This is a genomic window from Streptomyces sp. NPDC059169, assembly GCF_042755225.1.
Classification (GTDB): Bacteria; Actinomycetota; Actinomycetes; order Streptomycetales; family Streptomycetaceae; genus Streptomyces.
Genome location: NZ_JBHZCF010000016.1, coordinates 55,367 through 111,054, shown reverse-complemented (window position 1 = coordinate 111,054; position 55,688 = coordinate 55,367). Strand labels below are relative to the sequence as shown.

Here is a 55,688-nt window from a genome sequence, read left to right as displayed (position 1 = left end):
ATACGGCCGAACATCAAGAAGCGCTGCGGCGGTTCGTCACCGCGCAGCGCCAGACGCGCAACACACCTTCTGGTTACTGGGTCGCCGCTTCCAACGCGGAAGCGGCGAATCACGCCCTGGTCGGCAGCACCCCCGCCGAGGACGTACGCGCCGCAGCCGTTCTCTCCGACGGTGCGTCGCGGCTGGTCACCGAGTACGGCATGGCCACCTGGTCCGAGGTCTTCACGACGCTTCGCACCGGGGGCCCGCAAGAGCTGATCGCCACCGTCCGGAAGGTCGAAGCGACGGACCCGACCGGGCGGCGGTGGCCGCGCTACAAGTCCGGCGACGATGCCAGCGTGGCCTTCTGCCAGTGGTGATATCGGCTGGTCAGAGCCGTTTTTCTCTATCGACCAACTCTGTTGGTATCCGGCACCGAACAGTGCCAGCTACGGCAGGAGATGGCGGGTCTGTTCGATCACATGAGCCCCCTGTTCGATCACAGCATGTGTCTCCGTTCCCAACTGCCGGATGCCTCGGGAGATATCGAAAAGCCTTGCGATCGTGTTGGCGATCGCTGCAAGTCGCTCCGTGAAGCCATGCTGCTCGGCTTCCTGCATGGCTTCGGGATTGCGCGAGAGAGCCCCGCGGAAGGCATCAAGCCCCTCCTCAACGGGAGCAGCACCAGTGATGCGGATGAGGTCAAGGGCCTGAAGCAGACGATGGAGGTGGTGCAGCAGGAGAATCTTGGCCGCGTTTTCGAGGCTGGATGCACGGATGTCGCCCATGAGCGTGGTCACGGACTCAATCAGTGCGTCGACTTCCTCGCGAGGGATGACGGGCTCAGGGCTGTAACGGTGGAGCCGGCGAGAGCAAGTGCCAAGAGACTGTACGGCCGCGCTGTTAGGGACGTCGCCTCCGGCAGCAAGGACCTTGAACACCTGCTCAAGGATGTGGTTTCGGCTGGCGACGTTGGCCAGGAACGTCTCGACCTTGTCCAGGTGCTCGAGAAGGTGCTCCTTCTCCTCTTCGTCCTCGTCGAGAGCATCCACAGCCCTTCGGATGTCTGCTGGAAGCTCCAGCAGGCGCGTCATAGCCCTGAGTGCTTCCGGCGAGGACGCCGAGGCTTGCGGAGCCAGAACCCTGACGGTGGCATCCCAGGCCACTGTGTTCGGGGGCGTTCGATGCAACTCGATGAGCAAGGTCCGCAGGCGGCCGGCTGGGTTGTCCTCGTACTCGGGCATGGTGCGAGAGTAGCCGTTCCCAACGGCAGCGCCGCAAGCTCTGAAAAAGTGGGACTGACGTGCAGGTGCTCCGAGCTACAGCCTTTCTTCTCCCGTCTCAGTTTCCGTCTCATTCACCCCCGTCCGGGGTCGTCCACAGCGATTCAGGCTCCGGGCGGGCGAACGGAAATGAACGAGGTTGAACGGGCGCGGATCATGCCCTGACCAGCACGAACAGACCTCGAAAGCGCGTGTGGCGCAAGTCACCGAGGGTTCAAATCCCTCCGCTACCGCTGGCAGACGAAAGGGCGGTCCCGTAGAGGGCCGCCCTTTCGCGTTCCTCCGCGCCGCACCCCGGCCGCACCCCCTCCCGCCACCTCCGAAGCCGCGCGTCGGGCCCTCGCCGAAGGGCTCCGATCTGGGGGCTTTTGCTGTGCAGGCGCTCGGTTAGACTTCCGCGACTGCACAGGGGACCGCTGGGAGGCAGGGCTGATGGTGCAAACGAAGAAGATCGCCCTCTACGCGGTCGCGGTCTTCGTGCTGTACACGATCATCACGTCCCCTGCCAGGGCCGCGGACCTCGTCCAGGTAGGGTTCGAGGGCATATCGAGCGCCGCGCAGGCTGTCGGCCAGTTCATGACCGAACTCGTCAACTAGGAGTCCTCCGTGATCCGCCATCTGGTCCTCTTCAAACTCAACGAGGGTGTCCGGCGCGACGACCCCCGGGTCGCGGCGGGCGTGAAGGCCTTCGAGGCCCTGGGCGGCCTCGTCCCGGACCTGGAGTCATGGGAGTGCGCCTGGAACTTCACGGACCGGCCGATCGCGTACGACTACGCCATCAACTCGTCCGTCGCGGACCGGGACGCCCTCACGCGTTATCTCGAACACCCGGCCCACCAGGCGGCCGCCGGACAGTGGCGCGAGTTCGCCACGTGGGTGATCGCCGACTACGAGTTCTGAGACCCCGAGCCACCTGGCCCCTCACCGGCAACGGTGAGGGGTCTTCTGTTTTCCCCTACCCCAACTGGCCCTCAACACGGAGTTATCCGGTGCTTGCACACAGTGGACATGTCTTGTGATGCTATGACCGCTTTTGACGGATGAGTTACCCGTCGTTGACCACTACCCAGTGCCGTTCGACCGCGAAGGGGTGGCGAGACCGTTGCCCGCCAGTACTGCGCCTCAGGCGCCGCCCCAGGACGAGAGCGAGGGACGGACCAAACCCCAGAGCCGGGGTGCGGACACCAGGGCGCTGACCCAGGTGCTGTTCGCCCAGCTCAAGGAGCTGGATCCGGGCAGCACCGAGCACACCCGGGTGCGCGCCGCACTGATCGAGGCGAACCTGCCGCTGGTCCGGTACGCGGCGGCCCGCTTCCGCAGCCGCAACGAGCCGATGGAGGACGTGGTCCAGGTCGGCACGATCGGCCTGATCAATGCCATCGACCGCTTCGACCCGGAGCGCGGGGTGCAGTTCCCGACGTTCGCCATGCCGACCGTGGTCGGCGAGATCAAACGGTACTTCAGGGACAACGTGCGGACCGTGCACGTACCGCGCCGACTGCACGAACTGTGGGTCCAGGTCAACGGCGCGACCGAGGACCTGACCACGACGCACGGACGGTCCCCGACGACCGCGGAGATCGCGGAACGGCTGAAGATCTCCGAGGAGGAGGTCCTCGCCTGTATCGAGGCGGGGCGCTCGTACCACGCGACCTCACTGGAGGCCGCACAAGAGGGCGACGGCCTGCCCGGCCTGCTCGACCGACTCGGCTACGAGGACCCGGCGCTCGCCGGGGTCGAACACCGCGACCTCGTCCGCCACCTCCTCGTACAACTGCCCGAACGGGAGCAACGGATCCTTCTGCTGCGCTACTACAGCAATCTGACGCAGTCACAGATCAGCGCGGAGCTCGGGGTGTCCCAGATGCACGTGTCCCGACTCCTCGCCCGGAGCTTCGCACGCTTGAGGTCCGCAAACAGGATCGAGTCGTAACCGAAACGGGTAGACCCCTTTCAGCCCACTTCGAGCAACACAAATGGGGCAGACCCCCTTTTTCCTGCGGTGTTTTGACGCCTCGTTGTCGACATGTCACTACAGCGCGTTGCCGACATGTGACATTCTGCCGGAACCGCGTTTGCCGCGGCCCCGCCTCCGGTATTCAGGTGGAGGCTGCGTTCCTCCGATGGTCGCGGCCCAGGCGACCGTCCGCGACCTCCAGGGGGTGGCATGTCCGCAGAAAAGGGCAGCTCGAAGGTGCTCACGCTCAGCCAGAGCGCTCCCACGCCCGACGCGTTCCCGGAGCCCGGGGCCATCGAGGCTCCCGGGGCCATCGACACCCGCACGCTCTCGCGCTCGCTCTTCCTGCGGCTCGCCGCGCTCGACCAGGACAGTCCCGAGCGAACGTACGTACGCGACACCCTCATCGAGCTCAACCTTCCGCTGGTGCGCTACGCCGCCGCCCGCTTCCGCAGCCGCAACGAGCCGATGGAGGACATCGTCCAGGTCGGCACGATCGGCCTGATCAAGGCCATCGACCGCTTCGACTGCGAACGGGGCGTGGAGTTCCCGACGTTCGCCATGCCGACCGTGGTCGGCGAGATCAAGCGCTTCTTCCGGGACACCAGCTGGTCCGTGCGGGTGCCGCGCCGACTGCAGGAGCTGCGACTCGCCCTCACCAAGGCCAGTGACGAACTGTCACAGAAGCTCGACCGCTCGCCGACCGTTGCCGAACTCGCCGCGGCCCTGGGCGTGTCGGAGGAGGACGTGGTCGACGGCCTCGCCGTCGGAAACGCGTACACCGCCTCCTCGCTGGACTCCCCCTCCCCGGAGGACGACGGCGGCGAGGGATCGCTGGCCGACCGGCTGGGGTACGAGGACAGCGCCCTGGAGGGCGTCGAGTACCGCGAGTCCCTCAAGCCCCTGCTGGCCAAACTCCCGCCGCGGGAACGCCAGATCATCATGCTGCGGTTCTTCGCCAACATGACGCAGTCTCAGATCGGCGAGGAGGTCGGCATCTCCCAGATGCACGTCTCGCGGCTGCTGACGCGGACCCTGGCACAGCTCCGCGACGGTCTGATCGCGGACTGACCCGCCGCCCCTCCCCATCGGACGGGCACACAGGGCCGGCGCCCCGGCGGGTTCCTCATTGACGGGGCGTCAGTCACACTGGCGCGATGTTACGGAAGCGGCTCGGGTACGGACTGGTGGCGGGTGCGCTCTGCCTCGGTGGAGCGCTGGCCGCGTGCACGGGCGACGGTGACGGCGACGGCCGCGCCGTCGTGGGCGCGGCGGGGGACGGCACCTCGCACGGGCCGCCCGGTCCCGTGCCTCCGTCGGGGGACGTGGCGTTGGTGCCGCTCGACCGTGCGACCCCTCCGGCGAGCCCTGGGCGACCGGCCGGGAGCAAGGGCTCGGGGCAAGCGCCGCGCCCCGGCACGGGCAGCGGCCGCGCTACGAGTGCCGACGGGACGGCCGCAGGGGACGGGGGCACTCGTCCGGGACTCCCAGGCGGCGGCACGGGCAGACCCGCACCGGGGAGTTCGGGGGCCGCCCCCGGCCCACCGGATCCACCGTCGCCCCAGCCGGGCGGTGGTACGACGGCACCGCCGACGCCAGGCACCACCCCACCGCCCCCGCAGCCTCCCGGACCGGCCGTGCTGACGATCGGCGAGCCCCGTCGGACGCCCGGCGACGCCCGCTGGTGCGAGCAGGTCAGCGTGTCCTTCCACAACAGCGGCGAGTCACCCGTGCGGTCGGGCTCCGCCACCTTCGCCACGCACGTCATCGGCGGGCTCGGGATCGACTGGGCGACGATCGAGTCCACTCAGCCGCTGCCAGCGCCCATCGCCGCCGGAGCGACGAGGTCGCAGACGTACGCGGTCTGCGTGGCGTCCTGGCGGGTGCCGCTGGGCATGCACATCGAGACCCGCGACGTCACCGCCGACTGGTCATGACCGGCAGCAGTGCGAGCCGTGTCGACGACCGGCGGCCCGGGAGCACCGGACCGACGGGGCGCCGGGACGGCGGATCCGGCTACGACCGGCGGGCCGGCGCGGCCGAGCACGGCCGTGCCCCCGTCGTCGGGACGTCCCGTCGGCAGACGGCGTACGGAGCGACTGGGGCGTTCCGGATCAGGTGAGCGCGAGCCAGGCGACGGCGCCGAGGACCGCGATGACCGCGATGACGCCGACGATCATCCCGACCCGCGGGCCCGCGGGTGCGGACGGCGCCGCGGCACGGCCGGCGTGCTGTGGATCGCCCTCGTCGACGAAGGCGCGGAACATCTGGGTGCTGCCCGCGGGGTCGTAGCCGCCCTCGGGGCCCTGGGGGGCATGGGGGTTGTGTGCCATGGTGCAGGACCCTAGCGAACCCGGATGACCTGCCCAACCCCTGGCCCACCGCCACCGCGACACGCTCGCCCCTTGCCCTCCGCATGCCCGCGTCGTGACCTCGCACATGCAAACTCTTTAGTCTTCCTTTACTTCGGATGCCGCATTTTCATTTGCCTGCGGCAACCAACCGGGCCTATGGTTGCCCTAAGCAACAAAATGGGGGTGTCCATGGCCGAGCGGAGCCAGTACGAAGAACTGGCCCGGCAGATCAGCGCCGTGGGCGCGGTGAAACGCAGCCTCGCCCGCCTGCTGCCGGTCGAGTGCCCCTCGGGCGCGGCCGCCGTACTGGCGCTCGTCGAGCGGCATGGCGAGATGCGGTTGAGCCGCCTCGCCGAGCTGCTCGCCGTCGACTTGTCGGTGACCAGCCGGCACGTGGCCCACGTCGTGGACCGCGGCTGGATCGAGCGGTGTCCCGACCCGGATGACCGGCGGTCCCGCATCCTGCGGCTCACCCCGGCGGGCACGGACATGCTCGACGCCCTCAGCAGGCGCACCACCGACATGTTCGCCCACCACCTCAGGGACTGGTCCGACGACGACGTCGGACGACTCAACGCGCTGCTGGCCCGTCTCCGCGAGTCCCTCGGAGATTGCCGGACCCACGCCACCCGTACACCGATCGACGAGACGATTCAGTAAGGAAGTTCATGGCTACGACCACACCGACCGGTGTGCGGGGCGGCCACGCCAAGCATGGGGGGACCAAGACCTCCGACGGCGACGCGCCGATGACGCACCGGCAGATCATGGAGGCGCTTTCCGGGCTGCTGCTCGGCATGTTCGTCGCCATCCTGTCCTCGACGATCGTCTCCAACGCCCTACCGCAGATCATCAGCGACCTCGGCGGTGGCCAGTCCGCCTACACCTGGGTCGTGACCGCGGCACTGCTGTCCATGACGGCGACCACCCCGCTGTGGGGCAAGCTCTCCGACCTCTTCAGCAAGAAGCTGCTGGTCCAGATAGCGCTGGTCATCTATGTGGCTGGCTCGGTGGTGGCCGGTCTGTCGGAGAACACCGGCATGCTCATCGCCTGCCGCGTCGTCCAGGGCATCGGCGTCGGAGGGCTCACCGCCCTCGCCCAGATCATCATGGCCGCGATGATCGCGCCGCGAGAACGCGGCCGGTACAGCGGCTACCTCGGGGCGACGTTCGCCGTCGCAACGGTCGGCGGTCCGCTGCTGGGCGGTGTCATCACCGACACCGACTGGCTGGGCTGGCGCTGGTGCTTCTACGTCGGCGTGCCGTTCGCGGTCATCGCCCTGCTCGTGCTCCAGAAGACGCTGAAGCTGCCGGTGGTCAAGCGCCAGGTCAAGGTGGACTGGGCGGGAGCGTTCTTCATCAGCGCCGCCGTGTCGCTGCTGCTGATCTGGGTGACCTTCGCGGGCGACAAGTACGACTGGCTGTCGTGGCAGACGTACGCCATGGTCGGCGGCTCCGTCGTCCTCGGTGCGGTCTTCCTGGTCGTCGAGGCGAAGGCCAGCGAACCGATCATCCCGCTGCGGCTGTTCCGCAACCGAACGATCACCCTGGCATCGCTCGCCTCCCTCTTCGTCGGTGTCGCGATGTTCGCGGGCACGGTGTTCTTCAGCCAGTACTTCCAGCTGGCCCGGGACAAGTCGCCGACGATGTCGGGCGTCATGACGATCCCGATGATCGGCGGCCTGTTCGTCTCGTCCACGGTGAGCGGCCAGATCATCACGAAGACCGGGAAGTGGAAGGCGTGGCTCGTCAGCGGCGGTGTGCTGGTGACGGCGGGCCTCGGACTGCTGGGCGGCATCCGCTACGACACCGACTACTGGCGCATCGCCGTCTTCATGGGCGTCTTGGGTCTCGGCCTCGGCATGATGATGCAGAACCTGGTACTCGCCACGCAGAACCAGGTCGCCCCGCAGGACCTCGGCTCGGCCTCGTCGGTCGTGACGTTCTTCCGCTCCCTGGGCGGTGCGATCGGCGTCTCCGTGCTGGGCGCGGTGCTCTCCAACCGGGTCACCGACTACGTCCAGGACGGGCTCGCCGAACTCGGGCCGCGGGCCGCGGCACTGGGCCACGGCGGCACGGGCGGCGGAGGCATCCCCGACCTGGACGCGCTGCCGGCACCGATCCGCACGGTCATGGAGAGTGCGTTCGGACACGGTGTGGCCGACGTCTTCCTGTGGGCGGCGCCGTTCGCGCTGCTGGCCTTCCTGGTGACGCTGTTCATCAAGGAAGTGCCGCTGAAGACCAACGCGGCGCCCGCACCGGAGGCGGCCTCGGACGACTCCGCGGCCCTCGCCCGAGAGGGCGTCGAGGACGTCGCCGCAGCTGTGGCGGGCGGTGCGGCGGGAACCGGAACGATCGGGACGGCCGTGGCCGGTGAGCGCACCGGGACCTCCGTCCACGGTGTCGTGCGCGGCTCCGAGGGCGCACCCGTGGGGCAGGCCGCCGTCACGCTGATCTCGCCGACCGGCCGTCAGCTGGGACGCTCGGTGGCCCACCCCGACGGTGCCTACGCACTGGACGCACCGGGTCCTGGCAGCTACGTCCTCATCGCCTCCGCCGACGGCTACCAGCCGGAGGCGACCACGGTGGTCGTCGGCGACGAGCCGATCGCGTTCGACATCCTGCTCGCCGGTACCAGCGGGTTGGCGGGTGCGGTGGTCGCGACCGAGGGCCGGGCTCCGGTCGACGGCGCGACGGTGATCGTCACGGACGCCCGCGGCGACGTGCTGGCCACCGGTACGTCCGGTGCGGACGGCGCCTTCGCCTTCACCGATCTGGTCCCGGGCGCGGTCACCGTCGCCGTGAACGCCACCGGCTTCCGTCCGCTGGCCCTGCCGATCGAGATCGGCGGCCAAGGCATCACCCGCGTCGAGGCGGCCCTGCGGTCCGGGGCGGCGCTGCGCGGCACGGTGCGGGCCGGTGCCGAACGGAGTCCGCTGTCCGACGCACGGGTGACGCTGGTCGACGCAGCGGGGAACGTGGTCGCCACCGCAACCACCGGTGACGACGGGGCGTACGCCTTCGCCGACCTGGACGCGGGAGAGTACACGGTCATCGCGACCGGGTACCCGCCGGTGGCGGGTGCCCTCACCGTGACCGGACAGGGGGTCGACGGCCACGACATCGCACTCGTCCACACCGACGAGTGATCCGATCCCCGGGTGGCGTTCCGAGCGGAGGCGCCCCCGGGTCCGGGGCGGCAGGCAGGGGACGTCTGCCGCCCCGGCACTTTTCGCGAGGAAGAGCACGCGGGTGGGACTTCACGCCCAGGTACGGACGCGGGAAGGCTGGGTACGGACGCGGGAAGGCTGCGCGGTCCCGCACGCCGCGGTGACCGGGCGGACATGACGGGTGGTGAGGTACTGCGGGAGGGGCTGGTGCCGATGGCGCCGTGCGGACCGGCACTCCCCTGTCGCCCGGACGGTTCACGGAAAACGCCGCCCGGATCGAGATCCCCCGGACCCTTCCCGCTCCGACGGACGGTGAAGCCGTCCAGGACCGGTACCGGTTGCCCGGACGCGCCGAGGCGGCGAGGGGACACCGCGCGCAAGGACGGCCGGTCCGGCGGAGCGGCCCGACGCCCCGGGGCCCGCACCTCGCGCTGACGCCCCGGGCCCGCCGTGCTGCCCGCCCGTGGTCGGGCCCGGCACCCGGCCGGCGCGGCCCCGCGGTTCCTGGGCGGGCGCACGGGTCTCACGTCCCGTGCTTGGCCACCATCGTCTCGATCCCTGCGATCACGATGTCGAGGGCGAACCGGAAGTCCCGCTCGAGCATCTCGTCCACGGTGCCCCCACCACGGGCCTTCATGACCTCCTCGGCGTGCTGGAGCAGCTCGTCGAGGGCAACCGCCCCCCGGGTGGCTCCCATGGCGCCCTCGTAGTACTCGTCCGGCGTCATCCCCGCGTCCGCGCAGCGCTTGCGGAACTGGCCCTCGACGGTTGCCACGCCGTAGACGAACTGGAAGACCGCGTGCAGGGCCGCCGCCTGCCAGTTCAGCGGCAGCCCCGTGTTCCGGACGACCTTCTGCACCACGGTCGCGAAGGCCACCGCGTTCGGTCCGACGTTCAGGTACGTGCCGATCAGCGAGGACGCCCACGGGTGGGCGACGATCAGTCCCCGGTACTCGTCGGCGAGTTCGCGCAGTTGGTCGCGCCAGTCCGTACCGTCCGCGTCCGGATCCGGCAGGCGAAGTTCGCCGAAGACCGCGTCCAGGGCGAGCTCCAGCAGTTCGTCCTTGGTGTCGACGTACCAGTAGACCGACATCGCGGTCACGCCGATCTCCCCGGCGAGCCGCCTCATGGAGAGCTTGGACAGTCCGTCCGCGTCGAGCATCCGCACCGTCACGGCGGTGATCTTCTCGCGGTCGAGTCCGGAAGGCTGGTCGGCCTTGCGGGCCCGCCGAGCCTTGTTCTCGAGCCACACGCTGGTCACCGGTGGACGCTTCGTGCGGTCGGCTGCCGGCACCATGGATCTCCTCCTCGCTCGCGCCGGTACGCACGGGCCGGAAGCGCTCCGGCCCGCCAGGCGGCCTGCCCCGATGCTATGCGGCGGCCTGCACAGAGTCTGCCCGCTCCGCCCGGCGGAGGAGCACCGCGGCCAGCAGGCCACCCGCCAGCACCGCCGCCGAGCCGACCAGTTGACTGGTCTGCAGGCTGGAGGCGAACGCGTCGGCGATGCGGGCCTCCTCCGCGGTTCCTCCTGCCGCGGCGAGCGCCGCCGGGAGGGAGGCGGACGACACGGCGACGAGCGAGGCGAAGCGGGAGTTGAGCACGGCCCCGAGGACCGCGACACCGAGCCCGTTGCCGAACTCGGCCAGCGTGCCGTTGATGCCGGCGCCCACACCCGCCTTCTCCACGGGGATCGCGCTCATGAGGGCGTTGGCCATGGCCGGCTGCGACACCGCGACACCGGAACCCATCAGGATCAGACCGAGCAGCATCCCGCCGTAGGCCCCGTCGGTGCCGCCGCCGAGCAGGGCGATCGCCGCCAGGCCGCCGGACACGAGAGCCATGCCGACGAGGACGGTGAGCGGGGTGCCGAGCTTGGCCACCGCCTTCGGGCCGAGGCCGCTGACGTTCAGCACGACGACGGTGAGCGCGAACGGGGCCATGCGCAGACCGGCTTCCAGGGGCTCGTACCCCAGCACGAACTGGAGGTGCTGGGTCAGCAGGAAGATCGAGCCGCTCATGCCGAAGACGACGAGCAGCGCGCCTGCGACCGCACCGACGAACCGCTGGTTCTGGAAGAAGTGCATGTCCAGCATCGGGTGCGGGGCACGCAGCTCCCACAGCACGAAGGCGGCGAGGACCGCGGCACCGACGACGGCCGGGGCCAGGGCCTGCGCGGAGAGCCAACCGTGCTCGGGCCCGGTGATGATGGCGTAGACGAGGGCCGTCATCCCGATCGTGGAGAGCAACGCCCCGAGCAGATCGGGCCGGTCGCCCCGCGGCGCCTTCGACTCGGGGACGAGCTTCACCACGGCGACCAGTGCGACGAGCGCCACGGGGAGGTTGACCAGGAAGATCATGCCCCACCAGAAGTGGTCGAGTATGGCACCGCCGATGAGCGGTCCCGAGGCGAAGCCGAGCGAGGCGACGGTGCTCCACAGGGCGATCGCCTTCACCCGCTCCTTCTGCTCGAAGATCTGCATGACGACGGCGAGCGTGGTGGTCATCAGCAGCGCGCCGCCGACGCCCATCCCCGCGCGGGCGGCGATCAACTGACCTGCGTCCCGGGCGAGTCCGGCGGCCAGCGAGCCGAGCCCGAACAGGGCGAGGCCGGCGATGAGCAGTTTCTTGCGGCCGTACCGGTCGGCCGCGCTGCCCGCGGTGAGCAGCAGGCCCGACTGGACCAGCGAGTACGCGGTGATCATCCACTGGATCTCGGCCGTGGAGGCGTGGAGTGACCGGGTGAGCGAGGGGATCGCGACGTTGAGGACGGTGTTGTCGAGCAGCACGGTGAGTTGGGCCGTGCAGATGACGGCGAGGATCAGCCATCGCTGCGGGTGGCCGCCACCGCTGGTCGGGGCGGCGTCGGGTCGGGCATCGGCGGTCTGCGCCGTCATGAAACTCCTTATACGGTGTACGGGAGCGAGCACCGTACACCGTATAAGGATTTGCCTACGTCGTAGGGGATTATTTCGGGTCGGTGAGGTCGTACAAGGTGGCTCCACCCACTGTGACCTGCTGGAAGTTTTCCTCGACCCAGCTGGAGATCTGACTGCTGGTACCGCCGCTCCGGCCGGGCATACCGGTGCCGCCGGCAATGAAGTAGTGGATCTCCCCCGCAGCGACGTACTGCTTGAACCTGGCCAGGGTCGGCGAGGGGTCACTGCCGTTGAAGCCGCCGACCGGCATGACCGGTTGCTCGGTGGCGAGCTGGTAGCTCGCGGCGTTCTGGGAACCGATGGCGGCGGCGACCCAGGTGTAGTCGGAGGCGTTCTCCATCAGCTTGGCCTTCGCCGCCGCGCTGACGTTCGCGCCGCTCAACAGGCCGCCCATGCCGCGCCCGCCGCCCTCACGGCCCTGCCCCTGACCCTGACCCGGCTGTTGACCCTGGCCTCGGCCCGTACCCGGCAGCTGACCCTTGCCCTGCGGGCCCATGCCCGGCATCCCGCCACCCTGCGGAACCCCTCCGGCACCCATGCCCCGACCGGGCTGGCCGCCCTGCCCGGACGGACCACCGCCCTGGCCCGGCTGACCACCCGTCTGACCCGGCGGCACCATCCGGCCACCTCCCGGACCCGCCTGGCCACCCTGGCCGCCCTGGCCGCCTGGACCACCGGGACCGCCCGGACCACCCTGGCCGTCTCCCGGGCGACCGCGCAGTGAAGCAGGCCCCGCCGTCACGAGCGAACCCTGATGACCGGTGCTGAGCGTGGAAAGGGTGTACGCCACGGGCCCGGCAAGCGACGCGGCCAGCCCGAGCCCCACCGCTCCTAGCGCGAGCCGGCGCCCGAGCCGTCCCGCGAAGAGCAGTCCGGCCGCGGCCACCAGCCCGGCCACCAGTACCGCGGGAGAGAGCCACGGCACGAAGTCCTCCGTGCGGCCCAGCAGCACGTACGCCCAGACCGCCGTGACCGCGACCGCACCGCCCAGCACCGCACGCACGGCGAAGTGCGCCCTCTCCTCCCACAACACCGTGGCCCCCATGCCGACGAGCGCCGCGATGTACGGGGCCAGCGCCACCGTGTAGTACTCGTGGAAGATCCCAGCCATGAAGCTGAAGACGGCGAGGGTCATCAGCAGCGAGCCACCCCACACCAGGAACGCGGCCCTGGCCGTGTCGGACCGCTCCCAGGACCTCCGCCCCGGGACACCGTCCCCCGTCCGCCAGGTGACGACGAGCCCCGCCACCAGCAGGATGAGCGCCGCGGGCAGCAGCCAGGAGATCTGGCCCCCGATGGTGTCGCCGAACATCCGGCCGATACCGGTCTCGCCCCAGCCGCCCGGACGCCCACCACCGCCGCCACCGCCCACGCTGCCGGTCTCGTTGCCGTTGATCCGACCGAGACCGTTGTAGCCGAAGGTCAGCTCCAGGAAGCTGTTGCTCTGCGAACCGCCGATGTAGGGACGCGAAGAAGCGGGCCACAGCTCGACGATCGCCACCCACCAGCCGGCGGAGACGATCAACGCGATTCCCGCGAGGGCGAGTTGCCCGAGGCGACGCCGCAGCGTCGTCGGCGCGCACACGGCGTACACCAGCGCGAGCACCGGCAGGATCAGGAACGCCTGCAGGGTCTTGGTCAGGAACGCGAAGCCGATCGCGACGCCCGCCCACACCAGCCACTGCGTGCGGGCGCCCTCCAGCGCACGCAGCACGCAGTAGACGGCGACGGTCATCAGCAACGCCAGCAGCGCGTCCGGGTTGTTGAACCGGAACATCAGCGCGGCCACCGGCGTGACGGCGAGCACCGCCCCGGCGATCAGCCCGGCTGCGGGGCTGAACCGCCGCCGCACCGCCGCGTACAGCACTCCCACCGTCGCCACGCCCATCAGCACCTCGGGCAGGAGGATCTGCCAGGAACCGAGCCCGAACAGTCGCACGGACAGCGCCATGGGCCAGAGCGCAGCCGGAGGTTTGTCGACCGTGATGGAGTTCGCGGCGTCGGACGAACCGAAGAAGAAGGCCTTCCAGCTCTCGCTCCCGGCCTGGGCCGCCGCGGAGTAGAAGGAGTTGGCGTACCCGGACGCACCGAGGTCGTACAGGTACGCCAGACCGGTGACCACCAGCAGCGCGAACAGGGCGGGCCGCGCCCACGCCGGGTCCTCCGGCCGCCCGCGCCACAGGCGGGCCCGACCGCCGCCCGGGGGTGGCGACGCGTCGAAAGAGGGCCGGGACGGCGTGCGGCCGAGCCCCGCGGAAGGCGTCTCCGCGGGCCCGACGGCGCGCAGGCCCTCGTCGTGATGGTGGGGCGTCGTGGTCATCGTCGGTTTCCCGTCGTCGAGTTCAGGCAGTGCGGATCGTTCATCGGGGGTTCTTCGAGCGAGGGTTCGTGCACGGGCGGGCCCGCCCGTGGCACGGCCTCGTCCACGCACGGGTTCGTCGTGGGTCGGCTCGCTACGGGGGCTCGCTCGCAGGTGCGGGCCGTCGTTCACGGGCCCGTCGGGGGCACCCCGCCGTCGGACGGCACGGCGCTCGACCGCAGGGTCGGCTCGCTGCCGCCCGGAGCACCCCGCCCCTGTGCCGTGCCCGGGTCCTCCCGCTGGTCGGGGAAGACCCAGAGGCGGAACAGCAGGAAGCGCAGCACCGTCGCGGCGAGGTTCGCGACGATCAGGACGGCGAGTTCCGTGGAGTGGGCCGGGCTGCCGGAGGCGGCGGCGAGCGCCGCCAGCGAACCGCTCGTCAAGGCCAGTCCGATGGCGAACACGACGAGCCCCTGGGCCTGGTGGCGCACGGCACGCGTCCGGCCGCGCACCCCGAACGTCAGCCTGCGATTGGCGGCCGTGTTGGCGACGGCCGAGACGAGCAGCGCGGCCGCGTTGGCGGTCTGCGGTCCGAGCCCGATACGGAAGGCCGAGTACAGCAGCAGGTAGAAGAGCGTCGAGAGCGCGCCGACCACGCAGAATCCGACCAGCTGGCGGGCCAGTCCACCCGGTACGCCGTGGATCCCCCGGTCCCTCGGGTCGTCGCCGAAGGGCCGCGCCAGCCGGTCCAGCGGCAGCGCGCCGACCGCCAGGGCCCGCCCCACCCGCCAGACGCCCTTGAGGTCGTCGACCGCCGTCCGCACGATGTGCACGGTGGAGTCCGGGTCGTCGACCCAGTCCACCGGGACCTCGTGGATGCGCAGCCCGGCACGCTCGGCGAGCACCAACAGCTCGGTGTCGAAGAACCAGCCCGTGTCCTCGACCATCGGCAGCAGCCGCACCGCCACGTCTCGCCGGATCGCCTTGAACCCGCACTGTGCGTCGGAGAACTTGGCCGCGAGCGAGGAACGCAGGATGAGGTTGTAGGCCCGTGAGATGAACTCCCGCTTCGTGCCGCGCACCACACGGGACGACCGCGCCAGCCGCGATCCGATCGCGAGGTCCGAATGGCCGGAGATCAGCGGCGCGACCAGGGGGAGCAGTGCGTTGAGGTCGGTGGACAGGTCGACGTCCATGTACGCCAGGACCGGTGCGTCGGAGGCCGCCCACACCGCTCGCAGCGCCCGCCCGCGTCCCTTCTCCTCCAGCCGGTACGCCCGTACCCCGGGGATCGAGGCTTCGAGCGCGGCCGCCACGCGGGGCGTGTGGTCGGTGCTCGCGTTGTCCGCGACGGTGATGCGGAAGGGGTAAGGAAACGTACGCGCGAGGTGGTCGTGGAGCCGCCGCACGCACGGCTCCAGGTCCTTCTCCTCGTTGTAGACGGGAATCACCACGTCGAGTACGGGAGTGCCCGCCATGCCGACGGGCAGGTGCTCCCGTGCCGGCAGGGTGCCCGGTGCAATGTCGGTTCGCATGACACAGACTCTGGCCTCGGCGGCTGTCACGGCTGTGTGGTGCGCCTGTGCGCTGCCTGTGAACTACGCCCGCCGAACGGAACGTTCTCCGCGGCCACTGCGCGGGCCGCGGGCGTACGGCCCTGGACGGGTGGGGCACGTGCTCCGGGGGCGCGTTCAAGAAGCCACGTCGTCCGGGGCGGAGGTGTTCACCAGGAACACTGCGTCGGAGGATGCACGCGCCGGAAACACGGCGCCAGCGGAAACGGGGCCGGCGGAACGGGGCCAGGGGGAAACGGAGCCGGAAACACGGCGCCGAGGACCTCTCGCCGCCAGCGGTGGGCGATGGGCGGGGCGGAGCCCCTCGCGGCCTGCCCGGCGACGGGACGAGCGGGCGGACCCGCACGGCGACGGGTCCGCATCCGAGGCCGGGTCAGGGGCCGAGCCCGAGCCCGAGTCAGGGACCGAGTGCGAGGCCGGGGCCGAGTCAGTTCCGGGTCTGCCGGCCGGCACCGACGCGCAGGTCCCGGGGCTCCCGGTCCCGACCGGCCCACGGTGTTCCGGGCTCGATCGCCGGAACAGCGGGATGTGCCGACTCGGCTCGCCCCGCCCGCACCCGTGGCGCACGGGGACGCGCGCGGGATTCCGCCCAGCGCGAGGGATCCCTCCCAGCGCATGGTGAACCGCCCCGCGCCACGCCCGCCGGAGCGCGCACCACCGTGCCGGCCGTAGCGTTCAGCGGGCCGGCGGACCGCCCCGTGGCAACCCCGTCACGGGGCGGGCGGCGCGCGAGCGGCCGGCCTCCGGACGAGCCCGGAGGCGCCCGTGCCCGGGAGCGCCCCGCCGGTCCGTGCCCGTCGAGGGCCGGCCGCTCCGAGTCGCGGGACCGGCTCAGTCGTCCCGAGCCGGGTCGCCCCCCTCTGCTGCGCGGACCTCAGCCGACCTCCGCAGTCCCGGAACGGCCACCGCCCTTCCGACGACGGGGCGAAGGGCATCACTGGCGCTCGGATCGAACGCAGACGTACCCGGCCCGGCGGACACGCTCAACCCGGACGCGGACCGACCCCGATCGGACGCGACGCGCCGGTGTCCGGCGGGCCCGGCGCCGGCCCGGCCGTGCGCCCCTGATGGACCGCCGCCGTCGTCGGTCCGCCCGGCCTCCTCGACCGGGGGCGCGGAGCCTTCGGTCAGGCCGGGGCCGGAGGCGTAGGGTGCCAGCGGCAACCGGACGGAGAACACCGTGCGTCCGGGCACGCTCTCCACGGCCACGCTCCCACCGTGCGCCGCGACGACGGCTTGCACGATCGCCAGCCCCAGGCCGGTGCTCCCGGCGTGCCGGGACCGTGACGCGTCGCCGCGGGCGAAGCGCTCGAAGGCGTGCGGCAGCACGTCGGGAGGGATGCCGGGACCGTCGTCACACACCTCCAGGACGACGGCCGTACCGCGGTCGAGCGGTCGCACCCGTGCCGTCACCGTCGTCCCGGCGGGCGTGTGCGTACGGGCGTTGGCGAGCAGATTGACCAGGACCTGCTGGAGCCGTGCGGGGTCGGCCAGCACCGTCGCCGGCTCGTCGGGCAACTCCAGACGCCACACGTGGTCGGGGCCGGCGATCCGGGCGTCGCTCACGGCGTCCACGACGAGCGGTGAGAGATCGGTGCTCTCGTACGAGAGCGGCCGTCCAGCGTCGAGTCGCGCCAACAGCAGCAGGTCCTCCACCAGCCCCGTCATCCGGGTCGCCTCGGATTCGATCCGTCCCAACGCATGCCGGGTGTCCGGCCCGGTCCGCTCCTGGCTGCGGCGCGGCAGCTCGGCGTAACCGCGGATCGATGCGAGCGGAGTGCGCAGCTCGTGGCTGGCGTCCGCGACGAACTGCCGCACCCGCGTCTCGCTCTCCTGCCGCGCGTGCAGCGCCGCATGCACATGGTCGAGCATCCGGTTGAGCGCGGCCCCGACCTGTCCGACCTCCGTGCGGGGATCGGCCTCAGCATCGGGAACCCGCTCGTGCAAAGCCACTTCGCCGCTGTGCAGCGGGAGTTCGGAAACGCGCGTGGCGGTCGCCGCGACCCGCCGCAACGGCCGCAGCGCGATGCCCACGAGCGACCCGCCCGCCAGGCCCGCGGCGACCAGACCCGCGCCGGTCACGCAGACCTCGACGACGACGAGTTCGCCGACGGTGGACTGCACCTTGTCCAGCGGGAGGCCCACCAGGAACGTGCCCTTGCCGCCGTCCGCGTACACGACGCGGTAGTCCCCCAGCCCGGGCAGCTCCACGGTGTGCGGCTCCCCGTCGCGGGGGGCGGCCGCCACCGCCGCCCGGTCCGCCTCCGACAGCGCGCGCCCCGTGACCTCCGGCCCCAAGCCGTCCGTCACCCTCTGGGCGGAGACCACCCCGCGACCGAGGGTCCCCGAGCCGGTCACCTCTGCGCCCACCGTGCCGACGGGCGCGCCGGCCCCGATGACGAACCGCAGCGGGTCACCCGCCTTCCGCGGCGGAGCACCGACTGCGTCGGGCGGCGGGCCGGACGCGCGGAGGGACAACTCGTGCAACTGCTGGTCCAGTTGCTCGTGGAGCGAGTCCCGCAGGGCGAGCGTCGTCACGGCCCCGATGACCGCGGCGACCACCGCGATCAGCGCCACCGCGGAGACCACCAGCCGGGTCCGCAGCGACCACCTGCGGCCTACCGCCGGCCGCCTGCGCCGCGCCACGGAGCCTCCGCGGTGCGTCCGACTCCGCTGGCGCACCGCCGTGGAGCCCTCACCGACCGACCCCGGGGCCCCTTGGTCCGTCCCCCGGGGTCCGCGCCCCGCGTCCGAGCGCCGCCACATCCTCGAGGCCTCACTCACCGGGCTTGATCAGATAACCCGCGCCACGTCGGGTGTGGATCATCGGAGAGCGCCCCGCGTCGATCTTCCGCCGCAGGTAGGAGATGTACAGCTCGACGACGTTCGCCTGGCCGCCGAAATCGTACGACCACACCCGATCGAGGATCTGCGCCTTGCTCAGCACACGCCGCGGGTTGCGCATGAGATAGCGCAACAGCTCGAACTCGGTGGCGGTGAGGTGGATGCCGACCCCGTCCCTGGTCACCTCGTGGCTGTCCTCGTCGAGGGTGAGATCGCCGACCACCAGCAGCGACTCGCTGCGCGCAGTGGCCGCGCCGGAGCGTCGGATCAGCCCGCGCAGCCGCGCCACGACCTCCTCCAGGCTGAACGGTTTCGTGACGTAGTCGTCGCCGCCCGCCGTCAGCCCCGCGATGCGGTCCTCGACGGCGTCCCTCGCGGTGAGGAACAGCACCGGCACGTCGGGGAGTTCGATCCGCAGCTTGCCGAGCACCGCGAGGCCGTCCATGTCGGGAAGCATCACGTCCAGGACCACCACGTCGGGCCTGAAGGTGCGCCCCGCGTGCACCGCCCCCGCGCCGTCGGCGGCGCTGCGCACCTCCCAGCCCTCGTAGCGCAGCGCCATGGACAGCAGCTCGGTGAGGGATGCCTCGTCGTCCACGACGAGGACGCGGACCGGACCACCGTCCGGCCTGAGCAGTGCGGTACGTCCCTGTGGTGTCGTCGTCGGCATGGCACCACTGTGGGCCCGTGCCGTGAGAGCCTCCTTTCCCTTTCCTGTGAATTGCCTGAGAACTGCGCGGGAGACCCGCGGGGCGTTGCCTCGAACGGAGCGCGGCATCGCCGCACCTGCCCGTGGACGTCAGAGGAAGAGCCGCGCACCGTTGCCGTAGCAGACGGCCCGCAGCCAGTCGTCCCCCAACTCGAGCCGCTCCAGGGCCTCCAACTGATGCAGGTAGGGGTACGGGATGTTGGGGAAGTCGGTCCCGAGCAGCACCCGTTCCTCCAGGTCGGCGAGCCGCGCCCGTTCGGCCGCCGGGAAGGGGCAGAGCCGCTCGCTGAAGTCCGTGAACGCCACCGTCGTGTCCAACCGCACCTGCGGGTACCGCTCCGCGAGGTCAAGGAAGTCCGTGTACTCCGGCATTCCCATGTGGGCCACGATCAGCGGCAGCCGGGGGTGGCGGGCGAGGAGGCGGCCGACGGGCCCGGGGCCGGTGTACTTGCCGGGTGCCGGCCCGGAACCGCAGTGCATCACGATCGGGATCCCCGCATCGGCGAGCAGCCCCCACACCGGGTCGAGCAGCGCTTCGTTGGGGTCGTACGCCCCGACCTGCACGTGCGACTTGAAGATCCGCGCCCCGTTCTCGACCGCCAGGCGCACGTAGCGCTCCGCACCCTCCTCGGGATACAGCGTCGCCGTGTGCAGACAGTCGGGCGTGCGGGAGGCGAAGTCCGCCGCCCAACCGTTGAGCCAGTCCGCCATCCCTGGCTTGTGCGGGTAGAGCAACGCCGTGAAGGCCCGCACCCCGAACCCGCGCAGCAACGCAAGGCGCCGCGATTCCTCCTCGCGGTAGGTGATGGGCCACTCCATGCCGGTCAGCGGCCCGGCGGAGTCGAAGTAGGCCCACACCTTGTCGAGCACCTGCTCGGGCATGAAGTGCGTGTGGACGTCGATGAGGCCGGGCAGCCCCAGCCGCTGCCAGAACGCGCGGACCGCTACGGCCTCACCGCCTCCTTCTCCTTCCTCCACCGCAGGGCCACGTACCGCTTCGTCGTCGTGCCCGCCGGCGCACGGGGCACTGCTCGGGGCGGCATCACCGCGGACGGCACCATCAGGGACGCCGCCGTGACCCGCACCACCACGCGCTGTACCGGTACCCGATGCGCCGTGCGACGCGCTGCCACCCGGAGCACCGTCACGCCCGCTCAAAGCCACAGCTCCGCTCGACCTTGCCCCCGTGGACGCTGTACCGCTCGTACCCAGCGGCGCGGCCACGCCGCCGGGCCCGCCGGTGCTGGTTCCGTTGCCCGGCGGCGACCGGCTCCTCGTCGCGGCAGTAGCCGACGGTGATGCCGAAGCCGCCCGGTGCGCGGGCCGCCTCGTGCCCGAGGAAACCGGGCACCTCCTCGACCAGCTCGCGCATCCGCCGGGCGGTCCCGGCGCAGCCGTCGGGGTCCGGCCGGAGATGGGAGGTGAACACAACGGTGAAATAGGGCGGTTCGAGCCCCGCCACGAGGTGATCGCTCATGTCGAACACCCTCCGACGTGCATCGATGCGGTGTCCAGGTTCCCGGCCCAAAGGGATCGAAGTCTTTACCGTCGCCCGCGGCACGCCGCTCGTGCGATCAGAAGAGGCCGTCCTGCACGCCGCGCGGCAGCTCGTCGACCGGAACCGTCACGGCGGCCCCGTCCGCCGCGGCCACGAGCTGCCACCCTGCCATCACACGAGTGTCGACGACGACCACCCGTCCGCCGGGGGCGATCAGGTGCAGGTCAGGACCGGCGGCAGCGATGACCCGGCCGGCGACCGTCCCGCCGTCCTCCAGTGCGCGCACCACTCCCGAGGCCGCGGGAAGCCCCTCCAGCCCGAACACCCCGACGTGGTCCACCACGTCGAGCTCGACCCGCTCCAGCGCCTCGGGCCACTGTGCGAGTGCCACGGCCCGCGCGTACAACTCCGTGACCTCCACGGCACGGTCCGCCGCCGTCCCCGTCAGCATCGCCCGCACCACACGCTTCTGCCCGTACGGGATGCGGTCCGGCACGCCCAAGGCCGCGCGCAGCAGCTCCTCGGTACGCCGCGCCGCCATCAGCGGCCCGCGCCCCAGCCAGCCGAACACCACCGCCCCCTGCTCCAGCAGCCGCGCCGCGCCGCGTTCCTCCGCGGTGATCCCCACCTTCACCAAACCGGGCCCGAACCACGCCAGGTACACCCGGTACGGCCGCGGGTCGTCGGCGACGGTGTCGGCCGCCACCGAGTGGACGCGCTCCAGCCGGGCGCACTCGGGGCAGAGTCCTCCCGTGCTCCGGCCTGGTACGACCGCTGCGACTGGACAGGCGTTGCCCCGCGCACCGAGGCAGCTACGGGCGCCGACCGCACGGAAGCCGATCCGCTGCCCGAGCACGAGCGGGCTACGGCGGCGCTCCCCGGCCCGCTCCCAGCGCAGCACCGCGCCACCGCCCGGGACCCACCCCATGCCCCGGCACTGCCAGCGACCGCTGCTCATCTGCGAAGTCCTTCCCACGAGGTCGGGCCGATCACTCGCACGACGCGCGACGGCGAAGGGAGCCGACCCCTCCCAGGCTCCCGCAGCCCGCCCCGACCGGTCCACCGGCACGAGGCGTGGGGGACAAGGCTCATGCCTGGCTACTCCAGGAAGTGCTGCACTACCTACGCCACGAGAACTCCGGCTGCCACGGCTTCCAGAACATGGGGGCGGTCTGGGTTCCCGTACGCAACGGAATCGACGATGAAACCCTGTGCCACGGCGACCCGCGCGCGCTGGACGTGGTCGAGAGCTGGGAAGCGGTCGGGGAAACGCCGAATCCGGCTTCATCCGGAGCATTGACAAAGCCGTGCACCGCTTCCACACCAGCGTGGTGGTCCACCTGGACGGCCAGACGCCCCGGCAGGCATCGGCGAAGGAGCGCGCCGGGGCGGGATGAACGCGAGCCGGACGGTTGCACGCGGACGCACTTCTCGTACAGCCGTCCACAGGACGCTTGCCTGGGGCCATCCGGTGCTGCGGGGCCGAGCGCCCAAGCCCCGAGGGCTGGTCGCTGGGCCTGGGGAGAGAGCGGCTTCGAAGTCCGTGGTCACAGGGCAGGGCGGCTGACCCACGATCGCCCCGCCGAGTTGACCGCGCTACCGCTCCTCCACCACCAAACCGTTGACCAGGGGGAGTTACGGAGGCCTGCCGGAGCAACAGCCGTCATCGTGTCAGGGACGCGCTGAGAGGTGATGGCAAAGATCCGGACGATGTCGACGGCGCGGCGGGCGCCCTCGTTGCTGTCCAAACGCCTTTGCTCCGTGGACCAGCCACGAAGCACACAGCCTTCCGCTGTCCTAAAGGCGACCACTCGTTTGCGGGACTTCGGCATAGAGGGCCGATTTGGTGACGAACATCCCGTTGGCTGCTGGAGACGGCCAAAGCACCACCATCTCTGACATGAAGGAAGTCGACAATGAGCTTCATCCAGACCGGCAAGATCGACCTGAGGTCTGACAACCCGATCGAGACGAGCGGCGGCAACACCTCGACGTTCACGCGCGTCACGTTCCCCACCCCGTTCCCGGCGGGTTCCAATGTGGTCGTCCTCCCGCTGACCCAGACCTTCAACGGCCCGGAGACGCCGGGGATCCGCGTCCATGACGTCACCAACACGGGCTTCCTCATCCGCCTGAACGAGGTGTACGCCGGCGCCACCAAGAGCGACGGGAAGCACGCCACCGAGACCGTCGGCTGGCTGGCCGCAACGGTCTGACGCACACGCTCCGCCGGGCGTAGGGATCTCCGCTCCTTCAAGCAGCGCCCGGCCAGAGCACCACTCGTCGCCTTCTGAAGCGGCTGTCGTCAAACACCGTCGCCAAGGCATGAGCCAAGGGCCCTGTGGATCTCTCCACAGGGCCCCTGGTCTGCTGTTTTCCACGTCCGGAGCCGGGAGGGCCCCGTACGCCCACTCCTGCTGACCTGGACGGGCGCCGACCTCCGTGACGGTGGCTGCATCGCCTTGTTACCCCGCGGCTCCCCCGTTCCTCTCCCATCGAGCACGAACCGGGCACGCAGCTGTCATCAGCACATGCAGTCTTGGGCGGGCCTTCCCCCGTGATGGTGGACACACGTCTTTGATCACGCGGCGAGCGTGAGCTTGGCGGTGTGGTGTCGGCGTTCGTATTCGTTGGGGCTGAGGTGGCTGTTGGCGGAGTGCCGGCGGCGGGTGTTGTAGCGGGTCAGCCAGGCGAAAACCCTGTTCCTGCAGCCGGCGGGGCCGCCGTAGTCGCGGGCGGCCTGGAGGGTCTCGCGTTCGAGGGACGCGTGGAAGCTTTCGCAGGCGGCGTTGTCCGCGCTGCTGCCGACGGCGCCCATGGACCGGGTGACCTTCAGCTGGTCGCAGAGGTCGGCGAAGGCCCTGGAGCCGTGGTGGGCTCCGTGGTCGCAGTGGAGGACGGAACCGTCCAGACCGCCGCGGGTCCGGGCCGCCATGTGGAGGGCGTCGGCGACCAGGCTGGTGCGCATGTGGTCGGCGATGGGAACCTCCCCCTGATCGGTGGGCACGCCGACACTGGGGCGGGACCGGGCTGCCGGTGTACCGCGTTGCCGTACGACACGACAAAGCCCCTGCGGGATGAGGCGGATTCTCGGGGGCCGCTGTGCTGCCGCTGCTTGGTGACGACTACTGGCCCCGGTGGTCTCCCGCTTGATGGGGCACGGCTACCGACTGAGCATCTCGAGCAGGTCCAAGAACAGCGATACACCGAGGATGGCGACGACGCCGATCCCGATCACCAACAGGGCGACGACCAAGGCGATCGCCATCATGATCCGTGTGCGTCTCACAGCCGACCTGTAGTCGGCGTCGTCGTTCTCGTTCTGATCAAGCACTGCAGCCCCCCACAGGGGTACCGTACAGCGAAGGTCGGTGGGGTGGCTTTGGGGTGGAGCTGCCATGGAGCGAGAGATCGGTGCGCCTGCGGCGACAACCACACCGAATACGCTCCCGAACCCGGCACCCCGCTGGACCCGCAACTCCACCCCGCCCCGGCGCGCTCCGCGACGTACGCCCCGCCCAAGCCGCCCCGCACCCGCACCCGCACCCGCACCCGCACCACCGACGGGACCACCACTCTCGTCACCACCTCCTCCTGGGCCTACCTCTGCAGCGGCTACCGCCCCGGCCAACAACTCCTCGCCGCCCAGGTCCGCCACGACAGGGCCCACACCCAACGCCCCAAGCGAGCAGGGCACCGACGCTCGAATGATCAAGGGAGTCCTGGGCCACAGCTCCATCCGCGTGACCATGGACATCTACACCTTCGTCCGGCTCGACTCCCGGCGCTCCGCGTTCGACCGCGTCGGGGATGCCCTGCGAGCTGATGACAACGGGCCGGATGATCACAACGGCATGAGCGGTGTCCTCGTGGCCGTCTAGTCGCTGCCGCTTCGAGCATCAGCGGGAGCCCACTCTGTTTGAGTTGGAGGATCTCATCGAGTCGCCGCATTCCCGTCAGCGCAGGGATAGCGACGGCGCGCGACCTGAGATTGGACCGTAACCGGGAGGAAGTGTCATTCATCAGACACCTCTCCCGGTGAGGTGACCAAAGCCAAGGTCGCCGAAGCCGTACAGGAACAGTCAGCACACGACGAACCTGTGCCACCGAGCGTTGCGGGGGACGGGCGCCACCCCTATTTGTCAGATCGACGCTAAGTCGCCGAACTCTGCTGCCTTCGAGGTTCGTTCTGCGATGCTGGAGGTCGATCGAGAGGGGCCGCAGCGATGCAGTGGAAGATCCACGGTGAACGTCCGATCTACGAGAACAGCTGGGTGAACCTGTGGCTCACCGACGTCGAAACGCCGGACGGAAACCGCTGGGAGCACCACGTCGTCAAGCTCCGGCACCTGGCCGTGGCCGCCGTGGTCAACGAGCGGCGCGAGGTGCTGATGATGTGGCGGCACCGCTTCATCACGAACGCCTGGGCGTGGGAGCTTCCCATGGGCCTGGTCGAAGAGGGTGAGACGCCGGCCGAGGCGGCGGCCCGTGAGGTTCTGGAGGAGACCGGCTGGCGGCCCGGCCCGATCAAGCCGCTGATCTACGCCGAGCCAGCCAACGGCATCACCGACTCCCAGCACCACGTCTTCCGGGCCGACGGAGCGACGTACGAGGGTCCGCCGACCGAGAAGAACGAGTCGGACCGGATCGAGTGGATCCCGCTGGCCGACGTGCGGGGCATGATCGACCGCCGCGAGATCGTCAGCAGCGGCTCCCTGGTCGGGCTGCTCTACGTGCTCATGGACGAGGCGATCCGCTGATCTGGCGGGGCAGCACTTCCCGGAGTCGGGTCTCGAACGCCACCGCAGCCGGTTCCCGCCGGAAGGGCTCCAGCTGCTCGTAGAACTCCCGGAGGTGGCCGGCGACCCGTTGCGAGCTGACGGCCGCCGCCGGGGCCAGGGCGTCCATGGCCGTGTGGCACGCCTCGTCGAGTTTGCCGCGCTGGAGCTGGGTGCGGGCGAGCCAGAAGGCGTGGAAGGCGCGGCCTCGGTGGTTCGACTGGTGTTCTCGGCGGAGAGCGTCCGCGATGAGGGGTTCGGCGAGGGCGGCTTCGCCCAGGCGGCCGTGTGCGATGCCGGTGTCCACGATCAGCTTTGGCTCGTCGAAGTAGGCGACCCAGGCCGGGTCCGGATCACCTGTGCTGATCCGCCCGAACTGGGTGTGGGCTTCCGAGATCGCGGTGTGAGTCGCGCCGTGGTTGCCAAGGGTCGCGTGGGCGAAGGCTTCGCGCATCGCGAGCATGGCCAGCACGCGCGGTGTCGTCCCCGCGGCCGCTCGGGCCTGGTCCTGGGCGGCCGTGACGAGTGCGAGGGCGTCGCCAGGCTTGTCCTGGTAGGTGGCCTGGAGGCTCATGCAGGCGAGGACGTTGGCCATGAACTGGCGGTCGTCGATGGCCTTGGCCAGACCGAGGGATTCGGTGAAGTAGGCGCGTGCCTGGTTGTACTGGCGGGCGTCGAAGTAGGTCCATCCGGTGAGCCGGGCCAGCTCGGCCGCGATGCTGTGCAGGCCGTCCCGCAGAGGATCCGGACGTTGCTCCTTGAGGAGATCGACGACGTAGCGGAGCTGGCCGACGACCGCTGGCCGTAAGGTCTCGCCACCGTGCTCGTCGTCCCGGCGCCAGTAGTCCGCGATCGACGAATGCAGCGCGTCCAGCGTCGAGGCGCTGAGATCCCGCTCGGCCGCCAGGGCGAGGATGCTGTCGACGTCCGTCCCCGGTAGTCCGGCGGCCAGTGGTTCGACGGCTGAGGTCGGCACCTCGGCCGGTTCGCGGGGCGTGACCGTCAGGCTGGGCGGCGTCTCCCAGGAGCGTCGGGCAAGTCCGAGCATGTGCCCGGGGATGCGCAGCCCGTCAGAGATCCGTTCGATCACGTCCATGTGCAGCAGTTGTCGCCGTCCGGCGATTACCTCGCCCACGCGGCTCGGGGTCAGGTCGCAGCGGCGCGCGATCATCGACGGATAGATGCCTGCTCGTGCCTTGACCAGCTGAAAGATGCGGCCGAAGTCTCTGGCCTGGCATGCCTCAATCATCACTGGGTCCGTGAGCAGGCTGACCGGGAGTTCCTTCGAGCGAGATGGCTCGGGCATCGGGCACGCTCCGGCATGAGGACTACGGATCGCTGCACTTGGCCAACCGAGATTGATGTTACCCAAGTTGGGTAATCCGCTTGGCCTTTCTGGCCGGGCCCGTGGATCGCGATGCTCCTGACTATGGCGAACGGACAGGACGACGTACGGATGACGTTGCGGGTCTCCCGCGACTCCGGCCAGACGTGGGGGCCTCTCACGGAGGTACGCGTGGGCGAGGATCCGGGGGTCCCGGAGAACCCGGGCCGCTATCCGCCCTGCGACTGTCCCCGGTGCTCGCAGCAGGCTCGGAACGCCGTTGCGTCCTTCCGGATGGTGTCGTGATGCGGTGCACGCACTGGCGCCGGGTGCCCCTCGACCTGGCACGGGAAGCACGGCGGAAGTCGGCCGCCAAGTACATCGACAGGGCGGTGCAGTGCCAGCTGTCCGCGCACGACCAGGGTGAGCACTTCGGTCTCCTCACCGACACCTGCGCGTACGGGACCGCGCTGTGGCTCCACTGGCACGGGACGGACGAGGCGGAACTCGTCGTGCTGCCGGACTGCCCGGTGGCCGCCCCGGGGCCCGACGGTGAGGGCTGCTGTCTGTTCGCCGACCACGCCAAGCAGCACACCTGGGAAGACGCCCTGGAGGAGGTCTCGTGCACCAGCTGATCGCGAGCCCGCACAAGTGCCGGCGCCCTCGCTCGCCTCGCAACGAACAGTGCGGGGACTGCGGTGGCAGCGGAGCCAATTCGTCCGGCAGAACCTGCGGCACCTGCAACGGGCTTGGCGAGATCCACTGCCGCGCCGGCCGCCAGGAGTCCCGTGTGCTGTCCCGCTCCGTGATCCGGAAGGAGGGCCACCGATGGCCCACGCTCTGATCGCCTCCCCGTTCCTCGACGGGCACCTTCTCCTCAAGCCGGGAGCAAGGGCCGGCGCCCGAATCTCCGCCGACCATTACGAGGGCCTGCGCCAGGCCGCCACCGACGGTGAGTCGCTTCCCGCCTGGGCGGTGCAGACCGCCGCCGACCTGTGGGACCTGGACTTGGGCAGCCGACCCGCACAGGCCACGGTGCTGGCGCGTGAGCCGTCCCCGTACGGCTACTGCCGGGCGTCCTGGGAGATCAACCTCGGCTGCAACTTCGGCTGCAAGCACTGCTACCTCGGTGAGCGGCCCTTCTCCGGCCTCGGCTGGGAGGACAAGGTGCGGCTGCTCGACATCATGCGCGAAGCCGGCGTCCTCTGGCTCCAGATCACCGGCGGCGAGCCCACCATGGACCCCCACTTCCAGGGCGCCTACCGGTACGCCTGGCAGGCCGGGATGATGCTCACCATCTCCACCAACGGCTCGCTGCTCTGGCAGCCGGACCTCCTCAAGCTCTTCCGGGATGCCCGCCGTACCGCCTGGTGGTCAGCATGTACGGGGCGAGTGAGGAGTCCTTCGACACGCTCACCCAGCGCCGCGGGGCGTGGAAGGCGTTCCGGCGCGGCATGGACGCCGCCCGTGAGGCGGGCCTGCCGCTGCGGATCAACGTCGTGGTGACCGAGGACAACGCTTCCGAGGCCGACGACATGGCCGCCCTGGCCGACGAGTGGAGCGTCGAGAACCACGCGTACACGAACATGACGCCCACGATCTACGGCGGCGGAGAGCCGCTGCTCGCCCAGTCCGCCGCCCACCTGCGGCAGCGCAAGCCGTTCGCCGGCTGCAACGCGGGACACACCTTCTTCCACGCCGACCCGCACGCCAAGGTCTCGATCTGCAAGGTCGGCCGCGACGACCAAATCGACCTCATGGCCGAAGGCATCGACGGCCTCACCCGGCTCGGCGCCATCGCCGACCGCCTCATGCTTCGCACCGGTGGGTGCGAGGGCTGCGCCCTGTCCGGCACCTGCCGGGTCTGCCGCCCCCTGGCCAAGCATTACCAGGAGGCCAAGGCGCCGCTGCACAGCTACTGCCAGCACGGAGACAAGGAGAACGCCTCATGACCCCGCCCGTACCGGTGACCATCCTCCCCGGCCCGACGTCCTCGGCCCGCCGCGCGGCCCCGCCCGTCGCGACCGCGTCGATCACCGCCGTCCAGGACCTCGACGTGATCGTGGAGAGCGCGGAGTGCTCCTGCGACGCCGGGGACGACAACCCCCACTGACCGACACGATCCGGTCAACTCCGTTCAGGCCCCGGCGTACTCGCGTCGGGGCCTGAGCCCTGCCCGTTCCACCGCTAGGGTGCCGCTCATGTTCTTCCGCTGGGACTGGCTCCGGCACCAACTGACCGCGCCGATCGTGCCCACTCTCGGTCCCATCCACCCCACCGCCCTGACCGTCAGCATGTTCGAGGACGTCCTGCGAGCGGCTGGCACCGGGGACTTCCTGCCCTATGACAAGGACCGGCGCTGGGGTGGCGAGAAGGACGAGAAAGTCCTCCGCGAGGACGTGGTCCACCAGCCCGAGCACACCCTCATCCCCACCCTGACCCGGCGCGGACGCAGCACTGTGAAGGTCTTCGCCTACGGGCTCCGCGACAGTGTCGTGGAGGAAGCCGCCGAGCTGGCCGCGAAGCTCGCCTCCAGGCACGATCTGGTCAACGCCCGGGTCGTACGCCCTCTCGGTCCCGAGACCGCACACCCGCGCGGCACCCGCATCCAGCTGAAGGACTTCACCGCCCGCCCCTGCCCCGCCCCGGACGGCCCGGTCCGGCCCGTCACCGCCTGGTCGGCTGCCGTGCAGGAGACCTTCGCCCCGTTCGCCGAGGCCATGACGGGCGATGGTCTGGCCTTCCTCCACGCCCAGATGCAGGCTGGCCGGTGCAGCCCGGTTCTCGCCACCGCCGTCGAGGACCGCATCGTGGGCGCGATCGGCCCCATGGAGATCCAGCCCGACGCCATTGGACGCCCCCAGCTCATGCCCCAGTACTTCGCCGTCCTCCCCGAGGGCCGAGGCCAGGGCCTGGGACGCATCCTGTGGCGGGCGGCGATGCACTGGGGCCAGTCCCACGGTGCTGCCTACCAACTCCTCCAGACCGAGGTCGGCGGCCCCTCTGACCGGCTGTGCCAGGCCGACGGATTGACCTCCCTCGGCTTCAACCACACGACACGGGCGTAGCCGCCAGCGGAGACCGCCACAGTAGGCGGGTACCGCGTGCGTTAATTGCCACGTTTGACGCGTCCTCGGATGGCGAGGGCGGCGAGACCGAGTAGGACCGGTTCGGGTCAACGACATACGACAGAGGCCCTCAGGATCTCTCCTGAGGGCCTCTGGCATGCTGTGCACTCGGCAGGATTCGAACCTGCAACCTTCTGATCCGTAGCTCTAGCCGGATCGGTCAGCTCGGGTCATATTCGGTGCTGCGGCGCCGCTGGCGGGCATAGCGGGACGTGAACGGTTGCTGGGGTTGCTGTACTCCGCTGCTGTACAGGTCGGCAGCATGGTCCGGCGCTCCCAATCGTGTCGCCTACTCTCTGGACCATGGGTGACTCGGAGGCCTTTCGCGCGGCGGTCAGCGCGCGTGCGGCGGCCATGCTGGACAGCAACACTTCGCCGTACGAACTGGCGTTGGAGATCTTGGGCCTCGTAAGTGGCGGGTTGCCGCTGGACAACAGCGACGAAGCGCTGTACTCGCTCGCGCTCATCTGGGGCGAGCTGACCGATTGGGTCGAGCTTCGGCCTGCGGAAACGGATCAAGCCGAGTCGCACATGGTCACTGCCGCCCGTGAGTGGCTGACCGTCGAGGGCGACCGAGAGACAGAGGCCCGGTACCTCGACCGTTGGCTTCACGACATCCTTGGTTACGAGCGTCCGGCTCCCCCACAGACTTAGTACACGATCTTGAAAACCGTCGTGGCAGCGATGTCACCGTGGGTTCAAATCCCACACCTAACGCACGTGAACGGCCCCTGAACAGGTAACTCGGTCAGGGGCCGTCCTCGTGAGTGTTGTCCGCCAGCGACCGCTGTTCCCCGTTGTCTCCCGACCGATCGGGCACGTGAGGGGCACGGTGCTGGCTAGGGGCGGCTGCTGAGCTTCCGTCTCATGGTGCTTTGATCAGCGGGTGACCCACGCTGATGACCCGACAAGTGACAGATCGGGGCGGATGAGTCTCGCCGTCGTTTTCGGCGGGGCTTCCGTCGCGTTCTGGTTCTGCTGCCCGTTCTGGATGCTCGTCTGGGTGCTGGCGTTGCCGCTTGGCCTCGCCGGCCTTGTCCGCGGCTCCATCGAATACCGTGCTGCCTCGCGTCAGAGTGCGAGTCTTTCTCAGCCCCTGACCGGCCTGGCGTTGTCGTTGGTGGGGACAGCGGCGGCGGTCGCGTACATGATTTTCGTGTTCACGCATCCGGACCTGCTGATTCAGGATTAGGTCGGCGCAGCGGCTTTGGGCGGGAGCTGCCATGGGGCGAGAGATCGGGGCCCGTACGCTGGCCGCGAATCGGGCTGGCTCCTCGCCTGCCCGCAGTAGCCCGATGTGGGCCCCGATCTTCGAGGCTCGCCCTATGGTGGCTGCCTAAAGCCGTGGAGCCGACCGCCCCAGCCACAGCGGGTTTGTCTCTCAACAGCCGCCGCGCGCGTCCGGCGGCCGGGCGGAGCGGGGCGGAGACAGGAGCGTCGCCCGGCGCCCAGCCGGGCGCGCGGCGAGCGGAGCGAGCCCTTGATGAAGTAGAGAAAGTCTTACCGCAGGTGCGGTCTTGTGGCTCTGTCTAGCTCCTGCTGCGATGGCGGAACCGTGGTCTAAGTTCCCGAGGGGGGCTCGTGGCTGAGTTGAAGGTCGTTCGTTGGAAGCGATTCGGGCATGATCGCTTGTATGTGAACTTGCCCGATGGCACGACTGTTGGCTGGGCTGACTGCAAGACAGGCGCTATCACGATCTTGGTCGATGGCTATCGTGCGGAAGTCTTAGCAACGCTGGAGGGGCGCTTACCAGGCGTTGATGATGCTCGGTCACCCGAGCCGGTGCAGAGTTCTGAGCCTGTGCGTCTCCCCCCGTTGACTCCGGCGGACGACCTCGCTGCGACCTTGCCTGGAGCAAGCCTGGAACCGCGGCTTGCTGAATCAGACCCCGGCCTGCTAGAGCGGGCTGTCGCCTGGTTGCTACGGCGACCGGTGGATGGCGACTCGTGGCGCAAGGGCATCGCGGGTGAGCGGCGCGTGGGCTCCGAGTTGAGTCGACTTGAGCGGCAGGGTTGGCGCGTTCTGCACTCCATACCATTGCCGCGTGATGTCGATGTTGATCATCTGCTGATCGGGAGCGGTGGGGTGTTCAGCATCAACACCAAGCACTACCCCGAGAAGTCGGTATGGGTCGGGGACGATGTGGTCAAGGTCAACCGTGGCCGGCCTGAACCTCACGTACGCAAGAGCCGGTCAGAGGCCGCACGTGTGCAACGCGTGCTCGAACGGTGCTGCGACTTTCCCGTGCCGGTAGTGCCGGTTCTCGTCTTCGTCGGTGTAGCCGACCTGAAGGTCGCGGCCACCCAACTCAAGGTACGGGTTTACCGTGAGCGCGAGGTATCCGCCTTGGCCCCGCTCTCCGGGGTGTTCACTGCTGATCAGGTGGAGGAGATCTACAGGGTTGCCCGCCACCGGCAAGCCTGGGTAGCGGCCTGAACGGCGACCGTGACACAAGCGTGCAGCGGAGAAGCCGTCTCCGTCCCGGTCACGCGGCTTCGTTGCCTGGCTTGTGACCGTGCTCAAGGTAGACAGGCACAGCCTTGGCGCGGGCTTCTGCCGCGGCCAAGATTCGGCGGGCCAGTCGGGGGATGGTGCGATCTGGGACTTCGTCCAGGGCAAGAAATGCGTAGCTTCGAAGCTCATCGGGCTGCAGAGTGATGCCTGCCAACTGCTCTGGGGTGAGCTGGCCGCCATCGAAGAGGTACAACACCTTGTCGCCTTCCGCCTCGCTCGGCGCCCAGTCGACGGCCAGCAGGCGCCCGAGTGGCGGGGTGATCCCTAGCTCTTCCTGAACTTCGCGGATGGCGGCGCGCAGTGGCGACTCACCGGTCTCGACGTACCCGCCGGGGATCTCCCAGTAGTCCTTGTAGGTCGGCTCCACCATGAGGACCCGTCCGGCGTCATCGAAAAAGAGCGCACCCGCGGCCATGCGCGGATGCGCCATCTTTGCTTCATGTGCATTCGCTGCCATGCAGCCGAGGGTACCCAGCTCAGACCACATGCAGCCGGTCGGCCAGACCTGCCAGAGTGCGACTTGGCCGCGCGCGCTGGTTCCGGACCCAGGTGAGCACAAGCTCACGCGCGAGGTAGTGGCTCCGTACCTGCTCGGGCGCCCAACTCTCCGCTTCAAGGATCTTGGCCAGGGCGTCGTCCATCCGGTTGTGCGCGCTGAGTGCCCGAGCAACTTCGAGGTTGTGGCGTGTGCGCCGCTCTGTCGGCAACGCAGCCGTGTCGATCTGCGGGCCGAGGTCTACGGCTACCTGCATGTCGCCCAGCTCGGCCGCAGTGGCGACGCGGTGAATCGCGACGTTCGTCGGCCCGAAGGCGGTCCAGACATGGTTGGCGTCCTGCCCGAGCCGTCGCGCCGCCTGATCGGCTTCTCCGAGGAACGTCTGAGTCGTAGCACGGTCCTCCGCCCGGGCCGCCGCCATGGATCCTGCCAGGAACAGAGTCCCGTAGATGGACAGGAACTCAGGAGTGGGCTCGGCGAGCCCCGGTCGGAGGTACTCCCCAGCGTCGCCTACAAGCTGCACGGCAGCGTCGAACCTTCCGTTCGACAGGAGGCAGTGCGCGACGGACCGGAACAGCGATCCGGTCACGACGCTGTTGTCGGACTGCTGAGCTGCTGTCAGGCCTCGGTCGGCGGCGATCCACGCGAGGTCAGTTTCGCCCAGTTTGGTCAGCACCATGGCGGCACCTTGGTAGGTCATCGCCATGAGTCCGTGCGCCTGCTCGCGCTCGTGGCCAGTGTAGGCCTGGGTCGAGATGAAAGCGTCCGCGAGCAGGAGGGGCAGACGCCTGGTGGCGAACCCGTACCGGGAGTCTTGGTACGCGTCCCAGACTTCGGCGACGTTACTGCGCAGCTCGTTGAGAGGGGTCGGTTCGCCTTCGGTGGTGACTCCTAACAGGGGAGTGAGCTGGCGGTAGTTCATCAGGGCGGTGCGCAGTGCCGGCACGGTTTGGGTTCCGCTGTCGGCACTCCAGTCCATGAGCGTCGGCTCGGCGAGCAGGTCGCCAAGAGTGACGTCCAGGGCGTCGGCTAGCGACTTGATGACCGAGAGCCTGTCCAGCTCCAACCGGTTGTTCTCGGCCTTGCTCAACCAGTCGATGGTGCGGCCGACGAGTCCGGCCAGCACTTCTTGGGACATCCCGCGCCTCCGGCGGTACCACGCGACTCGTTCGCCGATCGTCAGGTTCGTCGTCATTCCTCGCATGGGGAGAGCGTCCACCCGTCTCTCAATGCGACCCCGGAGAGATTTTCCGGGGTGCTGCGCCGGTCTGGTCCTAGCGTTGTTGACAACCCGAGGGACTGTCAGATCGAACTACAACGAAGGGGCCACGATGGCGCTGACCCCGGCCGAAGTGGTGGGACTGATACGCGATGTCAGGGCACTTGGAGAGGAGGTGGCAGATCTCGCGAGGCGCGCTGATGCGATGGTCAACCGTCTTGCGGATGCTTCCGAACCAGCTGCTCAAGCTGGTCCATCCGATCCGCGAGGCGGCGTACGTCGCGGCGAACCTCCGCCAGGTACGCGGTGATCTGCTCGAACTCCGGGCTGTGCTTGGTGGGACGGTCCTCGCTGGGGAGGGTTGCAAAGCTGCCCTTGCCCTGGTGGGAGTACGCGTAGCCGTCCTCACGAAGACGAGAGATCGCCTGCCGGGCGACAGTGCGGGAAACCCCGTGCTCAACCATCAGCTCCGTCTCGGACGGCAGCTTGTCCCCCGGGGATAGCTCCCCGTCTCGGATCCGCCGCTTGAAGTCGTCGGCGATCTCCAAGTACCTCGCACGCCCGGTGAAGTCGGCCATAGCCCCTCTCAGTGGTTGTCGCACTAAGTGGAGCACACAGAACAGACAAGAGTCGAGAATCACTTGACGCACTAAGTGTGTTAGGTGCACTCTCGTTACCGGTCGACGTACTAAGTACGTCAAGTTGATCGAAGGAGCGCACACATGCGTCAGATTCCTGTCGACACTTCCGCCGCGACCGTGATGGTGGCGCAGCCTCCGCAGCCGAAGGTGAAGGACCGTCGTACTGGTGAGCGTGCGATGGACGCGGAGACTGGTGCCGCGCTGTCGACCGTGGACGTGATGTTCGCGGCGAACGGTGAGGTGGAGATTCTTTCGGTGACCGTGCCTGAGACCGGCATCTCCGGTGATCTGGCGATGGGTACCCCGGTCGCTCTCACGGGGCTGATCGCCCGGCCGTGGGAGAACGAGTTCAACGGGCAGCGCCGTCACGGCATCGCGTTCCGCGCGGTTGCTGTCACGTCGTTGGTCGAGGGCGCCGCGAAGTCGAAGGCGGCCTGAGGTGTCGTGGCTGATTGTGTTACTGGTGCTGGTCGTCGCTGCTGCGGGTGTTCTGCGGTGGCGGCGCCCGGCCTGGTACTGGCTGGCCTTCGGCGTCACGTTCGCGACGCTGCGGGTCCTGGTCCGCTACGGCTCGGTCATGGAAGCGTGCGGGCTGACCGTTCCGCCGCCGCGCTGGCGGCTCGCTGTCGCTCGGATGGCCAACCGTCCCGCTCCCGAATCGCGGGCCCCGCGGATCCTGCGGGTGCGGCTCACCCGGACCGGTCTCGTCTTACGGCTCGGGCTGCGCCCTGGTCAGGATGCCTTCGATGTATCGGCGTCGTGTGATCGGCTGCGGCACTCGTTCGCCATGTACGGCGTCACCTCGCGTGAGCTGCGCTCGGGTGTGGTCGAGTTACGGATGACCGGCTATAACGTGCTCAAACGGGTGCAGATGCCCGCCAGGGTCGACACCGGCCCGATGCGGGTGCCGGTTGCCCTGCGCGAGGACGGGGCCGTGCACTACCGCGACTACCGCACCGTCCCCCACGCGCTCACCCTCGGGGCCACGAAGTCCGGCAAGTCCGTCTACCAACGCAACCTCGTCGCCGAACTCGCCGCGCAGCACGTCGCGCTGGTCGGCATCGACTGCAAGCAGGGCGTTGAACTCTTCCCGCTGGCCCGCCGATTCTCCGCCCTCGCCGACAACCCCGACACCGCCGCCGAACTCCTCGACGCCCTCGTCACACACATGGAGGACGTCTACCAACTGATCCGCGCCGAACAGCGCATCACCGCCGACGTGCCCGATGCCGAGATCGCCGCCGACATCTGGGACCTACCCGAGACCCTGCGCCCGACCCCCATCGTCCTGCTCGTGGACGAGGTCGCCGAACTCGCCCTGTTCGCCACGAAGGATGAGGAGAAGCGCCGGGACCGGATCATCACCGCGCTCGCCCGCCTGGCTCAGCTGGGCCGCGCTGCGGGGATCTACCTGGAGATCTGCGGGCAGCGCTTCGGCTCCGAACTCGGCAAGGGCATCACCATGCTCCGCGCCCAACTCACCGGCCGCACCGCGCACCGCGTCAACGACGAAACCTCCGCCGCCATGGCCTTTGGTGACATCGCCCCCGATGCCGTCCTGGCCGCGATCTCCATCCCGACCGATGCTCCCGGTCTCGCTGTCACCGGCGATTCAACGGGCGGCTGGGCACGGATCCGCACCCCGCACACGACCATGCGCCAAGCCGTCAACGCCTGCAACCGGCACGCCGGTCTGACTCCGGACCTGCCCGGCCTGGCCGACTTCCGGCCCGAACTCCCGCCCACGGCCTCGCTGATCAAGATCCCCGCTCCTTCCGTGGAACCCGCCTCCATCTGATCCACCCCCGCTCTCCTGGTCGGCGTGACCGTCTTCGCGCCAGGTCCCTACCCCCGTCATGCCTGAAACCGGAAGGAACGCTCATGGCCACTCGCAAGCACCGGCCGAAGAAGTGCCCGGACTGCAAAGGCACGGGCGAGATCACCGAGACCGTACGCGTCGGCACCGCCCGCAAAGCCCGCGAGACCCACGACCGGCAGGGCGCTCTGTGCCTGACCTGCCTGGGCACCGGCACCGCGACCGGCTGACACCACGAAGGAGGTGAACGACATGACCCGCACCCTGCGCATGGACGCTGTCCTGGTCCAAGCCGTGATCGCCGGGGCGCTGTCCTTCGCCCACCTGCACGACCTTGCCGCCGCTGCCGGGCAGACCGGCTGGAAGGCATGGGCCTACCCGATCAGTGTCGACCTGCTCCTGGTCGCCGCCTGGCGTCGGCTGCGCAACGACGGCCCGTCGCAGCTGGCCTGGTGCTGGTTCCTGATCGCCCTGGCCGCCTCACTCGGCGCCAACGTCGCCACCGCCGGATTCCTCGACCTCGCCCACCCGCCCGCGTGGCTGCGGTTCGGCATCGCCGGATGGCCCGCACTCGCCTTCCTCGGCGGCACCCTCCTCGCCCACACACCAGCCAACGCTGACCACGCGCCCACCCCCGAATCGGGGCCCGAACCGGTCGAGGTTGTGCCGGCCGAACCGGAACCCGCGCCCGAGCCGGTTCCCGTCGCCGAGCCAGAGCCCACCCCGGCCCTGCCCGCAGCACCCGAGCCCGCTCGCGTCCCGGCTCCGCCGGTCCCGGCCGCGCTGGTCGACCACGCCCGCAAGGTCGCCGACGACCACCACGCCCGCACCGGACAGCCGATCGACACCGACACCCTGCGCGCCCGCCTCGGCGTCCCTGCCCCGATGGCCGATGCCATCGCCGCCCAACTCACCTGACCTCGAACGGAGAAGCCCCGTGACCCGTGATCCGGCCGATCTGACCGCCGCCGCATACCTCGACGCTGCCCGCGAGATGACCGCCGCTGACCGGCCCTACCTCGCCCACCTGCTCGCCGAGGAAGCCGCCCAGCTCACCACCGACCCGGCCACCGCCGCCGGAATCCGCGCCACCTACCCCAACCCCACCACCGCCCGAACGGAGAGCGACTGACATGCCCACCCGCGACCACTTCCACTCCGTCATGCGGATCGGCCCCGTACAGATCGGCACCCACCGCGACCGCCACGGCCGCACCAAGCACGCCGCCGTGTGCACCGCCGACCGCTGCGGCTGGTCCGCCGACTACTCCAGCCCCTCGGCCGCCCAACTCGCCGCCCGCACCCACCGCTGCCGCATCACCAACTAACCAGGAGACCACCCGCCATGGACGTACCGCTCTGGCTCGCCCTGATCGTCGTCGGCGCCCTCGGCATCAAGCTCATCCGCCCGCCCTGGTGGCTCATCGCCGTGCTCCTCCTCGGCGGCTACCTCCTCGCCGACAGCCTCCTGGCACCCGTCATCAACACCGCCATCAGCAAGTAACCCACCCCAGAAGGGAGAACCATCCAATGCTCCGCCCGAAGATCCCCACCATGCCGACACCGACCGGCATCGTCACCCCGCCCGCCATCGAACCGACCGCCGTCATCCAGCACACCCCCGCACCGGCCCAGGCGGCCCCGGCACCCGTGGTTCCGGCCCGGCCCACGATCCAGCTCACCCCTGGTAATGCGCTCGCCCTCGTCGGCGCGGGTACCGCCGTGCTCCTGGTCGTCGGCGCGGTCCTCGTCTCGCTCCTGCTCGCGGTCGCTATCACCGCAGCCTCCGTGGCGGTCTGTTCCCTCGTGCTCCGCTCGCTGCTCACCACACAGGGCAAGCGCCGCTGACCGGCCCCCGGAGCGGCCTCGGTCGCCAAACTTCCGCCGCTCCGGGCGCCTTCCCACCTTCCAGATCCAACGGACCCGAAAGGGAAGCCCCATCATGCCTCAGCACGCCCCCAACACCCCCGTCTGCCGCGACTGCGACGGCTTCGCCACCGCCGCCATCACCACCGGTATCCGCCACCACGACGGCACCCGCGCCACCCTCCGTGTCGCCTGCCCCACCTGCAAGGGCACCGGACACACCCCCCAGGCCGTCTCCCTGATCCGGATCGGACGGTGACCGGGATGGGCGACCTGACCCCCGACGAGAAGACCCCCGGCCTGCACATCTCCGCAGAGCCCGTCTACCGCCGCCACGACGACCCAGGCCGCTGGTGGAACACCACCGCCTCTCGCCCCACCGCCGCCTACACCTGCGGCACCTGCGGCGAGTCCGACACCGCCCGCGGCGACAGCAAGGTCCGTGCCCTGGTCGACGACTACACCACCAACCACGGCCCCGCCCACCACCGGAAAGGCAACAGCAAGTGACCAACTCCGCCACCCTGGCGGGCCTGGACCCGACCACCCTCGGCGATCTACTGCGGGTGGCCGGGTCCCCCGGCTTCGACCGCTGGCAAGACCAAATCCACCGCACCGGCGGCTGCGCCGACCCCATCCACCTGCGTGGCTGGACCCTCACCAAAGACCGCGTCTCGGGCGAGACCCTGCACCACTACAGCACCGAGTCCGAACCCGGCGGACGGTTACGGATCGCCTGCGGCAACCGCCGCGCCTCCCGCTGCCCCGCCTGCGCCTGGACCTACGCAGGCGACACCTACCACCTCATCCGCGCCGGACTCGCCGGAGAGGAGTCCAAAGACATCCCCACCGCCGTCCGCAACCACCCCCGCGTCTTCGCCACCCTCACCGCCCCCTCCTTCGGCCCCGTCCACAACCGCCCCGACCGCGGGGCCTGCCGCTGCGGCACCCACCACACCGACGACGACCCCGCCCTGGGCACCGCCCTCAACCCCGACACCTACGACTACGCCGCAACCGTCCTGTTCAACAACCACGCCGGACAACTCTGGCAACGCTTCACCACCCGCCTCCGCCGCGAGATCGCCGCCCGCGCCGGACTCACCCAACGTGAACTCGCCGACCGCTGCCGCCTCTCCTACGGCAAAGTCGCCGAATTCCAAAAACGCGGCGCCATCCACTTCCACGCAGTGATCCGCCTCGACGGACCCGACGGCCCCGACACCCCACCCCCAAGCTGGGCCACCGTCCAGCTACTCACCGACGCAATCCGCGCCGCCACCACGCACTCCTACACCTCAACCACTGTCCCGGCCGCCGACAACCAACCCGCCCGGACCTTCCGCTGGGGCCGACAGCTCGACATCCGACCCATCCGCGCCTTCGGCGACGGCTCCGACATCACCGAACAAGCCGTCGCCTCCTACGTCGCCAAATACGCCACCAAAGCAGCAGAGAACACCGGCACCCTCGACCGCCGCATCGGCGAACTCTCCGAACTCGACCGCCACCACGTCCCCGACCACGCCCAACGCCTGATCACCGCGTGCCGAGATCTGGACGAGCAGTACCCCGACCGCCGCCTATGGGCCTGGGCCCACATGCTCGGCTTCCGCGGCCACTTCTCCTCCAAATCCCGCCGCTACTCCACCACCCTCGGCGCCCTCCGCCAGACCCGCGCCGACTACCGCGCCGCACAAGAACGCCAAACCCTCGGCCTCGACGACCGCGACCCGGACACCGTCCTCATCCTCGCCGACTGGCAATACGCCGGACACGGCCACACCCCCGGCGAATCCGCCCTCGCCGCCACCATCGCCCGCGACATCCAAACCAACCGCCAAACCGCCCGCGAAGCCCTGCAAGACCAACTCGCCCTGGAAGGAGTCACAGCATGACCACCACCGTGATCGAGCGGAAGTGGCACACCACTGCGGAGGTCGCCGAAATGCTCGGCTTCGGCCTGTCCAAGACCAAGATGCTCGTCCTCACCGGAGAGATCCGTTCCCTGAAGGAGGGCCGCAGCCGCCGCATCCTTCCTCGCTGGGTCGACGAGTACGTAGAGCGCCGGGCCCGTGAAGCCGAGGAAGGACTGACAGCATGAGCGGCAAGCGGGGCAACGGCGAAGGCTCGATCTACCCCTACAAGAACGGCTACGCGGCCTACGTCTGGGTGACCAAGCCTGACGGGAAGCGGGCTCGCAAGTACGCCTACGGCAAGACCCGTGAGGAGGTCCACGAGAAGTGGCTGAACCTCCATGCGGAAGCGAAGAAGGGGCCGGTGGCCACCCGGCACCGCACGGTCGCCGCGTTCCTCGCGTACTGGCTCGGCTCCATCGTGAAGCCCAATCTGGCCCCGCTGTCGTACGTCTCGTACGAGGGGTACGTGCGGCTCTACATCGCCCCGCACTTGGGTGCGAAGCGAATGGACAAGCTGACGGTCCGGGATGTGCGGGAGTGGCTGACCAAGCTGGCGACCATCTGCCAGTGCTGTGCCCAGGGCAAGGACGCGAAGCGGGAGCCCAGCCGGCGGAAGTGCTGCGCGGTCGGCGACTGCTGCGAGTCGTACCCGTCCCGCCGGGTGATCCAGGGTTCCCGCGATGCCCTGCGGGCCGCCCTGGCCCACGCCGTGACCGAGGAGGAGATCAGCAAGAACGTCGCCTCCCTGGTGAAGGTGCCGAAGCCTCGTCGTCGCCGGATCAAGCCGTGGTCCGTTGCTGAGGCGGGCCGATTCCTCGCGGACGCTGCCGCTCGGGATGACCACCTCTTCGCGGCCTGGGTGCTCGTGCTCTGCCTCGGGCTGCGCCGCGGGGAGGTCCTCGGCCTGACGTGGAAGTCCGTCGACTTCGAGACCGGCGAGCTGTACGTGGATCACCAGATTCAGCGCGCCGGGCGCCAGATCCTCCACCGTGAGACGAAAACGGAGGACTCGGACGACTTCCTGCCGCTGCCTGCACTCTGTCTCAAGGCCTTACGCATGCGCCGCGCCCAACAGCTCGGCGACCGCCAGGCCGCCGGGGATCTTTGGCAGGACAGCCATGACCTGATCTTCACCACGAAGTACGGCACCCCGATCGAGCCAGGGAACCTCACTCGCATGTTCGCGCTGCGTGCCCGCCGTGCCGGGCTGCGTGTGATCCCGCTCCGGAACACCCGGCACACGTGCAGCTCGCTCCTGGTCGCTCTCAAGGTCCATCCGAAGGTGGCTCAGCGCATCCTCCGGCACTCCCAGATCGCCATGACGATGGAGGTCTACGCCGAGGCGAGCGAGGAAGAGGTACGCGCCGCTATCGGCAAGCTGTCCGACGCGATGGGCGGTACCGGCTGACGACGATCAGCGCGGTTGCTGTACTTCGCTGCTGTACGGCACGACAAAGCCCCCTCCGGGATGATCCCGAGGGGGCTTCGACCTGTGTGCACTCGGCAGGATTCGAACCTGCAACCTTCTGATCCGTAGTCAGATGCTCTATCCGTTAAGCTACGAGTGCTTGGCGTTCCGGGGCTTTTCTCCCCGGTCGGCGTTGCGGGAACAACATTACATGACCTGCGCCGTCACGCGAAATCCGTTAACCAAACACTTCCTGAGCTGGGCAAATGCCCCCAACGGCGGTCCGGGTCGGACGAAGTCCGGTTACCGGGTGGGCCTGATGGCGCCCAGGGAGGGGCCGGGGAAGCCGAACGGGACCCCCGTACCGGCGAACGGGGCGCGCGCGGCGACCGGGACCGGAGTCAGGTGCAGGAGAAGGTCGCCGTCAGCGCAGCCGGCGGGGCCGGAACTTCCGCACGGCGAGCCGGCGAGGGCGGGCGAGCCACCGGGGCGCCAGCGGCCCCGACCGCGACGCAGGGCCCGCGGCCCAAGCCGCACGCGAACGGCCGAAGCCCCGACCGTGGGGCCGGGGCTTCGGTGTTCTGCGGAGGCGGAGGGATTTGAACCCTCGATGGGCTTTAAGACCCAAACCGCATTAGCAGTGCGGCGCCATAGACCGGACTAGGCGACGCCTCCAGCACACCCGCGCGGGCGCGGATGGTGCGTTGCAGATGATGACACAGCCGAGCGGCTCGCCACCAATCGATCCCCACGGTACTAGGCACGCCTGCCCCAGGGCAAAGAGCCGACCGGGCGTGCTCGCTTCCCTTCGGCGCCGCGTCCGAGCCGCCCCGGATCACCCGTCCCACCCCGGCCCGCGCGCCGTCGTCGTGGGCGCTCCGGGGGCCGCCGCACCACCCGTACCCGGTTGGCCCAGCAGTGATTGCGCAACGCACGGCCGTCGGGAGCGTTAGAGATGCCGGGGTGTCGCACCCCGATCCTTCGCAATCCTGGAGTACGCATGCTGCGCCGCCTGATCTTCGCCGTCGCCGCGACCGCCACCGCGTCCGTCGCCGCGCTCACCGCCGTCCCGGCCGCGGTCGCGGCCGCCCCCGTCCCGCTGCCGCTGCCCCTGCTGGAGAGGTCCGATGTCGGTGACCGGCTGACCATCACCACGTCGCACACCGGGAACCCCCGGGCCGACGGCACCTTCGAGCTGACGTGCGCGCCCGCCGGCGGCACTCACCCCGAGGCACCGGCCGCCTGCGACAAGCTGGCGCAGTTCGCCAAGGAGGGGAAGGACCCCTTCACGCCGATCGACGAGCGTTCGATCTGCACGATGCAGTACGGCGGCCCGGCCACCGCGCGCATCACGGGCATCTGGCGGGGTCGCAACGTCGACGCCACGTTCCAGCGCGGCAACGGGTGCGAGATCGGCCGCTGGCGGAGCCTGGAGCCGGTCCTGCCGACCGCTCGCTACCAGGAGCCCGCCGGCTCCTGAGGGCTGCCGTGGCGGAACGCCCGGCCGGTGTCCCGGACCGGGAGGGCGCAGTCGCGGGGCCCGGCGGTCCCGAGGTCGTGCTCCGGTGGCCACCACCCCGCCCCACGCACCCGTCGTCGGCGGCTGGACGTCAACCGTACGGCCCGACGTCATTCGCACGACCCGCAGGTCGCACCGCCCGCCAGACGCCTCCCCCGCTCCGTGCCGTCACCGGGCCCGGAATGAGGACGCCAGGCCGCACCCGGGGCCGTACCGCGTTCGGACGCCATCCGCACCGGCTGGTCGGGCTGCCGAGTCCGGGCCGTGGTCGGGTGTCGACCGGGCCGTGCTCGGGCCGCCGGGCGCACCCGGGGGCGCATGACCACTGCGTGTACGACTCCGTGTACACAGAACCTTGGTGAGAGCTCCCCCTCATCCACCGCCGCGGCCGCACCCCCTGCCTTTAGACTCCCTCCAGTGACAGGCCGCGGCCCCGAGGAGCAAGATGGGTGGGCCGGCCGTCCGAAAGATGCTGTAGGTCAGGGAGGAAGCGCCGTCGTGAGCAGCAGGCCATCCCGAGGCGCTGCTCGCCTCGCCGCCATACTCGACGCTCTCCCGGACGGGCTCGTGCTCGTCAACTGCAACGGCACGGTCGTCAACGCCAACACCATCGCGCTGGAGATGTTCGAGACTCCGGGCACGGCGCTGGTGGGCCGCGGCCTGCTCGACCTCCTCCCGTCCTTCGACTCCAAGCTGATCCCCGGCTCGATGCGACGTCCCGACGCGGCCGACGAGCGGGGCCGCACCAAGCCGACCCGGATGGTCGCGCGGCGCACCGACGGCGGGGAGTTCCCCGTGGAGGTCACCAGCGCGAGCCTGGAGGACGGCCGCGCAGCCTACGCCCACTCCGGCAGCGGAAGCGGCGGCTACACCGGCGACGAGCTGCTGATGCTGGTCGTCCGTGACCTTTCCGGCACCGTCGACACCGAGGCCGAACTCGCCCGCTCCCAGCGGCAGACCGAGATGATCCTGCGCGCCGCAGCGGAAGGCGTCGTCGGTACGGACACGGACGGGCGGGTCGTGCTCGTCAATCCGGCCGCGGCACAGATCCTCGGTTTCCGCGCCAGCGACCTCGGCGGCAAGGAACTGCACACGCTCGTCCTGCATTCGAGGCCGGACGGCGAGCCCTTCCCCTACGACGAATCGCCGCTTGCGGACACCCTCCGGTCGGGACGCAAGCACCGGGTGCGGGGGCAGGTGCTGTGGGCGAAGAACGGCAAGCCGGTGCCGGTCGACCTGACCACCGCGCCGGTGCGGGACGGCGACCAGCTGGTCGGCGCGGTGCTGACCTTCACCGACCGCCGGCCGTTCGAGGAGCTGACGGCGCAGCACGCCGCGGAGGTGGCGGAACGGGACGAGCGGCACAAGGCCGAGCTGGCGGAACGCGACGAGAAGTACGCCGCGGAGCTCAGCGAGCGGGACGAGAAGTACGCCGCGGAGCTGGCCGACCGGGCCGAGCGCTACGCGACGGAGATCGAGGAACGGGACCAGCGGGAGGCGGGGCTGACCGCCCGGCACGCCCAGCTGACCGCGGTGCTGGGCGATGCGCTGCGCGGCCCGCTGGAGGAGCTGCGCGGCGAGCTGGGCAAGCTGGCCGCCGACCCGGCCGGGCAGCTGTGGCCGGAGGCCAACCAGATCCTGCACCACCTCGCCGCGGGCTACGCCCGGATGACCACGCTCGTCGACAACGTGCTCGGCTTCCAGCGGTTGCACGCCGGATCCGAGACGCTGGCCAAGGCGACGGTGCTGCTCGACGCCGTCGTGGCGGCGGGCGTGGAGGGCGCGGTCGAGCTGATCGGCCCGGGCCGGGCCCAGTTCGCCGTGCACGCCCCGCCGATCGAGGCCGAGGTGGACGCGGCACGGATGTCGACGGCGCTGGCACACCTGGTCGCCGATGTCGCCGGAGTGGACTCGACGGGCAAGGCCCGCGCGGTCGCGCAGCCGGGCGGGTACGTCGACTCGACGATCGTGGTCGCGGCAGCCCAGCGCGGTGACGTCGTACGGATCGAGGTGCGCGGACCGTACGCCGGCGGCGACCCGGTGCACGAGCCGATCGTCCGCGGCATCGTGGCCGCGCACGGCGGTGTGTTGCAGACGCACGAGGTGCCGGGCATGAGCGGCAACGCGTACGTGCTGGAGGTGCCGCTGGGCGCGGGCGCCGGCACGGTTGCACCACCGCCGGTCCAGGAGGGCGCGCCCGCCCTGCCCGCTGCGCAGACGTCGGGAGGTGGACGGCGCCGCGCACGGCGCGCGTCCACGGACGCGTTCCTGGAGGGCCCCGCCGCTCCGGAGCCGTCCGTCGAGCCTTCGGGCCGGCGCCGCGCCCGCCCCGAACCGTCGGCCGACAACGCGACGAACGGTGCAAGCGGTGCTGCGGACGGTCCGGGGGCCGGGGGCGGCACGGGCCGTCGACGCGGGCGTCCCAGCCCCGCCGAGACGGGGGCTCCGGTCCTGCCCGCCACGGGATCGGTGGTGACCGCGGCCGAGGCGAGTGTTGCCCGGCCCGCGCTGGGCGAGGCAGTCCCCCCGCAGGGAGTGGGGCCCGAGGCTGCGGGCCATGCGGGCACGGGGCGTCGTGCCCGCCGCCCCCAGGGCGCGCTCGCCGCGCTGTCCCCGGCGGCTCCGGCGCGTCCTGTGCCTGAGGCGTCCGGGGAGCAGGAGACGGGCGCCGTGGCGGCGATCGAGTCGGGCGCCGCGCCCCGGGCGGACGGTGGATCAGGTGGGGGTACGGCTCCCACCGCGACTCCTGCCGCCGGCACGCCGTCCGGGCCCGTGGCGGAGCTCTCGCCCGGAGCCGGAAGCGAACCGACCACACCGACCGCACCGACCCCACCGACCGCACAACCCGCGCTGCCTGCCCCGCCCTCGCAGGGGGCGCAGCCGGAGCCATCGGCGCCGCCGGCCCGGGACGTTCGGCCCGAGCAGAACCGTCAACCCGCATCCGATGCCCAGCCCGCGCCGCACGCGCAGCACGAACAGCCCACGCAGGACGCATCCCAGGGCCGTGGCGTCGGAGCCGAGGCGCTGCAGCCCGTCGGTACGGGCACGCAGCCGGGAGGTCGGCGAGCGCGGCGGGCGCTCGGCACCGCGCAGGACCGCTCCCGGCCCGCAGCGGGGGCCGAGGAGGCACGGTCCGCGTTCGCACTGCCACCGGCCGGGGCGGACCGCGCGCCCGAGTCGGGGGGCCACGAGCAGGGCCACGACGCCCCGCCCGGCGGCGGACCGGACGCCGACCACACTCCGGCGCAGCCGCACCCCGTGCCGACGGGACGCCGGCGAGGGCGTCCCGCCGAGGGCGACACCCCCGCCCAGGGACTCCCCTCGCCCGCGGCCTCTCCAGCGACGCCCCCCGCCGCCACACCGGCGTCCGGTGATACCGGCTCGGTCCCGCTGCCGCCCGCCGTGCCCGCTCCGGCGGCGTCGCGCACGGCCCAGCCACTGCCGGCCGAGGCACCGGTACAGCCGTCGACACCGGTACAGCCGTCGACGCAGACGCCGACGCCGCTCCCGCTGCCCGAGCCGGGTGCCGCGCCGTCGCCCGAGGGCACCGTGGACCCGGACGCTTCTCTGGGCAGGTCCTTCAGTGTGAAGACGCTCGGGCAGGGCGTGCCCCTGGCCCAGCGGATCACGCAGCAGGGCCAACAGGCCCCGGCCGGCACCCAGGCCCCTCAGGAGCCGCAGCCGCCCGCCGCGGCCACCGGGCAGAACCACACGCTCGGTTCGGGGCGTCGCCGCAAGCTGGCCACGCCGCCGGAGGGCGAACGGGCCGAGCGTGCGCTGCCCGAGGCGGCCGCACGACCGCATCCGCAGCCCCAGCAGCGCATCCCCTCGTCCTCCGAGGGCCGCGCCTACGCCATCGGCGCCCCGGACGAAGGTTCCACCGAAGGGCCGGAACCGCTCGACGGGCCCGGCGGCGCCGTCGAGGTGGCGAACCGGCCCGCGCCCCTGCCCGTGGACGACGAGCTGCCGCCGGAGCCGCTGGACAACCCGCGCCGGCTGCTGGTCTGGCCCGCACCGGACGTCGCCACGCAGCAGGCGTTGAGCAACCGCGGCTACCGCCCTGTGATCGTCCACTCGCGCGAGGAGGTGGACGCGCAGATCGCCGCGTTCCCCGCTGCGCTGTTCGTCGACCCCCTGACCGGGCCGATCACGCGCACCGCGCTCCAGTCGCTGCGCCAGGCGGCGGTGGCGGCCGAGGTGCCGGTACTGCTCGCGGCCGGTCTGGGTCAGACCACGCGCGAGGCGGCGTACGGGGCTGATCCCGCCGTACTGCTCAAGGCGCTGGCACCGCGTGACAGCGAGCAGCATCCGTCACGGGTGCTGCTGATCGAGGAGCACGACGACATCGCGGCGGCGCTGACCGCCACGTTGGAGCGGCGCGGCCTGCAGGTCGCACGGGCCGGTGCGGACGCGGAAGCGGTGACCCTCGCCCAGCAGATGCGGCCCAACCTGGTCGTGATGGACCTGATGCAGGTGCGCCGCCGACGCGCGGGGATCATCGACTGGCTGCGCGCCAACGGGCAGTTGAACCGCACCCCGCTCGTCGTCTACACGTCGGCGGGGCTGGACCAGGCGGAGCTGCCCAAGCTCTCGTCGGGCGAGACGGTGCTGTTCCTCGCGGAACGGTCCACGAGCGCAGAGGTCCAGGGCCGGATCGTCGATCTGCTCGCGAAGATCGGTACGAACTAGTAGGGCTCGGTCAGGTTCCCGCCGACGGCGGCGGGCCGTGCCGCCGACCGGCAGCGGCAAGGCCGCGGGCAGGCGCACTCCCGATCCGCACCCCGGTGCGCGGCGCGCGGCCACGCACTCCCGGCGCCGCGGGCGTTCCGTCCGGCTCCGAACGGGGCCCGGCCCGGTGCGCGGTGGTGTGCGCCGGGCCGGAAGGGCGCACGGGCGGCCCTGCACCCGCGCACCGCCTACCGCAGTTCGGTGACGTCCAGCTCGCCGTCCGCGTACTGTCGGCGGATCACCTTCTTGTCGAACTTCCCGACGCTCGTCTTCGGGACGGACGGGACGATCGTCCAGCGCTCCGGGAGCTGCCACTTGGCGATCTTCCCGGCGAGGAAGTCCTTCAGCGACGCGTAGTCCGCGGTCGACGCCTCGGTCAACACCACCGTGGCCAGCGGCCGCTCGCCCCACTTCTCGTCGGGCACGGCGACGACCGCTGCCTCCACGACGTCCGGGTGGGCCATCAGCGCGTTCTCCAGCTCGACGCTGGAGATCCACTCGCCACCGGACTTGATGACGTCCTTGGCCCGGTCGGTGAGGGTGAGGAAGCCGTCCGCGCTGATGACGCCGACGTCACCGGTCTTCAGCCAGCCGTCTTCGCTGAACTTGTCGGCGGGCTTGATGGCCTGTCCGGACGCTCCGCCGTAGTAGGCGCCCGCGATCCACGGTCCGCGTACCTCCAGCTCACCGGCCGAGTCGCCGTCCCAGGGCAGCAGCTCCCCGCCGGGTCCGCGCAGCCGGGCTTCGACGCCGGCCGGGAAACGCCCCTGGGTGAGGCGGTAGGCGAACTCGGCGTCGGTGCCCACCGCGTGGGCCGGCGGCCTGGCGATCGTGCCGAGCGGCGAGGTCTCCGTCATGCCCCATGCGTGGCAGACGCGCATGCCCAGCTTGTCGAACGCCTCCATGAGCGAGGGCGGGCAGGCGGAGCCGCCGATGGTGACCTGGGTGAGGGAGCTCACGTCACGCGGCTTCATGGTGAGCTCGGCGAGGAGGCCCTGCCAGATGGTCGGGACGGCCGCCGCGTGTGTCGGACGCTCCCTCTCGATCATCTCGGCGAGCGGGCCGGGCTGCAGGAAGCGGTCCGGCATGAGCATGTTCACACCCGACATCAGCGTGGCGTGGGGGAGGCCCCAGGCGTTCACGTGGAACTGCGGGACGACCACCAGGCTGGTGTCGCCGTCGGTGAGCCCCATCGATTGCGCCATGTTGACCTGCATCGAGTGCAGGTAGATGGAACGGTGGGAGTAGACGACACCCTTGGGGTCACCGGTGGTGCCCGAGGTGTAACACATCGCCGCGGCCGCCCGCTCGTCCACGTCGGGCCAGTCGTACCCGCTCGGCTTGCCGGCGAGCAGCTCCTCGTACTCGTGCACCCGGGCGTCCGAGCCGTCCAGCAGCGAACGGTCGCCGGGACCTGACACCACCACGTGCTCGACCGTCGGCAGGTGCGGGAGCAGCGGTGCGAGCAGCGGCAGCAGGGAGCCGTTGACGATGACCACGCGGTCCGCGGCGTGGTTGACGATGAAGACCAGTTGTTCGGCGGGCAGCCGCAGGTTGAGGGTGTGCAGGACGGCGCCCATGCAGGGGATCGCGAAGTAGGCCTCGACGTGTTCCGCGTTGTTCCACATCAGGGTGGCGACCCGCTCGTCGCCCTCGACACCGAGGTCGTCGCGCAGGGCGTGCGCCAGCCGGGCCGCGCGTTCCCCGATCTCGCGGTAGCTGCGCCGCTGTGGCTCCTGTTCCCCGGTCCACGTGGTGACCTGTGAGTCCCCGTGGATCGTCATCCCGTGGGTCAGGATGCGGGTCAAGGTCAGCGGTACGTCCTGCATGGTGCTCAGCACGGCGTCCTCCCGGTGGGCGCGCAGCGTTTCGCAGGGGAGCCGCCGCCGGCTCCCTCTGGCGGTAGGGGTGTGCAGATTCTGCGCACATACCGATCGGTATGTCACTACCCCCGGGTACGAAAAGCGGAGCGGACCCGTCTCATCGGCTGCCCGGAGCGGCGCCGGTCACCCCTTTTCACCGCACCGGGGAGAGCTCCGGATCTTCACGGAGCTTGGCCAGCGCACGCGAGACCGCACTCTTGACGGTACCGACCGAGACGCCGAGGACCTCGGCGGTCTGGACTTCACTGAGGTCCTCGTAGTAGCGCAGGACGACCATGGCACGCTGCCGGTCCGGAAGCCTCATCACGGCCCGCCACATCGCGTCGTGCAGCACCTGCCGCTCGGCCGGGTCGGGCTCGGGCACCCCGGACGGCTCGGGCAGCTCGTCGCACGCGAACTCGTCGACCTTGCGCTTGCGCCACTGCGAGGTGCGGGTGTTGAGGAGCGCGCGGCGGACGTAGCCGTCGAGTGCCCTGTGGTCCTCGATGCGCTCCCAGGCGACGTAGGTCTTGGCGAGCGCGGTCTGCAACAGGTCCTCGGCGTCGCTCGGGTTCGCGGTGAGCGACCGGGCGGCGCGCAGCAGCACGGGCCCCCGTGCCCGTACGTACGACGAGAACGACGGGTAGAAGGGCGGCGGCACGGCGGCCGTGGAGGCGGCCGTGCAGACTGGCGTGGTCATGGCTCCACGCTAGGAGCGGGCGTTCCCACAGGGATCGGCCCCAGGTCCCGAAACGGGGTCCGCCTCAGGTTGTACGGGTGAGGCTGACCCGACCTCCTATGGGTGGAGGAAGCTGCGCCTTTCGGCAGGGATGGGACCGTAGGCCGCGGTGCCCCTGCCGGACACCCGCCGGGGCGCGGGCGGGCGCCGCGTCCGGCGCAGTACCGGGCCGAGGGCCCGGCTTCCGGACCGGCGTGCGCGGGTGGCGGTGCCTTCCCACGGGGGCGGCCGTGCCCGCGGACGCGGCCGGTGGTCCACGGCGCCGCACCGTGCGCGGCCGACCGTCCGGCCCGTTCGACGCCTAACCGTCCGCGCCGAGGAGCAGTGCGGAGGTCGGGACGCCCGTTCCGGCCGTGACCAGGACCGTGGCGGCGCCGGGATGCTGGTTCACGGACGTGCCGCGCAGTTGCCTGACCGCCTCCGCGATGCCGTTCATCCCGTGCAGGTACGCCTCGCCCAACTGGCCCCCGTGGGTGTTGAGGGGAAGGGCGTCCGCGGCCACGACGTCCGCGGCCTCGCCCGGCTCGCAGAAGCCGAACTCCTCCAGCTGCATCAGCACGAAGGGGGTGAAGTGGTCGTAGAGCACGGCCACGTCGACATCGCCGGGGCCCCGGCCCGAGCTCCGCCACAACTGGCGGGCGACCACCCCCATCTCGGGCAGTCCCGTCAGGCCGTCACGGTAGTAGCTGGTCATCTGCTCCTGGGCCCGGCCGGCGCCCTGGGCCGCCGCCACGATCACGGCGGGCGGCCGGGGCAGCGCCCGGGCACGCTCGACGGAGGTCACCACGACGGCTTGACCGCCGTCCGTCTCCTGGCAGCAGTCGAGCAGCCTGAGCGGTTCGGCGATCCACCGGGAAGCGGCGTGCTCGGCCAGGGTGATGGGCCTGCCGTGGAAGTACGCGGCGGGATTGAGGGCCGCGTGACGCCGGGCGGTCACGGCGACGTGCCCGAACGCGTCCGGGGTCAGCCCGTACGCGTGGAGGTAGCGCTGCGCCGTCATGGCCACCCAGGAGGCGGGGGTGAGAAGGCCGAAGGGCAGGCCCCAGCCGAGTGCCGCCCCCTCCGCCGACGGCTCCCGCCGCTGCACCCCGGCACCGAACCGGCGGCCCGACCGCTCGTTGAAAGCGCGGTAGCAGACGACGACTTCGGCGACTCCGGCGGCGATCGCGAGAGCCGCCTGCTGGACCGTGGCGCACGCCGCGCCGCCGCCGTAATGCACCCGGGAGAAGAACGACAGCTCGCCGATCCCGGCCGCCTGGGCGACGGTGATCTCGGGGCTGGTGTCCATGGTGAAGGTGACCATGCCGTCCACGTCGGCCGGGGAGAGCCCGGCGTCGTCGAGCGCGGCCCTGACCGCTTCGGCGGCCAGCGTGAGTTCGCTGCGCCCGGAGTCCTTGGAGAACTCGGTCGCCCCGATCCCGACGACGGCGGCCCGGCCTCCGAGCGCGTCCCTCCTGCGCACGCTCATGCCCTGACCTCCTGTTCCGGGTCCCTCCCGGCCCGGGTGGCTCCCTGCGCCGGACCTTCGGCGGTTGCGGCCGGGTCCCGGGAAGGTGTTGCGGCTGCGGGGACGCTCACGGTCACCGTGCCCGTGACGTGGTGACCGAGGCCGTTCGCACCGGTGATCCGGACCCGGGCGCACTCCTCGTCGACGTCGGTCACCGTGCCGGTCAACGTCATCGTGTCCCCGGGGTAGTTGGGCACCCCCAGGCGTATCGCGACCGCACGCAGCACGGCCAGCGGGCCGAAGTGGTCCGTGACGAACCGTCCGACGAGACCGTTGGTCGTCAGGATGTTCATGAAGACGTCCGGGGACCCCTTCTCCCGTGCGAGCTCAGCGTCGTGGTGCACGTCCTGGTAGTCCCGGGAGGCGATGGCCCCCGCGACGATCAACGTGCGGGTGATCGGGATGGTGAGCGGTGTCAGCTCGTCCCCCACCCGCGGGCCGCCGTCCGTCGTCCCGCTCATGCCGTCGCCTCCTCAGCGAGCAACCCGCCCAGTTCGTCCAGGAGCCTGGGACCTCCGCCCAGATGGGCGTCGAGCTGGCGCCCCCACAGGAAGTGCCGGTGGACGGGGTGGCCCACGTCCGCGCCGAGCCCTCCGTGGAGGTGCTGCACGGTGTGGACGACCCGCTTCCCCGCCTCGGACGCCCACCAGGCGGCGATCAGCGCGTGCGTGGCGCACGGCAGCCCTTCGTCATGGCGCCAGGCCGTTTCGTAGGCGGTGACCCGGATCGCCTCCGTGTCCATGTACGCGTCGGCGGCCCGGAGCTGCACGGCCTGGTGCGTGGCGAGCGGACGGCCGAACTGCTCCCGCACCGACGTGTGCGCCACGGCGCGGGCGAGCGCACCCGCGCACACGCCCGCCTGGAGCGCCGCGAAGGCGGTGCGGGCCACGGTGAGGACGTCCTCGTACGCGTCGTCGCCGCCGAGCCGCTCACCGGGAGTACCGTCCAGGGTGAGCCGGGCAGCCGCCCAGGGCGCGGTGGTCTCCACCCGCGCGGTCACGGCCCCGGCCGTCCGCACCCACCACAGCGCCCGATCGGCGTCCGGCACCAGCACATGGGTGGCGTCCCTCAGCCAAGGCACCCAGATCACCGTGCCGGTCAGCCGCCCGGCGTCGTCCGCGCGGACCGCTCCGGGCGCCGGGAAGGCGCCCGTCGCGACGGCCGACCCGTCCCGCAGGGCGGGCAGCAGCCGGGCGCGCTGCGCCCGCGTACCGTGTCTGGCGACCGCGAGCACCCCGTACGCACAGCTGACCGCGAGGGGGACCTGCGCGGTGGTGCGCCCCTGTTCCTCCAGCAGCAGCACGAGGCCGAGCAGCCCGGTCTCCTCGACGGACGCCGTGAGGCCGGCGGAGCACAGCTCTTTCCACAGCTCGGGGTCGCTCCCGGTACCCGCCGCGGCGAGTCGCTCGTGGCCGGACAGGTCGCCGAAGATCCGCGCGGCGAGGTCGCGGGCGGCGGTCTGCTCCTCGGTCGGGGTGAAGTCCATGTCAGAGCGCTCCTTCCGGCCCGGCAGGAGCGCCGGGGGAAACGTCCTCTCCGACGGCGCGGAACACCGGCAGTTCCAGCTCGTCGTCGGCCCGCAGGAACTCCAGCCGCACCGGCATCCCGATCCGCACCCTGTCGTACGGCACCCCGATGACATTGCTGATCATCCGTACGCCTTCGGCCAGTTCGACCAGGGCGACGGCGTAGGGAGGGTCGAAGGCGGGGAACGGTGGGTGGTGCATCACCACGTAGGAGTAGACCGTGGCGTCGCCACCCGCTTCGACGGTGTCCCAGTCCGGCGAGCCGCACGCTCCGCACCCGGGCAGCCAGGGGAAGCGGAGCGTCCTGCACGCCCCGCACCGCTGGATCAGCAGCTTGTGCGCGGCGACGCCCTCCCAGAATCCTGCGGTGTCCCGGTTGATCACCGGCCGGGGCCTGAGGGCATTCGGCTCGGGCCCCGCCGCCCGCCCCGATGCCGCCGCCCGCCCCGATGCCGTACGGGCGGCGGCCGGCGCGTACTTGAGGATGCGGAAGCGGTGCGTCCCGGCCAGCTCGCCGTCCGCCCGGACATCCGTCCGCGTGGTGACGAAGTACCCCGTCCCCAGCCTCGTCGTCTTGCGGTCGGACACCGACTCGATCACCGCGTCGAAGGTGATGCGTTCGCCCGGCCGCAACGGCCTCAGGTACTCCTGCTCGCAGTCGGTCGCCACCACGGAGGTGCAGCCAGCCGCGTCGAGCAGTGCGGACAACTCGTCGTACGCCCCCGAGCGGTCGGCGTGCCCGGACAGCCCGCCCATCGTCCAGGCCTGCAGCATGGTCGGCGGCGCGATCGCGTCCGGACCCGCGTAGGCGGGGTTCAGATCGCCCATCGCCTCGCACCAGTGCCTGATCATCGCCTCGTTGACGACGTCCTTGCCGACCACGGCCGTGGCGGCGGACCTGCCCTCGTACTCCTTGAGCCGGGCGTGCAGGTCCTCGCTCACCGCGGTCCCCTCCGCATGCCGAGCCGCATCGTCGCGACGATCTCCCGCTGCACCTCGCTCACCCCGCCCCCGAAGGTGTTGATCTGCGCAGCCCGGTTCATCCGCTCCAGCTCCCCGCCGGCGACGGCACCCGGAGAGCCGCTGCGCACCAGCCCCGCTTCCCCGGTGATCTCCTGGCACATCCGGTACACCTCGACGGCCGACTCTGTTCCGGCGAACTTCACCCCGCTGGCGTCTCCGGGAGCGAGCCGGCCGGCGGCCACGTCCCCCACCAGGCGCCAGTTGAGGAGTCGGGTGGCCGCCAGCCGGGCGTGCACCTCGGCGATGCGGGACCGTACCCACGGCTCGTCGAGCGGACGCGCCCCCGTCCCCGGATCGGGAGTGCGGGCCCGGTCGAGCGCCGCCGCCGCGAAGTCCTCGGCCTGCATGCCGATCGCGGCGAGGGCGACCCTCTCGTGGTTCAGCTGGTTGGTGATCAACCCCCAGCCGCCGTTCTCGGCACCGACCAGATTGCCTGCGGGGACGCGCACCCCGTCGTAGTACGTCGCCGTCGTCGTGAGCCCGCCGACGGTCTCGATGGGTGTCCAGGAGAAACCCGGGGCGTCGGTCGGCACCAGGACGATCGAGATCCCCCGGTGCTTCGGCGCCTGCGGATCGGTGCGGCAGGCGAGCCAGATCCAGTCGGCGTGCTGGGCGTTCGACGTGAAGACCTTCTGTCCGTCGATCACCCACTCCGTCCCGTCCCGCACCGCCTTCGTGCGCAGCGAGGCGAGGTCCGTCCCGGCCGCCGGCTCGCTGTACCCGATGGCGAAGACGTCCTCGCCGCGCAGGATCCCCGGCAGGAGGCGGGACTTCTGCTCCTCGGTCCCGTACCTCATCAGGGTGGGGCCGACGGTGTTCAGCGTGACCATGGAGACGGGCGCTCCCGCGCGGTAGGCCTCGTCGAAGAAGACGAACTGCTCGTCGGCGCCACGACCCTGGCCGCCGTACGCGACGGGCCAGCCGAGGCCCAGCAACCCGTCGGCACCGATGCGCCGGAGCAGTCGGCGTTGCCCCGCGCCGTCGCCGGCGGCCGGGGGGCCGTCCGGCATCAGGGCGCGGAAGTACGAACGCAGTTCGGCGCGCAGCCGCTGCTGGCGCTCTGTCGGGGCGA

Annotated in this window: 56 protein-coding genes, 2 tRNA genes and 2 pseudogenes (2 of these 60 running past the window's edge); 34 read left to right on the top strand and 26 right to left on the bottom strand. The window is 70.7% G+C overall.

From position 1 onward, the window contains the following. On the top strand, positions 1 to 359 hold the 3' portion of the coding sequence (locus ACFXOM_RS26825) for a hypothetical protein (protein ID WP_385039620.1). It extends 115 nt beyond the left edge of the window; only the last 359 of its 474 coding nucleotides appear in the window; the start codon falls outside the window, past its left edge; the stop codon is at positions 357 to 359. A gap of 69 nt (positions 360 to 428) precedes the next feature. Here ACFXOM_RS26825 and ACFXOM_RS26820 read toward each other — a convergent pair whose 3' ends face one another. Beyond that, on the bottom strand, positions 429 to 1,223 hold the full coding sequence (locus ACFXOM_RS26820) for a hypothetical protein (protein WP_385039617.1): 795 nt from the start codon (positions 1,221 to 1,223) through the stop codon (positions 429 to 431). Positions 1,224 to 1,694: 471 nt separating this feature from the next. Here ACFXOM_RS26820 and ACFXOM_RS26815 point away from each other — a divergent pair, with 471 nt between their 5' ends. From ACFXOM_RS26815 to ACFXOM_RS26795, 5 genes are all read left to right on the top strand, one after another. After that, a complete protein-coding gene (locus ACFXOM_RS26815) occupies positions 1,695 to 1,859 on the top strand; it encodes a hypothetical protein (RefSeq protein ID WP_384940780.1) in 165 nt (54 codons plus the stop codon). 9 nt (positions 1,860 to 1,868) lie between these two features. After that, the gene (locus ACFXOM_RS26810) at positions 1,869 to 2,162 is read left to right on the top strand and encodes a Dabb family protein (protein WP_384940778.1); all 294 of its coding nucleotides are present in this window, start codon (positions 1,869 to 1,871) and stop codon (positions 2,160 to 2,162) included. 202 nt (positions 2,163 to 2,364) lie between these two features. Continuing rightward, positions 2,365 to 3,195, top strand: a complete 831-nt coding sequence (locus ACFXOM_RS26805) for an RNA polymerase sigma factor SigF (protein ID WP_384940776.1) — start codon at positions 2,365 to 2,367, stop codon at positions 3,193 to 3,195. Positions 3,196 to 3,429: 234 nt separating this feature from the next. Next, positions 3,430 to 4,290 carry an RNA polymerase sigma factor SigF gene (locus tag ACFXOM_RS26800; RefSeq protein WP_385039614.1) on the top strand — a complete coding sequence of 287 codons (861 nt, stop codon included), beginning with the start codon at positions 3,430 to 3,432 and terminating at the stop codon, positions 4,288 to 4,290. A gap of 566 nt (positions 4,291 to 4,856) precedes the next feature. Further along, positions 4,857 to 5,156: a hypothetical protein gene (locus tag ACFXOM_RS26795; RefSeq protein ID WP_384940772.1), complete on the top strand. Its 300-nt coding sequence runs from the start codon at positions 4,857 to 4,859 to the stop codon at positions 5,154 to 5,156. A gap of 177 nt (positions 5,157 to 5,333) precedes the next feature. Here ACFXOM_RS26795 and ACFXOM_RS26790 read toward each other — a convergent pair whose 3' ends face one another. Continuing rightward, entirely contained in the window at positions 5,334 to 5,552 is a 219-nt protein-coding gene (locus ACFXOM_RS26790) for a hypothetical protein (RefSeq protein ID WP_384940770.1), read from the bottom strand. 210 nt (positions 5,553 to 5,762) lie between these two features. On the opposite strand from ACFXOM_RS26790, the gene ACFXOM_RS26785 reads away from it, so the two are divergent. Together ACFXOM_RS26785 and ACFXOM_RS26780 are read left to right on the top strand one after the other, a co-directional pair. Then, positions 5,763 to 6,233, top strand: a complete 471-nt coding sequence (locus ACFXOM_RS26785; RefSeq protein ID WP_384940768.1) for a MarR family winged helix-turn-helix transcriptional regulator — start codon at positions 5,763 to 5,765, stop codon at positions 6,231 to 6,233. Between the two features lie 8 nt (positions 6,234 to 6,241). Further along, positions 6,242 to 8,722, top strand: coding sequence for an MFS transporter (locus tag ACFXOM_RS26780; protein WP_384940766.1), 2,481 nt, complete (start codon positions 6,242 to 6,244; stop codon positions 8,720 to 8,722). Positions 8,723 to 9,266: 544 nt separating this feature from the next. Here the strand turns inward: ACFXOM_RS26780 and ACFXOM_RS26775 are convergent. The 9 genes from ACFXOM_RS26775 to ACFXOM_RS26735 all read right to left on the bottom strand — a co-directional run bounded on the left by ACFXOM_RS26775 (position 9,267) and on the right by ACFXOM_RS26735 (position 21,561). Next, positions 9,267 to 10,040 (bottom strand): TetR/AcrR family transcriptional regulator, encoded by a 774-nt coding sequence (locus ACFXOM_RS26775; RefSeq protein ID WP_384940764.1) that lies wholly within the window; start codon positions 10,038 to 10,040, stop codon positions 9,267 to 9,269. A 73-nt stretch (positions 10,041 to 10,113) separates the two neighbouring features. Further along, positions 10,114 to 11,637, bottom strand: coding sequence for an MFS transporter (locus tag ACFXOM_RS26770; RefSeq protein ID WP_385039611.1), 1,524 nt, complete (start codon positions 11,635 to 11,637; stop codon positions 10,114 to 10,116). A gap of 70 nt (positions 11,638 to 11,707) precedes the next feature. Next, positions 11,708 to 13,999, bottom strand: a complete 2,292-nt coding sequence (locus ACFXOM_RS26765) for a glycosyltransferase family 39 protein (protein ID WP_385039609.1) — start codon at positions 13,997 to 13,999, stop codon at positions 11,708 to 11,710. Between the two features lie 167 nt (positions 14,000 to 14,166). Then, entirely contained in the window at positions 14,167 to 15,513 is a 1,347-nt protein-coding gene (locus tag ACFXOM_RS26760) for a glycosyltransferase (RefSeq protein ID WP_384940761.1), read from the bottom strand. Positions 15,514 to 16,383: 870 nt separating this feature from the next. Then, positions 16,384 to 18,198 (bottom strand): sensor histidine kinase, encoded by a 1,815-nt coding sequence (locus tag ACFXOM_RS26755; protein ID WP_385039606.1) that lies wholly within the window; start codon positions 18,196 to 18,198, stop codon positions 16,384 to 16,386. A 130-nt stretch (positions 18,199 to 18,328) separates the two neighbouring features. Beyond that, complete coding sequence (locus tag ACFXOM_RS26750; protein WP_384940757.1) at positions 18,329 to 19,066, bottom strand: response regulator transcription factor; 738 nt, start codon at positions 19,064 to 19,066, stop codon at positions 18,329 to 18,331. A 129-nt stretch (positions 19,067 to 19,195) separates the two neighbouring features. Continuing rightward, on the bottom strand, positions 19,196 to 20,083 hold the full coding sequence (locus ACFXOM_RS26745; RefSeq protein ID WP_384940755.1) for an amidohydrolase family protein: 888 nt from the start codon (positions 20,081 to 20,083) through the stop codon (positions 19,196 to 19,198). A gap of 166 nt (positions 20,084 to 20,249) precedes the next feature. Next, positions 20,250 to 20,582 carry an antibiotic biosynthesis monooxygenase family protein gene (locus ACFXOM_RS26740; RefSeq protein ID WP_384940753.1) on the bottom strand — a complete coding sequence of 111 codons (333 nt, stop codon included), beginning with the start codon at positions 20,580 to 20,582 and terminating at the stop codon, positions 20,250 to 20,252. A gap of 97 nt (positions 20,583 to 20,679) precedes the next feature. Further along, positions 20,680 to 21,561: a DUF2797 domain-containing protein gene (locus ACFXOM_RS26735; protein WP_384940751.1), complete on the bottom strand. Its 882-nt coding sequence runs from the start codon at positions 21,559 to 21,561 to the stop codon at positions 20,680 to 20,682. 113 nt (positions 21,562 to 21,674) lie between these two features. On the opposite strand from ACFXOM_RS26735, the pseudogene ACFXOM_RS26730 reads away from it, so the two are divergent. Together ACFXOM_RS26730 and ACFXOM_RS26725 are read left to right on the top strand one after the other, a co-directional pair. Next, positions 21,675 to 21,860 (top strand): annotated as a pseudogene (locus ACFXOM_RS26730) (hypothetical protein); the annotation flags it as partial. Between the two features lie 659 nt (positions 21,861 to 22,519). Beyond that, complete coding sequence (locus ACFXOM_RS26725; protein ID WP_384940750.1) at positions 22,520 to 22,819, top strand: hypothetical protein; 300 nt, start codon at positions 22,520 to 22,522, stop codon at positions 22,817 to 22,819. Positions 22,820 to 23,184: 365 nt separating this feature from the next. Here the strand turns inward: ACFXOM_RS26725 and ACFXOM_RS26720 are convergent, their stop codons facing one another. Next, positions 23,185 to 23,610 (bottom strand): transposase, encoded by a 426-nt coding sequence (locus tag ACFXOM_RS26720; RefSeq protein ID WP_384940748.1) that lies wholly within the window; start codon positions 23,608 to 23,610, stop codon positions 23,185 to 23,187. Between the two features lie 156 nt (positions 23,611 to 23,766). Continuing rightward, positions 23,767 to 23,892: a hypothetical protein gene (locus ACFXOM_RS26715; protein WP_384940746.1), complete on the bottom strand. Its 126-nt coding sequence runs from the start codon at positions 23,890 to 23,892 to the stop codon at positions 23,767 to 23,769. A 418-nt stretch (positions 23,893 to 24,310) separates the two neighbouring features. Here ACFXOM_RS26715 and ACFXOM_RS26710 point away from each other — a divergent pair, with 418 nt between their 5' ends. Then, a complete protein-coding gene (locus ACFXOM_RS26710; protein WP_384940744.1) occupies positions 24,311 to 24,484 on the top strand; it encodes a hypothetical protein in 174 nt (57 codons plus the stop codon). Positions 24,485 to 24,829: 345 nt separating this feature from the next. Next, complete coding sequence (locus ACFXOM_RS26705) at positions 24,830 to 25,363, top strand: NUDIX hydrolase (RefSeq protein WP_384940742.1); 534 nt, start codon at positions 24,830 to 24,832, stop codon at positions 25,361 to 25,363. Here ACFXOM_RS26705 and ACFXOM_RS26700 read toward each other — a convergent pair. Continuing rightward, complete coding sequence (locus tag ACFXOM_RS26700; RefSeq protein WP_384940740.1) at positions 25,341 to 26,687, bottom strand: hypothetical protein; 1,347 nt, start codon at positions 26,685 to 26,687, stop codon at positions 25,341 to 25,343. The genes ACFXOM_RS26705 and ACFXOM_RS26700 overlap by 23 nt on opposite strands. 323 nt (positions 26,688 to 27,010) lie before the next feature. Between ACFXOM_RS26700 and ACFXOM_RS26695 the strand changes: the two genes are divergently transcribed. From ACFXOM_RS26695 to ACFXOM_RS26665, 7 genes and pseudogenes are all read left to right on the top strand, one after another. Beyond that, the gene (locus ACFXOM_RS26695; RefSeq protein WP_385039603.1) at positions 27,011 to 27,340 is read left to right on the top strand and encodes a hypothetical protein; all 330 of its coding nucleotides are present in this window, start codon (positions 27,011 to 27,013) and stop codon (positions 27,338 to 27,340) included. Positions 27,341 to 27,533: 193 nt separating this feature from the next. Beyond that, a pseudogene (locus ACFXOM_RS26690) lies at positions 27,534 to 28,657 on the top strand (radical SAM protein). Then, positions 28,654 to 28,818: a hypothetical protein gene (locus ACFXOM_RS26685; protein ID WP_384940734.1), complete on the top strand. Its 165-nt coding sequence runs from the start codon at positions 28,654 to 28,656 to the stop codon at positions 28,816 to 28,818. The pseudogene ACFXOM_RS26690 and the gene ACFXOM_RS26685 overlap by 4 nt, the downstream one beginning before the upstream one ends. Positions 28,819 to 28,906: 88 nt before the next feature. Further along, complete coding sequence (locus ACFXOM_RS26680) at positions 28,907 to 29,773, top strand: GNAT family N-acetyltransferase (RefSeq protein ID WP_385039600.1); 867 nt, start codon at positions 28,907 to 28,909, stop codon at positions 29,771 to 29,773. A 363-nt stretch (positions 29,774 to 30,136) separates the two neighbouring features. Beyond that, on the top strand, positions 30,137 to 30,487 hold the full coding sequence (locus ACFXOM_RS26675) for a hypothetical protein (protein ID WP_384940730.1): 351 nt from the start codon (positions 30,137 to 30,139) through the stop codon (positions 30,485 to 30,487). Between the two features lie 274 nt (positions 30,488 to 30,761). Beyond that, complete coding sequence (locus ACFXOM_RS26670) at positions 30,762 to 31,025, top strand: hypothetical protein (protein ID WP_384945701.1); 264 nt, start codon at positions 30,762 to 30,764, stop codon at positions 31,023 to 31,025. 389 nt (positions 31,026 to 31,414) lie between these two features. Further along, complete coding sequence (locus ACFXOM_RS26665) at positions 31,415 to 32,269, top strand: nuclease-related domain-containing protein (RefSeq protein WP_384945703.1); 855 nt, start codon at positions 31,415 to 31,417, stop codon at positions 32,267 to 32,269. Between the two features lie 49 nt (positions 32,270 to 32,318). Here the strand turns inward: ACFXOM_RS26665 and ACFXOM_RS26660 are convergent, their stop codons facing one another. The 3 genes from ACFXOM_RS26660 to ACFXOM_RS26650 form a co-directional block, all read right to left on the bottom strand. Further along, positions 32,319 to 32,804 carry an NUDIX domain-containing protein gene (locus ACFXOM_RS26660; RefSeq protein WP_384940725.1) on the bottom strand — a complete coding sequence of 162 codons (486 nt, stop codon included), beginning with the start codon at positions 32,802 to 32,804 and terminating at the stop codon, positions 32,319 to 32,321. Between the two features lie 19 nt (positions 32,805 to 32,823). Next, entirely contained in the window at positions 32,824 to 34,038 is a 1,215-nt protein-coding gene (locus ACFXOM_RS26655) for a helix-turn-helix domain-containing protein (protein WP_385039705.1), read from the bottom strand. 233 nt (positions 34,039 to 34,271) lie between these two features. Continuing rightward, positions 34,272 to 34,640, bottom strand: a complete 369-nt coding sequence (locus ACFXOM_RS26650; protein ID WP_384940723.1) for a winged helix-turn-helix domain-containing protein — start codon at positions 34,638 to 34,640, stop codon at positions 34,272 to 34,274. A 144-nt stretch (positions 34,641 to 34,784) separates the two neighbouring features. Between ACFXOM_RS26650 and ACFXOM_RS26645 the strand changes: the two genes are divergently transcribed. The 13 genes from ACFXOM_RS26645 to xerC all read left to right on the top strand — a co-directional run bounded on the left by ACFXOM_RS26645 (position 34,785) and on the right by xerC (position 41,712). After that, positions 34,785 to 35,141: a hypothetical protein gene (locus ACFXOM_RS26645; RefSeq protein WP_384945709.1), complete on the top strand. Its 357-nt coding sequence runs from the start codon at positions 34,785 to 34,787 to the stop codon at positions 35,139 to 35,141. A 1-nt stretch (position 35,142) separates the two neighbouring features. After that, positions 35,143 to 36,501: an FtsK/SpoIIIE domain-containing protein gene (locus tag ACFXOM_RS26640; protein ID WP_384945711.1), complete on the top strand. Its 1,359-nt coding sequence runs from the start codon at positions 35,143 to 35,145 to the stop codon at positions 36,499 to 36,501. Between the two features lie 83 nt (positions 36,502 to 36,584). Beyond that, complete coding sequence (locus ACFXOM_RS26635; protein WP_384945712.1) at positions 36,585 to 36,749, top strand: hypothetical protein; 165 nt, start codon at positions 36,585 to 36,587, stop codon at positions 36,747 to 36,749. A gap of 22 nt (positions 36,750 to 36,771) precedes the next feature. Continuing rightward, on the top strand, positions 36,772 to 37,437 hold the full coding sequence (locus ACFXOM_RS26630) for a DUF2637 domain-containing protein (RefSeq protein ID WP_384945713.1): 666 nt from the start codon (positions 36,772 to 36,774) through the stop codon (positions 37,435 to 37,437). A 19-nt stretch (positions 37,438 to 37,456) separates the two neighbouring features. Continuing rightward, positions 37,457 to 37,651: a hypothetical protein gene (locus ACFXOM_RS26625; protein WP_384945716.1), complete on the top strand. Its 195-nt coding sequence runs from the start codon at positions 37,457 to 37,459 to the stop codon at positions 37,649 to 37,651. A 1-nt stretch (position 37,652) separates the two neighbouring features. Further along, complete coding sequence (locus ACFXOM_RS26620; protein ID WP_384945717.1) at positions 37,653 to 37,847, top strand: mobile element transfer protein; 195 nt, start codon at positions 37,653 to 37,655, stop codon at positions 37,845 to 37,847. 17 nt (positions 37,848 to 37,864) lie between these two features. Next, positions 37,865 to 38,023, top strand: coding sequence for a hypothetical protein (locus ACFXOM_RS26615; protein WP_384940709.1), 159 nt, complete (start codon positions 37,865 to 37,867; stop codon positions 38,021 to 38,023). A gap of 26 nt (positions 38,024 to 38,049) precedes the next feature. Continuing rightward, the gene (locus ACFXOM_RS26610; protein WP_384945719.1) at positions 38,050 to 38,367 is read left to right on the top strand and encodes a SpdD-like protein; all 318 of its coding nucleotides are present in this window, start codon (positions 38,050 to 38,052) and stop codon (positions 38,365 to 38,367) included. Between the two features lie 94 nt (positions 38,368 to 38,461). Then, positions 38,462 to 38,644 (top strand): hypothetical protein, encoded by a 183-nt coding sequence (locus tag ACFXOM_RS26605; protein ID WP_385039597.1) that lies wholly within the window; start codon positions 38,462 to 38,464, stop codon positions 38,642 to 38,644. Positions 38,645 to 38,649: 5 nt separating this feature from the next. Continuing rightward, the gene (locus ACFXOM_RS26600; RefSeq protein WP_384940704.1) at positions 38,650 to 38,895 is read left to right on the top strand and encodes a hypothetical protein; all 246 of its coding nucleotides are present in this window, start codon (positions 38,650 to 38,652) and stop codon (positions 38,893 to 38,895) included. Continuing rightward, positions 38,892 to 40,283, top strand: a complete 1,392-nt coding sequence (repSA, locus tag ACFXOM_RS26595) for a replication initiator protein RepSA (RefSeq protein ID WP_384945722.1) — start codon at positions 38,892 to 38,894, stop codon at positions 40,281 to 40,283. The genes ACFXOM_RS26600 and repSA overlap by 4 nt, the downstream gene beginning before the upstream one ends. After that, a complete protein-coding gene (locus ACFXOM_RS26590) occupies positions 40,280 to 40,489 on the top strand; it encodes an excisionase family DNA-binding protein (RefSeq protein ID WP_384940700.1) in 210 nt (69 codons plus the stop codon). The genes repSA and ACFXOM_RS26590 overlap by 4 nt, the downstream gene beginning before the upstream one ends. After that, positions 40,486 to 41,712, top strand: coding sequence for a tyrosine recombinase XerC (xerC, locus tag ACFXOM_RS26585; RefSeq protein WP_384940698.1), 1,227 nt, complete (start codon positions 40,486 to 40,488; stop codon positions 41,710 to 41,712). The genes ACFXOM_RS26590 and xerC overlap by 4 nt, the downstream gene beginning before the upstream one ends. An 87-nt stretch (positions 41,713 to 41,799) precedes the next feature. Here xerC and ACFXOM_RS26580 read toward each other — a convergent pair. Together ACFXOM_RS26580 and ACFXOM_RS26575 are read right to left on the bottom strand one after the other, a co-directional pair. After that, a tRNA-Arg gene (locus tag ACFXOM_RS26580) sits at positions 41,800 to 41,872 on the bottom strand. Positions 41,873 to 42,296: 424 nt separating this feature from the next. Continuing rightward, a tRNA-Ser gene (locus ACFXOM_RS26575) sits at positions 42,297 to 42,387 on the bottom strand. Positions 42,388 to 42,712: 325 nt separating this feature from the next. Here ACFXOM_RS26575 and ACFXOM_RS26570 point away from each other — a divergent pair. Together ACFXOM_RS26570 and ACFXOM_RS26565 are read left to right on the top strand one after the other, a co-directional pair. After that, positions 42,713 to 43,192, top strand: coding sequence for an SSI family serine proteinase inhibitor (locus ACFXOM_RS26570; protein ID WP_384940696.1), 480 nt, complete (start codon positions 42,713 to 42,715; stop codon positions 43,190 to 43,192). A gap of 537 nt (positions 43,193 to 43,729) precedes the next feature. Continuing rightward, positions 43,730 to 47,920: a PAS domain-containing protein gene (locus ACFXOM_RS26565; RefSeq protein WP_385039594.1), complete on the top strand. Its 4,191-nt coding sequence runs from the start codon at positions 43,730 to 43,732 to the stop codon at positions 47,918 to 47,920. Positions 47,921 to 48,147: 227 nt separating this feature from the next. Here ACFXOM_RS26565 and ACFXOM_RS26560 read toward each other — a convergent pair whose 3' ends face one another. The 7 genes from ACFXOM_RS26560 to ACFXOM_RS26530 form a co-directional block, all read right to left on the bottom strand. Beyond that, positions 48,148 to 49,800, bottom strand: a complete 1,653-nt coding sequence (locus ACFXOM_RS26560) for a long-chain fatty acid--CoA ligase (protein WP_384940692.1) — start codon at positions 49,798 to 49,800, stop codon at positions 48,148 to 48,150. Between the two features lie 175 nt (positions 49,801 to 49,975). Then, positions 49,976 to 50,521, bottom strand: a complete 546-nt coding sequence (locus ACFXOM_RS26555) for a SigE family RNA polymerase sigma factor (protein WP_384940690.1) — start codon at positions 50,519 to 50,521, stop codon at positions 49,976 to 49,978. 340 nt (positions 50,522 to 50,861) lie between these two features. Then, a complete protein-coding gene (locus ACFXOM_RS26550; RefSeq protein WP_384940688.1) occupies positions 50,862 to 52,028 on the bottom strand; it encodes a lipid-transfer protein in 1,167 nt (388 codons plus the stop codon). Next, entirely contained in the window at positions 52,025 to 52,528 is a 504-nt protein-coding gene (locus ACFXOM_RS26545) for a MaoC family dehydratase (protein ID WP_384940686.1), read from the bottom strand. The genes ACFXOM_RS26550 and ACFXOM_RS26545 overlap by 4 nt, the downstream gene beginning before the upstream one ends. Beyond that, positions 52,525 to 53,553 carry an acyl-CoA dehydrogenase family protein gene (locus tag ACFXOM_RS26540; protein ID WP_384940684.1) on the bottom strand — a complete coding sequence of 343 codons (1,029 nt, stop codon included), beginning with the start codon at positions 53,551 to 53,553 and terminating at the stop codon, positions 52,525 to 52,527. Before ACFXOM_RS26540 ends, ACFXOM_RS26545 begins: the two co-directional genes overlap by 4 nt. Position 53,554: 1 nt before the next feature. Continuing rightward, positions 53,555 to 54,535, bottom strand: coding sequence for a bifunctional MaoC family dehydratase N-terminal/OB-fold nucleic acid binding domain-containing protein (locus ACFXOM_RS26535; RefSeq protein WP_384945729.1), 981 nt, complete (start codon positions 54,533 to 54,535; stop codon positions 53,555 to 53,557). Further along, positions 54,532 to 55,688, bottom strand: the 3' portion of a protein-coding gene (locus ACFXOM_RS26530) for an acyl-CoA dehydrogenase family protein (RefSeq protein ID WP_384940810.1). The gene runs 7 nt beyond the window's last position; the window shows 1,157 of its 1,164 coding nt (coding positions 8-1,164); its start codon lies beyond the right edge, outside the window; it ends in the stop codon at positions 54,532 to 54,534. The genes ACFXOM_RS26535 and ACFXOM_RS26530 overlap by 4 nt, the downstream gene beginning before the upstream one ends.

Coding starts and splice junctions, on each gene's coding strand:
- ACFXOM_RS26705 (WP_384940742.1), top strand. CDS start 24,830: ATGCAGTGGAAGATCCACGGTGAACGTCCGATCTACGAGAACAGCTGG.
- xerC (WP_384940698.1), top strand. CDS start 40,486: ATGAGCGGCAAGCGGGGCAACGGCGAAGGCTCGATCTACCCCTACAAG.
- ACFXOM_RS26750 (WP_384940757.1), bottom strand. CDS start 19,066: ATGCCGACGACGACACCACAGGGACGTACCGCACTGCTCAGGCCGGAC.
- ACFXOM_RS26710 (WP_384940744.1), top strand. CDS start 24,311: ATGATCAAGGGAGTCCTGGGCCACAGCTCCATCCGCGTGACCATGGAC.
- ACFXOM_RS26675 (WP_384940730.1), top strand. CDS start 30,137: ATGGGTGACTCGGAGGCCTTTCGCGCGGCGGTCAGCGCGCGTGCGGCG.
- ACFXOM_RS26735 (WP_384940751.1), bottom strand. CDS start 21,561: ATGAGCAGCGGTCGCTGGCAGTGCCGGGGCATGGGGTGGGTCCCGGGC.
- ACFXOM_RS26700 (WP_384940740.1), bottom strand. CDS start 26,687: ATGCCCGAGCCATCTCGCTCGAAGGAACTCCCGGTCAGCCTGCTCACG.
- ACFXOM_RS26555 (WP_384940690.1), bottom strand. CDS start 50,521: ATGACCACGCCAGTCTGCACGGCCGCCTCCACGGCCGCCGTGCCGCCG.
- ACFXOM_RS26785 (WP_384940768.1), top strand. CDS start 5,763: ATGGCCGAGCGGAGCCAGTACGAAGAACTGGCCCGGCAGATCAGCGCC.
- ACFXOM_RS26790 (WP_384940770.1), bottom strand. CDS start 5,552: ATGGCACACAACCCCCATGCCCCCCAGGGCCCCGAGGGCGGCTACGAC.
- ACFXOM_RS26770 (WP_385039611.1), bottom strand. CDS start 11,637: ATGACGGCGCAGACCGCCGATGCCCGACCCGACGCCGCCCCGACCAGC.
- ACFXOM_RS26740 (WP_384940753.1), bottom strand. CDS start 20,582: ATGAGCGATCACCTCGTGGCGGGGCTCGAACCGCCCTATTTCACCGTT.
- ACFXOM_RS26540 (WP_384940684.1), bottom strand. CDS start 53,553: ATGGACTTCACCCCGACCGAGGAGCAGACCGCCGCCCGCGACCTCGCC.
- ACFXOM_RS26815 (WP_384940780.1), top strand. CDS start 1,695: ATGGTGCAAACGAAGAAGATCGCCCTCTACGCGGTCGCGGTCTTCGTG.
- ACFXOM_RS26765 (WP_385039609.1), bottom strand. CDS start 13,999: ATGACCACGACGCCCCACCATCACGACGAGGGCCTGCGCGCCGTCGGG.
- ACFXOM_RS26680 (WP_385039600.1), top strand. CDS start 28,907: ATGTTCTTCCGCTGGGACTGGCTCCGGCACCAACTGACCGCGCCGATC.
- ACFXOM_RS26685 (WP_384940734.1), top strand. CDS start 28,654: ATGACCCCGCCCGTACCGGTGACCATCCTCCCCGGCCCGACGTCCTCG.
- ACFXOM_RS26695 (WP_385039603.1), top strand. CDS start 27,011: ATGCGGTGCACGCACTGGCGCCGGGTGCCCCTCGACCTGGCACGGGAA.
- ACFXOM_RS26545 (WP_384940686.1), bottom strand. CDS start 52,528: ATGAGCGGGACGACGGACGGCGGCCCGCGGGTGGGGGACGAGCTGACA.
- ACFXOM_RS26635 (WP_384945712.1), top strand. CDS start 36,585: ATGGCCACTCGCAAGCACCGGCCGAAGAAGTGCCCGGACTGCAAAGGC.
- ACFXOM_RS26650 (WP_384940723.1), bottom strand. CDS start 34,640: ATGGCCGACTTCACCGGGCGTGCGAGGTACTTGGAGATCGCCGACGAC.
- ACFXOM_RS26725 (WP_384940750.1), top strand. CDS start 22,520: ATGAGCTTCATCCAGACCGGCAAGATCGACCTGAGGTCTGACAACCCG.
- ACFXOM_RS26590 (WP_384940700.1), top strand. CDS start 40,280: ATGACCACCACCGTGATCGAGCGGAAGTGGCACACCACTGCGGAGGTC.
- ACFXOM_RS26775 (WP_384940764.1), bottom strand. CDS start 10,040: ATGGTGCCGGCAGCCGACCGCACGAAGCGTCCACCGGTGACCAGCGTG.
- ACFXOM_RS26780 (WP_384940766.1), top strand. CDS start 6,242: ATGGCTACGACCACACCGACCGGTGTGCGGGGCGGCCACGCCAAGCAT.
- ACFXOM_RS26630 (WP_384945713.1), top strand. CDS start 36,772: ATGACCCGCACCCTGCGCATGGACGCTGTCCTGGTCCAAGCCGTGATC.
- ACFXOM_RS26660 (WP_384940725.1), bottom strand. CDS start 32,804: ATGGCAGCGAATGCACATGAAGCAAAGATGGCGCATCCGCGCATGGCC.
- ACFXOM_RS26820 (WP_385039617.1), bottom strand. CDS start 1,223: ATGCCCGAGTACGAGGACAACCCAGCCGGCCGCCTGCGGACCTTGCTC.
- ACFXOM_RS26655 (WP_385039705.1), bottom strand. CDS start 34,038: ATGACGACGAACCTGACGATCGGCGAACGAGTCGCGTGGTACCGCCGG.
- ACFXOM_RS26800 (WP_385039614.1), top strand. CDS start 3,430: ATGTCCGCAGAAAAGGGCAGCTCGAAGGTGCTCACGCTCAGCCAGAGC.
- ACFXOM_RS26620 (WP_384945717.1), top strand. CDS start 37,653: ATGCCCACCCGCGACCACTTCCACTCCGTCATGCGGATCGGCCCCGTA.
- ACFXOM_RS26600 (WP_384940704.1), top strand. CDS start 38,650: ATGGGCGACCTGACCCCCGACGAGAAGACCCCCGGCCTGCACATCTCC.
- ACFXOM_RS26615 (WP_384940709.1), top strand. CDS start 37,865: ATGGACGTACCGCTCTGGCTCGCCCTGATCGTCGTCGGCGCCCTCGGC.
- ACFXOM_RS26550 (WP_384940688.1), bottom strand. CDS start 52,028: ATGAGCGTGCGCAGGAGGGACGCGCTCGGAGGCCGGGCCGCCGTCGTC.
- ACFXOM_RS26605 (WP_385039597.1), top strand. CDS start 38,462: ATGCCTCAGCACGCCCCCAACACCCCCGTCTGCCGCGACTGCGACGGC.
- ACFXOM_RS26760 (WP_384940761.1), bottom strand. CDS start 15,513: ATGCGAACCGACATTGCACCGGGCACCCTGCCGGCACGGGAGCACCTG.
- ACFXOM_RS26610 (WP_384945719.1), top strand. CDS start 38,050: ATGCTCCGCCCGAAGATCCCCACCATGCCGACACCGACCGGCATCGTC.
- ACFXOM_RS26670 (WP_384945701.1), top strand. CDS start 30,762: ATGAGTCTCGCCGTCGTTTTCGGCGGGGCTTCCGTCGCGTTCTGGTTC.
- ACFXOM_RS26570 (WP_384940696.1), top strand. CDS start 42,713: ATGCTGCGCCGCCTGATCTTCGCCGTCGCCGCGACCGCCACCGCGTCC.
- ACFXOM_RS26645 (WP_384945709.1), top strand. CDS start 34,785: ATGCGTCAGATTCCTGTCGACACTTCCGCCGCGACCGTGATGGTGGCG.